At 29.0% G+C, this 45,822-nt stretch carries 57 protein-coding genes and 1 pseudogene; 57 read left to right on the top strand and 1 reads right to left on the bottom strand.

The window, feature by feature from the left end:
* The first annotated feature begins 265 nt into the window (after nucleotides 1-265).
* A complete protein-coding gene (locus HMPREF3181_RS04770) occupies nucleotides 266-1,597 on the top strand; it encodes a C1 family peptidase (RefSeq protein ID WP_068473773.1) in 1,332 nt (443 codons plus the stop codon).
* A 116-nt stretch (nucleotides 1,598-1,713) separates the two neighbouring features.
* On the top strand, nucleotides 1,714-3,426 hold the full coding sequence (locus HMPREF3181_RS04765; protein WP_068473770.1) for a M3 family oligoendopeptidase: 1,713 nt from the start codon (nucleotides 1,714-1,716) through the stop codon (nucleotides 3,424-3,426).
* Between the two features lie 42 nt (nucleotides 3,427-3,468).
* On the opposite strand, the gene purB is transcribed toward HMPREF3181_RS04765, so the two are convergent.
* Nucleotides 3,469-4,899, bottom strand: a complete 1,431-nt coding sequence (purB, locus tag HMPREF3181_RS04760; RefSeq protein WP_068473767.1) for an adenylosuccinate lyase — start codon at nucleotides 4,897-4,899, stop codon at nucleotides 3,469-3,471.
* 175 nt (nucleotides 4,900-5,074) lie between these two features.
* On the opposite strand from purB, the gene HMPREF3181_RS04755 reads away from it, so the two are divergent.
* From HMPREF3181_RS04755 to HMPREF3181_RS04500, 55 genes and pseudogenes are all read left to right on the top strand, one after another.
* A complete protein-coding gene (locus HMPREF3181_RS04755; protein WP_068473764.1) occupies nucleotides 5,075-6,067 on the top strand; it encodes a polysaccharide deacetylase family protein in 993 nt (330 codons plus the stop codon).
* A 7-nt stretch (nucleotides 6,068-6,074) separates the two neighbouring features.
* A complete protein-coding gene (locus HMPREF3181_RS04750; RefSeq protein ID WP_068473761.1) occupies nucleotides 6,075-7,286 on the top strand; it encodes a DNA recombination protein RmuC in 1,212 nt (403 codons plus the stop codon).
* Nucleotides 7,287-7,682: 396 nt separating this feature from the next.
* On the top strand, nucleotides 7,683-8,018 hold the full coding sequence (gene rpsJ / locus HMPREF3181_RS04745; protein ID WP_004833624.1) for a 30S ribosomal protein S10: 336 nt from the start codon (nucleotides 7,683-7,685) through the stop codon (nucleotides 8,016-8,018).
* A 52-nt stretch (nucleotides 8,019-8,070) separates the two neighbouring features.
* Entirely contained in the window at nucleotides 8,071-8,697 is a 627-nt protein-coding gene (gene rplC / locus HMPREF3181_RS04740) for a 50S ribosomal protein L3 (RefSeq protein ID WP_068473758.1), read from the top strand.
* A gap of 17 nt (nucleotides 8,698-8,714) precedes the next feature.
* On the top strand, nucleotides 8,715-9,338 hold the full coding sequence (rplD, locus tag HMPREF3181_RS04735) for a 50S ribosomal protein L4 (protein ID WP_068473755.1): 624 nt from the start codon (nucleotides 8,715-8,717) through the stop codon (nucleotides 9,336-9,338).
* The gene (gene rplW / locus HMPREF3181_RS04730) at nucleotides 9,335-9,625 is read left to right on the top strand and encodes a 50S ribosomal protein L23 (RefSeq protein WP_197415927.1); all 291 of its coding nucleotides are present in this window, start codon (nucleotides 9,335-9,337) and stop codon (nucleotides 9,623-9,625) included. Before rplD ends, rplW begins: the two co-directional genes overlap by 4 nt.
* Nucleotides 9,626-9,642: 17 nt before the next feature.
* Nucleotides 9,643-10,476 carry a 50S ribosomal protein L2 gene (gene rplB, locus HMPREF3181_RS04725; protein WP_068473749.1) on the top strand — a complete coding sequence of 278 codons (834 nt, stop codon included), beginning with the start codon at nucleotides 9,643-9,645 and terminating at the stop codon, nucleotides 10,474-10,476.
* Nucleotides 10,477-10,492: 16 nt separating this feature from the next.
* Nucleotides 10,493-10,777, top strand: coding sequence for a 30S ribosomal protein S19 (gene rpsS, locus HMPREF3181_RS04720; RefSeq protein WP_009372520.1), 285 nt, complete (start codon nucleotides 10,493-10,495; stop codon nucleotides 10,775-10,777).
* A 19-nt stretch (nucleotides 10,778-10,796) separates the two neighbouring features.
* Nucleotides 10,797-11,129: a 50S ribosomal protein L22 gene (gene rplV / locus HMPREF3181_RS04715; protein WP_068473746.1), complete on the top strand. Its 333-nt coding sequence runs from the start codon at nucleotides 10,797-10,799 to the stop codon at nucleotides 11,127-11,129.
* A 17-nt stretch (nucleotides 11,130-11,146) separates the two neighbouring features.
* Nucleotides 11,147-11,881, top strand: a complete 735-nt coding sequence (gene rpsC, locus HMPREF3181_RS04710) for a 30S ribosomal protein S3 (protein ID WP_068473744.1) — start codon at nucleotides 11,147-11,149, stop codon at nucleotides 11,879-11,881.
* Nucleotides 11,882-11,904: 23 nt separating this feature from the next.
* A complete protein-coding gene (rplP, locus tag HMPREF3181_RS04705) occupies nucleotides 11,905-12,339 on the top strand; it encodes a 50S ribosomal protein L16 (protein WP_004833615.1) in 435 nt (144 codons plus the stop codon).
* Entirely contained in the window at nucleotides 12,329-12,535 is a 207-nt protein-coding gene (gene rpmC, locus HMPREF3181_RS04700) for a 50S ribosomal protein L29 (protein WP_009448199.1), read from the top strand. The genes rplP and rpmC overlap by 11 nt, the downstream gene beginning before the upstream one ends.
* A 6-nt stretch (nucleotides 12,536-12,541) precedes the next feature.
* Nucleotides 12,542-12,796 (top strand): 30S ribosomal protein S17, encoded by a 255-nt coding sequence (gene rpsQ, locus HMPREF3181_RS04695; protein WP_004833613.1) that lies wholly within the window; start codon nucleotides 12,542-12,544, stop codon nucleotides 12,794-12,796.
* A gap of 24 nt (nucleotides 12,797-12,820) precedes the next feature.
* The gene (gene rplN / locus HMPREF3181_RS04690; RefSeq protein ID WP_068473741.1) at nucleotides 12,821-13,189 is read left to right on the top strand and encodes a 50S ribosomal protein L14; all 369 of its coding nucleotides are present in this window, start codon (nucleotides 12,821-12,823) and stop codon (nucleotides 13,187-13,189) included.
* Between the two features lie 14 nt (nucleotides 13,190-13,203).
* On the top strand, nucleotides 13,204-13,515 hold the full coding sequence (gene rplX, locus HMPREF3181_RS04685) for a 50S ribosomal protein L24 (protein ID WP_068473735.1): 312 nt from the start codon (nucleotides 13,204-13,206) through the stop codon (nucleotides 13,513-13,515).
* Nucleotides 13,516-13,534: 19 nt separating this feature from the next.
* A complete protein-coding gene (rplE, locus tag HMPREF3181_RS04680; protein ID WP_082713912.1) occupies nucleotides 13,535-14,077 on the top strand; it encodes a 50S ribosomal protein L5 in 543 nt (180 codons plus the stop codon).
* 15 nt (nucleotides 14,078-14,092) lie between these two features.
* Complete coding sequence (gene rpsN, locus HMPREF3181_RS04675) at nucleotides 14,093-14,362, top strand: 30S ribosomal protein S14 (RefSeq protein ID WP_004833609.1); 270 nt, start codon at nucleotides 14,093-14,095, stop codon at nucleotides 14,360-14,362.
* Between the two features lie 25 nt (nucleotides 14,363-14,387).
* The gene (rpsH, locus tag HMPREF3181_RS04670; RefSeq protein WP_068473732.1) at nucleotides 14,388-14,783 is read left to right on the top strand and encodes a 30S ribosomal protein S8; all 396 of its coding nucleotides are present in this window, start codon (nucleotides 14,388-14,390) and stop codon (nucleotides 14,781-14,783) included.
* Nucleotides 14,784-14,817: 34 nt separating this feature from the next.
* A complete protein-coding gene (gene rplF, locus HMPREF3181_RS04665) occupies nucleotides 14,818-15,357 on the top strand; it encodes a 50S ribosomal protein L6 (RefSeq protein ID WP_068473728.1) in 540 nt (179 codons plus the stop codon).
* Between the two features lie 16 nt (nucleotides 15,358-15,373).
* Nucleotides 15,374-15,739, top strand: coding sequence for a 50S ribosomal protein L18 (gene rplR / locus HMPREF3181_RS04660; RefSeq protein WP_068473725.1), 366 nt, complete (start codon nucleotides 15,374-15,376; stop codon nucleotides 15,737-15,739).
* Nucleotides 15,740-15,756: 17 nt separating this feature from the next.
* Nucleotides 15,757-16,263: a 30S ribosomal protein S5 gene (gene rpsE, locus HMPREF3181_RS04655; protein WP_068473721.1), complete on the top strand. Its 507-nt coding sequence runs from the start codon at nucleotides 15,757-15,759 to the stop codon at nucleotides 16,261-16,263.
* Nucleotides 16,264-16,277: 14 nt separating this feature from the next.
* Complete coding sequence (rpmD, locus tag HMPREF3181_RS04650) at nucleotides 16,278-16,457, top strand: 50S ribosomal protein L30 (protein WP_068473718.1); 180 nt, start codon at nucleotides 16,278-16,280, stop codon at nucleotides 16,455-16,457.
* 13 nt (nucleotides 16,458-16,470) lie between these two features.
* Nucleotides 16,471-16,920, top strand: coding sequence for a 50S ribosomal protein L15 (rplO, locus tag HMPREF3181_RS04645; RefSeq protein ID WP_068473713.1), 450 nt, complete (start codon nucleotides 16,471-16,473; stop codon nucleotides 16,918-16,920).
* Between the two features lies 1 nt (nucleotide 16,921).
* The gene (secY, locus tag HMPREF3181_RS04640; protein ID WP_068473710.1) at nucleotides 16,922-18,199 is read left to right on the top strand and encodes a preprotein translocase subunit SecY; all 1,278 of its coding nucleotides are present in this window, start codon (nucleotides 16,922-16,924) and stop codon (nucleotides 18,197-18,199) included.
* Between the two features lie 17 nt (nucleotides 18,200-18,216).
* A complete protein-coding gene (locus HMPREF3181_RS04635; protein ID WP_068473708.1) occupies nucleotides 18,217-18,858 on the top strand; it encodes an adenylate kinase in 642 nt (213 codons plus the stop codon).
* 27 nt (nucleotides 18,859-18,885) lie between these two features.
* Nucleotides 18,886-19,167 carry a KOW domain-containing RNA-binding protein gene (locus HMPREF3181_RS04630; RefSeq protein ID WP_068473705.1) on the top strand — a complete coding sequence of 94 codons (282 nt, stop codon included), beginning with the start codon at nucleotides 18,886-18,888 and terminating at the stop codon, nucleotides 19,165-19,167.
* A 12-nt stretch (nucleotides 19,168-19,179) separates the two neighbouring features.
* Nucleotides 19,180-19,398, top strand: a complete 219-nt coding sequence (infA, locus tag HMPREF3181_RS04625; protein WP_004833593.1) for a translation initiation factor IF-1 — start codon at nucleotides 19,180-19,182, stop codon at nucleotides 19,396-19,398.
* Nucleotides 19,399-19,414: 16 nt separating this feature from the next.
* Nucleotides 19,415-19,528 carry a 50S ribosomal protein L36 gene (gene rpmJ / locus HMPREF3181_RS04620; RefSeq protein WP_011026314.1) on the top strand — a complete coding sequence of 38 codons (114 nt, stop codon included), beginning with the start codon at nucleotides 19,415-19,417 and terminating at the stop codon, nucleotides 19,526-19,528.
* Between the two features lie 23 nt (nucleotides 19,529-19,551).
* Nucleotides 19,552-19,920, top strand: coding sequence for a 30S ribosomal protein S13 (rpsM, locus tag HMPREF3181_RS04615; RefSeq protein ID WP_068473703.1), 369 nt, complete (start codon nucleotides 19,552-19,554; stop codon nucleotides 19,918-19,920).
* A gap of 13 nt (nucleotides 19,921-19,933) precedes the next feature.
* Nucleotides 19,934-20,329 carry a 30S ribosomal protein S11 gene (rpsK, locus tag HMPREF3181_RS04610; RefSeq protein ID WP_068473700.1) on the top strand — a complete coding sequence of 132 codons (396 nt, stop codon included), beginning with the start codon at nucleotides 19,934-19,936 and terminating at the stop codon, nucleotides 20,327-20,329.
* A gap of 62 nt (nucleotides 20,330-20,391) precedes the next feature.
* Complete coding sequence (locus HMPREF3181_RS04605; RefSeq protein ID WP_068473697.1) at nucleotides 20,392-21,333, top strand: DNA-directed RNA polymerase subunit alpha; 942 nt, start codon at nucleotides 20,392-20,394, stop codon at nucleotides 21,331-21,333.
* Nucleotides 21,334-21,350: 17 nt separating this feature from the next.
* Nucleotides 21,351-21,695: a 50S ribosomal protein L17 gene (gene rplQ / locus HMPREF3181_RS04600; protein ID WP_009372580.1), complete on the top strand. Its 345-nt coding sequence runs from the start codon at nucleotides 21,351-21,353 to the stop codon at nucleotides 21,693-21,695.
* A gap of 267 nt (nucleotides 21,696-21,962) precedes the next feature.
* Nucleotides 21,963-22,055 (top strand): LPXTG cell wall anchor domain-containing protein, encoded by a 93-nt coding sequence (locus HMPREF3181_RS07705; protein ID WP_156435992.1) that lies wholly within the window; start codon nucleotides 21,963-21,965, stop codon nucleotides 22,053-22,055.
* Nucleotides 22,056-22,218: 163 nt separating this feature from the next.
* Nucleotides 22,219-23,151: a phosphate ABC transporter substrate-binding protein gene (locus tag HMPREF3181_RS04595; protein WP_068473694.1), complete on the top strand. Its 933-nt coding sequence runs from the start codon at nucleotides 22,219-22,221 to the stop codon at nucleotides 23,149-23,151.
* Nucleotides 23,152-23,251: 100 nt separating this feature from the next.
* The gene (pstC, locus tag HMPREF3181_RS04590) at nucleotides 23,252-24,115 is read left to right on the top strand and encodes a phosphate ABC transporter permease subunit PstC (RefSeq protein ID WP_068473691.1); all 864 of its coding nucleotides are present in this window, start codon (nucleotides 23,252-23,254) and stop codon (nucleotides 24,113-24,115) included.
* Nucleotides 24,102-24,959 (top strand): PstA family ABC transporter permease, encoded by an 858-nt coding sequence (locus HMPREF3181_RS04585; protein WP_068473687.1) that lies wholly within the window; start codon nucleotides 24,102-24,104, stop codon nucleotides 24,957-24,959. The genes pstC and HMPREF3181_RS04585 overlap by 14 nt, the downstream gene beginning before the upstream one ends.
* Nucleotides 24,931-25,593, top strand: a complete 663-nt coding sequence (locus tag HMPREF3181_RS04580; RefSeq protein ID WP_068473685.1) for a phosphate ABC transporter ATP-binding protein — start codon at nucleotides 24,931-24,933, stop codon at nucleotides 25,591-25,593. The genes HMPREF3181_RS04585 and HMPREF3181_RS04580 overlap by 29 nt, the downstream gene beginning before the upstream one ends.
* A 126-nt stretch (nucleotides 25,594-25,719) precedes the next feature.
* A complete protein-coding gene (locus HMPREF3181_RS08040) occupies nucleotides 25,720-25,842 on the top strand; it encodes a hypothetical protein (RefSeq protein WP_255353738.1) in 123 nt (40 codons plus the stop codon).
* Nucleotides 25,843-26,034, top strand: a pseudogene (locus HMPREF3181_RS07555) (ABC transporter ATP-binding protein); the annotation flags it as partial. It abuts the gene before it with no gap.
* A 149-nt stretch (nucleotides 26,035-26,183) separates the two neighbouring features.
* Nucleotides 26,184-27,083: a hypothetical protein gene (locus tag HMPREF3181_RS04575; protein WP_068473681.1), complete on the top strand. Its 900-nt coding sequence runs from the start codon at nucleotides 26,184-26,186 to the stop codon at nucleotides 27,081-27,083.
* Nucleotides 27,084-27,119: 36 nt separating this feature from the next.
* Nucleotides 27,120-27,431 (top strand): hypothetical protein, encoded by a 312-nt coding sequence (locus HMPREF3181_RS04570; RefSeq protein ID WP_068473678.1) that lies wholly within the window; start codon nucleotides 27,120-27,122, stop codon nucleotides 27,429-27,431.
* A 90-nt stretch (nucleotides 27,432-27,521) separates the two neighbouring features.
* Entirely contained in the window at nucleotides 27,522-30,953 is a 3,432-nt protein-coding gene (gene addB, locus HMPREF3181_RS04565) for a helicase-exonuclease AddAB subunit AddB (protein ID WP_068473675.1), read from the top strand.
* Entirely contained in the window at nucleotides 30,953-34,747 is a 3,795-nt protein-coding gene (gene addA, locus HMPREF3181_RS04560; RefSeq protein ID WP_068473673.1) for a helicase-exonuclease AddAB subunit AddA, read from the top strand. The genes addB and addA overlap by 1 nt, the downstream gene beginning before the upstream one ends.
* 97 nt (nucleotides 34,748-34,844) lie before the next feature.
* On the top strand, nucleotides 34,845-35,183 hold the full coding sequence (locus HMPREF3181_RS04555; RefSeq protein WP_068473670.1) for a hypothetical protein: 339 nt from the start codon (nucleotides 34,845-34,847) through the stop codon (nucleotides 35,181-35,183).
* Complete coding sequence (locus tag HMPREF3181_RS04550) at nucleotides 35,161-35,643, top strand: hypothetical protein (protein ID WP_068473668.1); 483 nt, start codon at nucleotides 35,161-35,163, stop codon at nucleotides 35,641-35,643. Before HMPREF3181_RS04555 ends, HMPREF3181_RS04550 begins: the two co-directional genes overlap by 23 nt.
* A gap of 326 nt (nucleotides 35,644-35,969) precedes the next feature.
* Nucleotides 35,970-36,296, top strand: coding sequence for a hypothetical protein (locus HMPREF3181_RS04545; protein WP_068473665.1), 327 nt, complete (start codon nucleotides 35,970-35,972; stop codon nucleotides 36,294-36,296).
* The gene (locus HMPREF3181_RS04540) at nucleotides 36,286-37,326 is read left to right on the top strand and encodes a V-type ATPase subunit (protein ID WP_068473662.1); all 1,041 of its coding nucleotides are present in this window, start codon (nucleotides 36,286-36,288) and stop codon (nucleotides 37,324-37,326) included. The genes HMPREF3181_RS04545 and HMPREF3181_RS04540 overlap by 11 nt, the downstream gene beginning before the upstream one ends.
* Before the next feature lie 18 nt (nucleotides 37,327-37,344).
* Nucleotides 37,345-39,330: a V-type ATP synthase subunit I gene (locus HMPREF3181_RS04535; protein WP_068473659.1), complete on the top strand. Its 1,986-nt coding sequence runs from the start codon at nucleotides 37,345-37,347 to the stop codon at nucleotides 39,328-39,330.
* 10 nt (nucleotides 39,331-39,340) lie between these two features.
* Complete coding sequence (locus HMPREF3181_RS04530) at nucleotides 39,341-39,763, top strand: ATP synthase subunit C (protein ID WP_068473656.1); 423 nt, start codon at nucleotides 39,341-39,343, stop codon at nucleotides 39,761-39,763.
* A 9-nt stretch (nucleotides 39,764-39,772) separates the two neighbouring features.
* Entirely contained in the window at nucleotides 39,773-40,081 is a 309-nt protein-coding gene (locus tag HMPREF3181_RS04525; protein ID WP_068473652.1) for a V-type ATP synthase subunit F, read from the top strand.
* Nucleotides 40,082-40,091: 10 nt separating this feature from the next.
* Nucleotides 40,092-40,694: a V-type ATP synthase subunit E gene (locus HMPREF3181_RS04520; RefSeq protein ID WP_068473649.1), complete on the top strand. Its 603-nt coding sequence runs from the start codon at nucleotides 40,092-40,094 to the stop codon at nucleotides 40,692-40,694.
* Nucleotides 40,695-40,712: 18 nt separating this feature from the next.
* On the top strand, nucleotides 40,713-42,488 hold the full coding sequence (locus HMPREF3181_RS04515; protein WP_068473647.1) for a V-type ATP synthase subunit A: 1,776 nt from the start codon (nucleotides 40,713-40,715) through the stop codon (nucleotides 42,486-42,488).
* 9 nt (nucleotides 42,489-42,497) lie between these two features.
* Entirely contained in the window at nucleotides 42,498-43,868 is a 1,371-nt protein-coding gene (locus HMPREF3181_RS04510; RefSeq protein ID WP_068474027.1) for a V-type ATP synthase subunit B, read from the top strand.
* Nucleotide 43,869: 1 nt separating this feature from the next.
* Nucleotides 43,870-44,487, top strand: coding sequence for a V-type ATP synthase subunit D (locus HMPREF3181_RS04505; protein WP_068473643.1), 618 nt, complete (start codon nucleotides 43,870-43,872; stop codon nucleotides 44,485-44,487).
* 169 nt (nucleotides 44,488-44,656) lie between these two features.
* Nucleotides 44,657-45,457, top strand: a complete 801-nt coding sequence (locus tag HMPREF3181_RS04500; protein WP_068473640.1) for an NAD(+)/NADH kinase — start codon at nucleotides 44,657-44,659, stop codon at nucleotides 45,455-45,457.
* The last annotated feature ends 365 nt before the right edge of the window (nucleotides 45,458-45,822 follow it).

Genomic DNA, 45,822 nt, shown 5'->3' with positions numbered 1-45,822 from the left:
TGCTATGAATTTCTTTTTCATAGTAAACCTCCTAAAATAAAATATAAGAAAAAATTAGTTAATAAAATTTCTTACGATAGAATTGTAACATATAAAACGACATTAGTAAATATTTTTTTTGATATTTGTATTATAAAAATATAATTTTTTCTAATAATACAAATAATCGATAAAAAATATCAATTAATTCTAGAAATCTATTGAAATAATGATTTTGTTGTGCTATTATAGTTGTGTTAAAAATATAAAATATGGAGGGAATAAAATGGTAACAAATGAAATGATGAAAAATTTTAAAAATCGTTTTGAAAACGATGCTACAAGTAGAGTTATTTCAAATGCGATTGCTAGAACTGGAATTCAAGAAAGTTCTCTTAATAATGACGTTTTAAGATTTCATAATTTTAAATTTTCAGATAGTGTAAAGAAAGCTGAAATAACAAATCAAAAGAAATCAGGCCGTTGTTGGATGTTCTCAGGACTTAATGTTTTGAGATTAAAAGTTATGGAAAAATTAAATTTAAAAACTTTTGAATTTTCACAAGTTTATCTTTTCTTTATGGATAAAATGGAAAAATCAAACAACTTCTTAGAACTTATGATTGAACATATAGATGAACCACTTGGAACAAGACTTATGGATTGTTTGTTAGACCTTGGTGCAGATGATGGAAACTTTTTTGAATGTTTTGATGATTTAATTTCAAAATATGGTATTGTTCCTAAATCAGTTATGCCTGAAACTTTCAGCTCATCAAATTCAGAGGCTTTTGTTGAACAAATCAATGTTAGACTAAAGAGAACTGCTATGAATATGAGAAAAGCTCATTTAAATGGTGCAACTGTTGAGGAGTTAAGAAAATTAAAAGAAGAAACTCTTTATGAAGTTTATAACATTTGTACAAAAGTTTTAGGAAAATTACCGGAAACTTTTGACTTTGAATATATGGATAAAGATGATAAATTCCAAAAGATTACAAATCTTACTGCGATGAAATTTTATGAAGAATATGTTGGTGATTACTTTGCAACTAAGGTTGACTTAATCGAAGACCCAAGAGGAAAATATCCATTTGGTAAAAAGATTGAGTTAAAATATTTCAAATCAGTTAGGGAAGGAAATCCTGTTGCATCACTAAATGTTCCACAAGAAGAAATTAAAAAAGCGATTATAGCATCACTTAAAGCCGGAGAGGCTGTTTGGTTTGCTTGTGATGTTATGAAAAATTGTGATAGAAAATTAGGAATAATGGATAAAGACTTATTCAACTATGATGAAACTTTAACAGAACTTGGAGAGTTTTCAAAAGCAGACAGAATTGATTACAGATATACAGATTTAACTCATGCAATGACTTTTGTTGGAGTTGATTTAGACGAAAATGGAAATCCAATAAAATGGCAAGTTGAAAACTCTTGGGGAGATGAAATTGGAGATAAAGGAATATTCTCAATGAGCGACTCTTGGTTTACAAATGAAAATATTTCAGCAATAGTTGACAAAAAATTCGTTGACGAAAAATGGTTAAAAGGCTTAGAAGAAGAATCAATCAAAATTGACCCTTGGGAACCATACGCAATGATGTTAAAAAGATAATTTTAAAAGGAATTACGCTTGTAATTCCTTTTTTAAATTTAAATCTTTATGAGACTATTTTTTATACTTAAAATGTGTTAGAATATTATTGTTGATTAATTATTTAGGAGGGAAGTATGAATAAAGAAAATTTAGATTTAAAATTTGGCGATTATAATTATGTTCGTCCTGATTTTGAAAAGCTTATAGCTGATATTAGAGCTTTGACTCAAAGACTTGTAAATGCTAATACAAGTGATAAAGCTATTGCAACTTATAATGAACTTAATGAAGTTAGTGGAACTACTGATAGTATGATAACTTTAGCAAATATAAAAAATTCTATTGATACTAAAGATGAATTTTTTGATAAGGAAATGCAATTTATTCAAGAAAATTATCCAAGAGTTCAAGAGGCTGAAGTTGAATATGTTAGAGCTTTTGTTAATAGTAAATTTAGAAAAGAATTAGAAGAAGAGTTTGGTGTTTATTTATTCCAAAAATATGAAAATTATTTATTAACTTTTAATCCTTCAATTATGGAAGATTTAGTTGAAGAATCAAAAGTTGTTATGGAATATCAAAAACTTTTATCTGCTTGTTCAAAAGAATGGAATGGAGAACAATTAAATATTGTTCAACTTAGCAAATATTCTCAAGATTCAGATGCTGAAACTAGAAGAAGAGCTACAAATCTTATTTCAGAAATTTATGAAGAACAAACTGAAAAGTTAGACGAAATTTATGATAAGATTGTTAAGATAAGAGATAGAATGGCTAAAAAACTTGGCTATAAAAACTTTATCGAGCTTGGTTACAAAAAAATGGGAAGAGTTGACTATAATGCTAAAGATGTTGAAGGTTATAGAAAACAAATTTTAGAAACTATTGTTCCTATTTGTAATAAGTTAAGAGAAGAACAAAGCAAGAGAATTGGTGTTGATAAGTTGACTTTCTATGATGAACCAATTTTCTTTAAAACAGGAAATCCTGCTCCGCACGGTGAAGAAAAATGGTTAGTTGAAAGAGCAGAAAAAATGTATAGTGAACTTTCTCCTGAAACAAAAGAATTTTTTGACTTTATGAAAACAAAAGATTTATTTGACTTGGATTCAAAGGGAACAAAGGCTGCTGGTGGATATTGTACTTACTTAAGAAATTGGAGAAGTCCTTTTATCTTTGCTAATTTCAATGGTACAACTCATGATGTTGAAGTTTTGACTCACGAGGCAGGACATGCTTTCCAAGTTTTTTCATCAAGGGATTATATTCCTGAATATACTTGGCCAGGAATGGAATCAGCTGAAATTCATTCAATGAGTATGGAATTTTTTACTTGGCCTTGGATGGATTTATTCTTTGAAGAAGAGGCTGACAAGTTTAGATATAATCATATTGCTCATTGTCTAATGTTCTTACCTTATGGTGCGTTAGTTGATGAATTCCAACATATCGTTTATGAAAACCCTGAACTTTCTCCAAAGGAAAGACGTGAAAAATATAGAGAATTGGAAAAGAAATATCTACCACATAGAGATTATGCAGGAATAAAAGTTCTTGAAGAAGGTGGATTCTGGTTTAGACAAAGACATATTTACCAAATGCCATTTTACTATATAGATTATACTTTGGCTCAAGTTTGTGCTTTCCAATTCTGGAATAAGGATAGAAAAGACCACAAATCTGCTTTTGCTGATTATTTAAGACTTTGCAAAACAGGTGGAACAAAACCATTCTTACAATTACTTGAAGTTGCAAACTTAGAAAACCCATTTATTGACGGAACTATCAAAAAAGCTGTTGAACCAATAGAAGAATACTTAAATTCTGTTGATGCAAGTAAGTTTTAGAGATATTATTGAAAATTAAAAACGCTCCGAGTGGAGCGTTTTTTAAATTTCTATTTCTTTTATTTCTTCAATTAAATTTTTGTTGTTTTCTAATACGGGATTGACTTCATTTTCTATAAATTCATCAACTTGTGATGGGCATCTTCCGATGTATTTTGAAGGGTCTAAGACTTCTTCAAGTTCATCTTCGTTTATGTCAAAAAATTCATCATCTTTTATTAATTCTAATAAATTATTTTCAAGTCCTTTTTCTTTTACATTTTTACCTGCTATTTGTGAAAGTTCTCTAATTCTTTCGTGAAGTTCTTGTCTGTCTCCACCTTTTTTAACTTGGTTCATCATTATGTTTTCACTTGCCATAAAAGGTAATTCAGCCATTAAATGTTTTTCGATTACTTTTTCATAAACTACCATTCCGTCAACTACATTTGCATAGAGTTCTAATATTCCGTCTATCGCTAAGAATCCTTGAGAGATTGAAAGTCTTTTGTTTGCACTGTCGTCTAAAGTCCTTTCAAACCATTGTGTAGCGAAAGTCATAGAAGGGTTTATTACATTTGAAATTACAAAGTTTGATAATGCACCGATTCTTTCTGATTTCATTGGATTTCTTTTATAAGGCATAGCTGATGAGCCGATTTGATTTTTTCCAAAAGGTTCTTCTATTTCTTTTAAATGTTGTAAAAGTCTTAAATCGTTTGAAAATTTGTGAGCAGATTGTGCTATATTTGATAGTAAAAATAAAATTTTACTGTCGATTTTTCTTGTGTATGTTTGACTTGAAACTGCAAAAACTCCTTTGAAATTCATTTCTTGTGCTATGAAATTATCAAGTTTTTTAACTTTTTCTTCGTCATTATCGAAAAGTTCCATAAAAGATGCTTGACTTCCTGTTGTTCCTTTTGCTCCACGAAGTTTTAGATTTTCTAAGATGAAATTCAATTCTTCAAGGTCTATAAGTAAATCTTGCATATATAATGTTAATCTTTTTCCAACTGTTGTAGGTTGTGCAGGTTGAAAGTGAGTATATGCTAGAGTAGGAATTTTTTTATATTTTAAGGCATTAGTTTTTAATAAATTTAAAACATTTATAATTTTTTTCTTAACAACCAAAAGAGCCTCTTTCATAACAATAAGTTCTGTATTATCTCCAACGAAACAACTTGTTGCTCCAAGGTGGATAATTCCTTTTGCATTAGGGCATTGAACTCCATAAGCATAAACATGACTCATAACATCGTGCTTTACAATTTTTTCTCTTTCTAAAGCAACTTCAAAATTTATATCATCTTTAAAAGATTCAAGTTCTTTGATTTGCTCATCTGTAATATTTAATCCTAAGCTCTTTTCTCCTTTTGCAAGAGTTATCCATAATTTTCTCCAAGTTTTAAATTTGAATTCATCTGAAAAGATATAACTCATTTCTTTGCTTGCGTATCTGTTTGTAAGTGGATTTGAATAAATGTTTCTCATAAAAACTCCTTTAATTTATTTTTTTAAACTAAATTTTTAGTTCGTCATATATTTTATTATATCATAATTTCATTCTGAAAAAAACTGTTAAACAATGTTAATTGAGTTTACAACTTAATTGTAAATGTGATATACTTATAGATAATAACAATATGGCGGTTAGGAGGTAATTTTAATGATAGATAATGAAGAAAGAACAAGAAGAATGAGAGAGAGAAAGAAGAGAAAGAGAAGAAAAGAAAATTTTGTAATTATATGTGCAGTTTTCTTGGCTCTTTTTTCTTTTTTAGGTGGTAAATATGTTTTAGGAGTTTTAAATCAAAATAAAACACAAAATCAGATTAAAAAAGACGATACTAAAAAATCAGATGATAATGCTACTGAAAAGAAAACTGAAGTTGAAAAAGAACAAGAAAAATCTAATCCAAGTGGAATTGACTTTGCAGAATCTGGAAATCATATAAAATCTGCAGACGCTTATGCTTATGATACTGCTGAAATTAGAGATTATATTATGAGTAAAAAAGAATATACCGGAAAGAAAGTTGTATTCTTGACTTTTGATGATGGTGTAACTCCGGGAATTACTGATAAAGCGTTAGATATATTAAAAGAAAAACAAGTTCCTGCTACATTTTTTATAGTAGGTAAGACTTTGAACGACCAAGCTAAACCATATTTGGAAAGAGAATTAAATGAGGGACATGGAATAGCTATCCATAGTTTTACTCACGACTATAATAAATTATATCCAAAAAGAGTTCCAAATCCTGCTGTAATAAAAGAAGAGGCTGAAAAGACTATGGCAAGATTAAAAGAACTTTTAGGAGATAAGTTCAATACAGGTGTTTGGAGATATCCTGGTGGACATATGTCTTGGAAAGGGCTTGAATCCGGTGGTAATGGAGATGAAACTTTAAAGAGTTTAGGACTTGAATGGATTGACTGGAACAGTTTGTCCGGTGATGCTGAGCCTTTAAAAGTTAGACCTACTAACGAGGCTGAAATGTTAAAATATGTTAAGACATCTTTGAGTTATTGGAAACAACAAAATATTGTAGTTGTTTTAATGCATGATTCTCAAGGAAAAGACTTAACATTAAGAACATTACCTAGTATAATTGACTACTTCAAATCAAATGGTTATGAATTCGGCATTTTGAAATAGGTGAGATATGATTTATTTTTTAATAGGTATTTTAATTATATTAGTTGTTGTTGCAATTGTTTTGATTTTACAAATTTCAAAAAAATCTAATGATGAAGTTATAAAAGATGAAGATATTTTAAAATTAAAACTTAGCTTTTCTGATGAATTCAATAGACTGAATGATAAGCTAAATGTAAATAACGAAAAGATTACTAGTCAACTACTTGAATTTAAAAATTCTACTAATGATAATATTATAAAAGCAGGAAAAGAAAATATTGATTCGATTTTTAATTTTAACGACAAATTAAAATCTGAACTTAAAAGGGATTTTTTGAATCTTACAACTGTTGTTGAGGGAAGACTTGACAAGATAAATGAAAGTGTTGAATTAAAACTTGAAAAAAGTTTTGAAGATACAAAAAAGACTTTTAGTAATGTTATGCAAAGTTTGGGTAGGCTTGATGAGGCTCAAAAGAAAATGGAATTTTTATCCAATAATGTTCAAAATCTAAATAATGTTTTGACGGATAAAAAAACTCGTGGAATTTTTGGAGAGGTACAACTCTATCAAGTTTTATCATCTGCTTTTGGTGATAACAATGAAATTTACCAAAAACAATATAAACTTTCAAATGGAACTTTAGCAGATGCCGTATTGTTTGCGCCTGAGCCTGTTGGAACTATTTGTATAGACAGCAAATTCCCTTTAGAAAATTATAGAAGAATTTTTGAAGATGTAGCTGAAAATAAAGTTGAAAACGAAAAGAGTTTTGAACAAAATTTAAAGAAACATATTGATGATATTTCTTCAAAATATATAATAAAAAACGAAACGACAGATCAAGCGATTTTGTTTTTACCTGCAGAGGCTATATTTGCTTATCTTAATGCTTATATGCCTAAAATTGTTGAGTATGCTTATTCAAAGCGTGTTTGGATTACTTCTCCAACTACGATGATGGCGATACTTACGACAATACAAGCAGTATCTCAAAATTTAAAACAATCTCAATATGCATTGGAAATTCAAAAAGAATTGAATTCTCTTTCTGTTGAGTTTGATAGATATGCCAAGAGATGGGAAACTTTAGAAAAAGATATAAATAAAGTGAGCAAAGATGTTAAAGATATTTTTACAACTTCTACAAAAATTACAAGGCGATTTGATAATATAAAAAATGTTGAAGTTTTTGAAAAAGAAAATATGGAAGAAATTTTAAAAATAGAAGAATAAATTTTAGATAAAAGTGGTACAATTTGTATCACTTTTTCAAATTTTTTTCATAAAAAAATTTTATAAAAACAAAAAATATATTAAAAATGTAATTCAAATCACATAATAAAATATTTTTGAAAAAACGCTTAAAAATTCGAAAAAAAACTTAAAAAAATTCAAAAAAAGTATTGCAAAATCTATTTTGTTATTGTATAATATATGAGTGCTTGTGTGCACAAAAAGGCGTTGACGAAATAGGTTGCTCACATTAAACGGCTGTTTTACAGCTTGTGAGGTAATTATTTCTGAGTATGTCGAACTAGATTTCGGCGACGGGTCGCCGTATTTTTTAGAAGTGAAAATGGAACACACGGATGAGTTGATACGGAAGACCTAGTTGCATGATGCCAAAACATGCGAAATAAGGAGGTAAAAAAATTGGCAAACAAACAAAAAATCAGAATTAGATTAAGAGCTTACGATCATGAATTAATCGATAGCTCAGCACAACAAATAGTGGAATCTGCAAAGAGAACTGGTGCAGAAGTATCAGGACCTATTCCACTACCAACAGAAAAGGAAATCATTACAATCTTAAGAGCTGTTCACAAATACAAAGATAGTAGAGAACAATTCGAACAAAGAACACATAAAAGACTTATTGATATCCTAAACCCAAATCAAAAGACTTTGGAAAGTTTAAAGAAATTAAATCTTCCAAGTGGGGTAGATATCGAAATTAAGTTATAAATCTTAGAATGATTGTAAATCAATCCGCTGTAAGTAATAGGAGGTGTACTCAATGAAGAGTATTTTAGGTAAAAAAATTGGAATGACTCAAATTTTTACTGAAGATGGAGCAGTTGTTCCTGTAACAGTTGTTGAAGCGGGCCCAATGTTCGTTATACAAGTTAAAACTGTTGAAACTGATGGTTATAATGCAATCCAATGTGGATATGTGGACAAAAAAGAAAAGAAGGTTACAAAACCTCTTAAAGGACATTTTGACAAAGTAAGTGTTGGATATAAGAGATTTGTAAGAGAATTTAGATTAAACGAAGGCGAAACTTTTGAAACTGGACAAGAAATTAAAGTTGACTTATTTGCTGAAGGAGATAAGGTTGATGTTATCGGAACTTCTAAAGGTAAAGGTACTCAAGGTGCTATCAAGAGATGGAACTACGGAAGAGGACCAGAAGGTCACGGTTCAAAATCTCACAGAGTAGCCGGTGCTAGAAGTGCTGGTACTTATCCAGGTAGAGTACTTAAAGGTAGAAAAGCAAGTGGAAAAATGGGAAATGAAAAAAGTACTGTTCAAAATCTTGTTGTTGTAAAAGTTGACGTTGAAAAGAACCTAATTCTTGTAAAAGGTGCTATTCCAGGACCTAAAGGTGGTTTAGTAACAATTAGAGAAGCGGTTAAGAGATAGTTTAAGGAGGATAAATAATGCCTAAGGTTAATGTTTATAACCAACTTGGAGAAGTTGTTGGTGATATAGAATTAAACGAAGCTATTTTTGGTGTTGAAGTTAATGAACATGTTGTTTATGAAGTAGTAAAGAACCATTTAGCTAATAGAAGACAAGGCACTCAATCTGCTAAAACTCGTGCAGAAGTACGTGGAGGCGGAAGAAAGCCTTGGAGACAAAAAGGTACTGGTCGTGCTAGACAAGGTAGTATAAGAGCTCCTCAATGGAAAGGTGGCGGGGTTGTATTCGCACCAAAGCCAAGAAGCTACAGATACTCAGTTCCTAAGAAAGTAAGAAGACTTGCTATGAAGTCAGTTCTTTCTTCAAAAGTTCTTGAAGGAGAATTAAGAATTTTAGATGCTTTAACAGTAGATGCATTCAGCACTAAGAAAGCAAAAGAAATTTTAAGAAACTTAAATTTAGAAACAAAGACTATGATAGTTTTACCAGAAGGAAATGATATGATTATTAAATCATTCGCTAACCTTCCAAAGATTGAAACTGTTGTTGTAGATTATATGAACGTTTATGATTTAATGAGATTTGATAATCTTGTAATCGTAAAAGATGCCTTATCAAAAATTGAGGAGGTGTATGCATAATGACAGCATATGATATTATTATTAAACCGGTTGTAACTGAACGTTCAATGGAAAATATGGAATCAAAAAGATACACTTTCAAAGTTGATACTAAGGCTAACAAATCTGAAATCAAAAAAGCCGTAGAAACAATTTTCGGTGTAAAAGTTAAACAAGTAAACACAATGAATATTACTGGTAAGAAAAAAAGAATGGGAGCTAATGTTGGCAAAAGATCTGATTGGAAAAAAGCCATTGTTACTCTTACAGAAGATTCTAAAGAAATTGAATTTTTCGAAAGTATTTAATATAGGAGGTAATATTAATGGCTATTAGAAAGTATAAACCAACTTCTGCTGGTGTACGTGGAATGAGCGTTTTAACTTTTGATGAGATAACTAAGACTCAACCTGAAAAGTCTTTAGTAGTTTCTTTATCAAAATCAGGCGGAAGAAATTCATTAGGTAGAGTTACCGTTAGACATAGAGGTGGCGGTGCTAAGAGAAAATATAGAATAATAGATTTTAAAAGAAATAAAGATGGAGTACCTGGAAAGGTTGCATCTATCGAATACGATCCAAACAGAACAGCTAACATAGCATTAATTCATTATCTAGACGGAGAAAAAAGATATATCTTAGCTCCAGAAGGATTAAAAGTTGGAGCTATGATAGAATCTGGAGAAAATGCAGATATCGTAATCGGTAATGCTTTAAAATTAAAAGACATTCCAGTAGGTACAAATGTTCATAATATTGAATTAAAACCTGGAAAAGGTGGACAATTAGTAAGAAGTGCAGGTTCTGAAGCTCAATTAATGGGTAAAGAAGGAAGATTTGCACAATTAAGATTACCTTCAGGTGAATTTAGATTAATTCATTTAGAATGTAGAGCAACTGTTGGACAAGTTGGTAATTTAAGCCACGAACTTGTAACAGTAGGTAAAGCAGGAAGATCAAGACATATGGGCAAAAGACCTCACGTTAGAGGATCTGCAATGAACCCAGTAGATCACCCTCACGGTGGTGGGGAAGGTAGAACTCCTGTTGGACGTCCAGCACCTTCAACTCCTTGGGGTAAACCAGCTTTAGGACTTAAGACTAGAAAGAAAAATAAAAAGTCTAATAAGTTCATAGTAAGAAGAAGAACTAAAAACTAATTAAGGAGGAGAACAAATGGGTAGATCTCTTAAAAAAGGACCATTTTGTGATGATCATCTTTTAAAGAAAATAGATGCATTAAACAGTGCAGATGAAAAGAAAGTTGTAAAAACTTGGTCAAGAAGAAGTACAATTTTTCCACAATTCGTTGGACACACAATAGCTGTTCATGATGGAAGAAAGCACTTACCAATTTATATTACTGATGATATGGTAGGACATAAACTTGGAGAGTTCGTTTTAACTAGAACTTACAAGGGACATGTTGGAAAGAACGAAAAAAATAGTAAAGTAAGATAATAGATAAGGAGGGAATAACATGCAAGCTAAAGCAATTGCAAAATATCAAAGAATTTCACCTCTTAAAGTAAACTTTATTTGTAGAGAAATAAGAGGAAAGCATGTAGATGAAGCTTTATCTATTCTAAGATTCACTCCAAAAGCGGGTGCTAGATTATTAGAAAAGGTATTAAAATCAGCTGTCGCTAATGCGGAAAACAATCATAATTTAGATAGAAAAGACCTTTATGTATTAGAAGCTTATGCAAATGATGCTCCAGTTATGAAAAGATGGAGACCAAAGGCTAAAGGTTCAGCTTACCCAATTTTGAAAAGATCAAGTCATATTGGTGTAACAGTAGCAGAAAAATAGTGTAAGGAGGATAAAAAATGGGTCAAAAAGTTAATCCTCATGGGTTAAGAGTTGGAATAATCAAAGATTGGGACTCAAGATGGTTTGCCGACAAAAAAGAATTCGGTAATTTATTAGTAGAAGACCACAATATTCGTAAACTTGTTAAAAAAGAGGTAGCTCTTTCAGGAGTACCTAAAGTTGAAATAGAAAGATCAGCAAATAGAGTAAAGGTTACAATTTTCACTGCTAAACCAGGAATGGTAATCGGAAAATCAGGAGCTGGCGTTGAAGAATTAAGAGTTAAGATTGAAAAATTAACTGGTAAAAAAGTAATTGTTAATGTTGAAGAAGTTAAAAGACCTGACTTAAGTGCTCAATTAGTTGCTGAAAACATTGCAGGACAATTAGAAAGACGTGTATCTTTTAGACGTGCTATGAAACAAGCTATGCAAAGATCATTAAAATCTGGAGCAAAAGGTATTAAAACTGCTGTTTCAGGAAGACTTGGTGGAGCTGATATGGCTAGAACTGAAGGATATTCTGAAGGAACAATTCCTCTACAAACTTTAAGAGCTGACATTGAATATGGATTCGCTGAAGCTGATACAACTTATGGAAAATTAGGTGTAAAAGTTTGGTTATACAAAGGAGAAGTTCTTCCAGGAATGAAAGCTGCTGTTATTGAAGAAAGACCAGCTAAAAAAGACAGAAGAAACAAGAAAGACAATAAGAAAAGATTTAATAAAACTGGCGCTAAGAAAGAAGCTTAGTTGCCGGAAGGAGGAAAGAGTCTATGTTAATGCCTAAGAGAGTAAAATATCGTAGAGTTCATAGAGGCAGAATGACTGGTAAAGCTCTAAGAGGAAATACAATTTCTTACGGAGATTATGCAATTCAAGCATTAGAACCTTGCTGGATGACTGCAAACCAAATCGAATCTGCAAGACGTGCGATGACAAGATATATAAAAAGAGGCGGTAAAATTTGGATTAAAGTGTTCCCTGATAAGCCTGTTACTAAAAAACCTGCTGAAGTAAGAATGGGTTCTGGTAAAGGGGCTCCTGAATATTGGGTAGCAGTTGTTAAACCAGGTAGAGTGTTATTCGAAATGAGTGGAGTTCCTGTTGATGTAGCTAGAGAAGCTATGAGACTTGCTGCTCATAAATTACCTGTAAAGACTAAATTTATAACTCGTGAGATGAAGGAAGGTGAAGCTAATGAAAATTAAAGAAATTCGCCAAATGAATGATAGTGATTTACAAGCAAAATTAAAAGATTTAAAAGTAGAATTATTTAATCTACGTTTTCAATTAGCCACTGGACAGTTAGAAAATCCTATGAGAATTGGTGGCATTAGAAAAGATATAGCTCGTGTTAAAACTATTATCAGAGAACGTGAGCTTAATGCTGGAAAGGAGGCTTAATACTATATGGAAAGAAATAGTAGAAAAGTCATAATAGGAAATGTAGTTTCTAATAAGATGGATAAGACAATAGTTGTAGAAGTTGCAACTTTCGTTTCTCACCCACTTTATAAAAAACAAATGAAAAAAACTACAAAATTTAAAGCACATGATGAAAATAATGAATGTTTAATTGGTGATAGAGTTAAAATTATGGAAACAAGACCTCTTTCAAGAGAAAAGAGATGGAGACTTGTTGAGATACTTGAAAGAGTAAAATAATTTTCATCTGGAAAGGAGTATCGTATGATTCAAACAGAAAGTCGTTTAAAAGTTGCTGACAACTCTGGCGCTAAAGAACTTCTTGTTATTAGAGTACTAGGTGGTACTAATAAGAAATATGCAAAAGTTGGCGATATAGTAGTATGTGCTGTTAAAAGTGCTGCACCAGGTGGAGTTGTTAAGAAAAGCGACGTTGTAAAGGCGGTAATCGTTAGAACAACAAATAGTATAAAAAGAAATGATGGAAGCTACATTAGATTCGATGATAATGCAGCAGTAATTATAAAAGATGATAAAAACCCAGTTGGTACAAGAATTTTCGGTTCAGTTACAAGAGAGCTAAGAGCTGGTAACTTTATGAAGATTATATCTCTTGCACCTGAAGTATTATAATAGGAGGTGTTAGAATGAAAATTAAATCTGGAGATACTGTTATTGTAATTGCAGGAAAAGATAAAGGTAAGACTGGTAAAGTAGTTAAAACTTTAGCTAAAGAAAATAGAGTAATAGTTGAAGGAGTAAACGTTCAAACTAAACACAAAAAAGCTAAAAGCCCTAAAGATGAAGCTGGTTTAATCAAAGTTGAAGGAAGTATTGATGCTTCTAACGTAATGTACTTTGATACAAAGGTAAATAAGCCTTCTAAAATTGGTTACACTCTTGAAGGAGATAAAAAAGTTAGAATCAGTAAAAAAAGTGGTTCAAAAATAGATAAATAGTTGAAAGGAGGCAATCTCGGTGACTTCCAGAATGCAAGTTAAATATAAAGAAGAAATAGTTTCTGCTTTAATGGAACGTTTTAAATATAGAAATATTATGGAGGTTCCTAAACTAGATAAGATTGTTATCAACATCGGTTTAGGTTCAGCTAAAGATAATCCAAAAGCTTTAGAAAGCGCTTTAAGAGATTTGGAAATTATTTCAGGTCAAAAACCTGTAATAACTACTGCTAAAAAATCAATTGCTAACTTCAAATTAAGAGAAGGTATGAAAATTGGTACTAAGGTAACTCTTAGAGGAGAAAAAATGTATGATTTCCTAGATAGATTAGTTAATATAGCTCTTCCACGTGTAAGAGACTTTAGAGGTGTTAGTGCTTCAAGTTTCGATGGTAGAGGAAATTACGCATTAGGTATAAAAGAACAATTAATATTCCCAGAAATCGTATATGATATGATTGATCAAATAAGAGGAATGGATATTATAATAGTTACTACTGCTAAGACTGACGAAGAGTCTAAAGCACTTTTAGAGCTATTAGGAATGCCTTTTAAAAAGTAGTAGGAGGGAAATTTAATGGCTAAAAAATCAATGGTACAACGTGAATTAAAACGTCAAAAGTTAGTTGAAAAATATGCTGCAAAACGTGCAGAATTAAAAGCCAAAGGGGACTATGTTGGTTTAAGCAAATTACCAAGAAATGCATCACCAACTCGTTTACACAACCGTTGTAAAATCACTGGACGTCCTCATGGATATATTGGAAAATATGGAATCAGCCGTATTGTATTCCGTGAATTAGCTTACAAGGGAGAAATTCCTGGCGTTAAAAAGGCTAGTTGGTAATATTTAGATAAAGGAGGAAGCTTATATGATGACTGATCCTATAGCAGATATGCTTACAAGAATTAGAAACGGAAATAATGCAAGACATTCATCTGTTGAAATACCTGCATCTAAAATGAAAAAGAATCTTGTACAAATTTTATTAGATGAAGGTTTTATTGAAGGATATAACGTAACTGAAGATGACAAACAAGGTATCATCACAGTTGACTTAAAATATGGAAAAAATAACGAAAAAGTTATCTCAGGACTTAAGAGAATTTCAAAACCTGGTTTAAGAGTTTACGCTAGAAGCCACGAAATTCCAAAAGTTTTAGGAGGACTTGGAATCGCAATTATCTCAACATCAAAAGGAGTTGTAACTGATAAAGTTGCTAGAAAAGAAGGTATTGGTGGAGAGGTTCTTTGTTACGTTTGGTAACAGACTTAAGGATTAAAACTAAGGAGGTAAACCAATGTCAAGAATTGGATTAAAACCAATTGTTGTTCCTGCTGGAGTTGAGGTAATCTTGGGAGAAGAAAACTTTGTTGAAGTAAAAGGACCTAAGGGAGTATTAACTCAACAATTAAGCAGAGAAATGAACATTAAAATGGAAGGCGATACAATAAATGTAGAACGTCCTTCTGAAATAAAAAGACATAAATCACTTCATGGATTAACAAGAACTTTACTTGCTAACATGATTGAAGGTGTTTCAAAGGGATTTACTAAAACTTTGATTATAGAAGGAACTGGATATAGAGCAGCTAAAGCTGGAAATAAATTAACTTTAAACTTAGGATATTCTCATCCAATTGAAGTTTTAGATCCAGAAGGAATTACTGTTGAAGTTCCTGAACCAAATAAGATAGTAATCAATGGTATTGATAAACAAAAACTTGGAAACTTTGCAGCGAATATTCGTTCTCATAGAAGACCTGAACCATATAAAGGAAAAGGTGTTAGATATGAAGGAGAATACATCAGACGTAAAGTTGGTAAGACTGGTAAATAGGAAGGAGTGAAATTTAATGTTAAAGCAAATTAACAAAAATGAAAATAGAAAAGCAAGACATGCTAGAGTAAGAAAAAAAGTTTCTGGAACTCCTGAAAAACCAAGATTAAATTTATATAGAAGTAATACTAATATATATGCTCAAATTATAGACGATACTAAAGGTGTAACTTTGGTTTCAGCTTCAACTTTAGATAAAGAATTTGCTTCATTAGAATCAAAATCAAACAAAGAAGCTGCTAAAGCTGTTGGTCTTGCAATTGGTAAAAAAGCAATTGAAAAAGGCATTACAGAAGTAGTTTTTGATAGAAGTGGTTACTTATACCATGGAAAAGTTAAAGAATTAGCTGATGGAGCCAGAGAAGCTGGACTTAAATTTTAGTATCAGGAGGGTAATTAATGGAACTTTTAATTAAAGAAGTAGAAAAATTAGAATTAGAAGAAAGAGTAGTTGCCATCAACCGTGTTACTAAAGTAGTAAAAGGTGGTAGAAACTTTAGATTTAGCGCTCTTGTTGTTGTTGGTGATGGAAACGGACACGTTGGTGTTGGTATTGGTAAAGCACTTGAAGTTCCTGAAGCTATTAGAAAAGGCGTTCAAGATGCTAAGAAACACGTAATTAGAGTACCTCTTGTAAATACTACAATTCCTCATGAAGTTGTTGGAGTTTTCGGAGCAGGTAGAGTTTTATTAAAACCTGCCGGAGCTGGTACTGGAGTTATCGCTGGTGGTCCTGTTCGTGCGGTTTGCGAACTTGCTGGAATTAAAGATGTAAGAAGTAAATCTTTAGGAACTACTAACGCTAGGAATATAGTTAACGCAACTATGGAAGGATTAAAGAATCTTAAGAGAGCAGAAGATATTGCTAGATTAAGAGGAAAATCCGTAGAAGAAATATTAGGTTAAGGGGGGCTTTTAAAATGGCAAAGCTCAAAATAACACTTAAAAAGAGTAAAATTGGTAGAATAGAAAAACATATTAAAAATGTTGAAGCTTTAGGTTTAAAAAAAGTTGGTCAAACAGTTGTTAAAGAAGACACTCCATCAATTAGAGGTATGATCAATCAAATTAGTTTTATGCTTGAAGTTGAAGAAATTTAAGGAGGTATAAAGCGTGAAGTTACATGATTTAAGACCTGCTGAAGGTGGAGGCTCAAAAGCAAGAAAGAGACTTGGTAGAGGTTACGGTTCTGGACTTGGTAAGTACGGTGGTAAAGGACGTGACGGTCAAAACTCAAGATCTGGCGGTGGAGTAAGACCTGGATTCGAAGGTGGACAAATGCCACTATTTAGAAGACTTCCAAAGAGAGGTTTTACTAACATTTTCGCTAAAGCATACGCAGAAGTAAATGTAGAACAATTAAATATTTTTGAAGACGGTACAGAAGTTACTGAAGAATTAATATTTGAAGTTAATTTAGCTAAAAGAGCTAAAGCAAAAGATGGAGTTAAAATTTTAGGAAATGGAGAATTAACTAAAAAATTAACAGTTTCTTGTAGCAAGTTTACTAAAAGCGCTATCGAAAAGATAGAAAGCATTGGAGGAAAGGTAGAGGTGATCTAACATGTTCAAAACTCTATCAAATGCATGGAGAATAAAAGAAATCAGAAGCAAAATGATTTTCACATTATTGATGATTGTCGTTTATAGACTTGGTAACATCATTCCTATTCCATTTATGGATAAGAATGTTGTTAACCAACTTGTGAACGGTAACTCAGGTGGTTTAGTAAATTTACTAGACTTACTTGCTGGGGGTAGTTTAAAGCAAATGAGTGTTTTTGCTCTTAGTATCTATCCTTATATCACAGCATCAATAGTTGTCCAACTTCTTACAATTGCATTCCCAAGACTTGGAGAAATTGCAAGAGATGGAGAAATGGGCAGAAAAAAAGTTGCAAAATATACAAAAATAGGTGCAGTAATTCTTGGAATATTCGAAGCAATGGCAATAGCAAATGGATTATTTGCTAAAGCGATAGTTGCAAAAGGATATATTCAATCAGGATTAATTATTACATCTTTACTAGCAGGCTCAATGTTCTTAGTTTGGTTGGGAGAAATAATTACCGAAAAAGGAATTGGTAATGGTATTTCAATCATCATCTTCCTTGGTATAGTTTCAAACCTACCAACACAAATCGGAACATTTGCTTACGGAATTATGACTGGAACAGTTGGAATTTTGACAATAATAGGTGTTGTACTAGCAGCTATTGCAATAGTTGTAATCGTTGTGCTTATCAACGAAGGTGAAAGAAAAATAACAGTACAATATGCTAAAAAAGTTGTAGGAAGAAAAATGTATGGTGGACAAGCTACTCACATTCCTGTTAAGGTTAATATGAGTGGTGTAATGCCTGTAATCTTTGCATCATCTTTATTAGCTATGCCACAAACTCTTTCATTATTATTTGCTGGTGGAACTCCAAGTTGGATTAGCTCTTATTTAACAGTTGAAGGTTCAGTTGGTGTATATGTATATTCAATATTAAACTTTATATTGATTATATTATTTGCATTCTTTTATTCATCAATTCAATTCAACACTGTTGAATATGCAAAAAATTTACAACAATATGGTGGGTTTATTCCAGGAATTAGACCAGGAAAGCCTACTGGAGAATATTTACAAAAAATATCAAATAGAATTACTTTCTCAGGTTCTATTATATTAGCTTTAGTTGCTTCAGCACCAATAGTCCTTTCACGTTTAAGTGGAATGAGAATAAACTTTGGTGGAACATCAGTTATAATCATAGTTGGTGTTGTAATTGAAACAATGAAACAAATAGAATCTATGATGTTAATGAGACACTATAAAGGTTTTTTAAATAAATAGTTTATAGGAGATAAAATATGAGACTAATTTTGTTAGGACCCCCAGGAGCTGGGAAGGGAACTCAAGCGTCAAGTATCGTTTCTGAATATGGAATAACACATATTTCAACAGGAGATATTTTTAGACATAATATAAAAAATGAAACAGAACTTGGAAAAAAAGTTAAATCTTACTTAGATAACGGTCAATTAGTACCAGATGAACTTACTATTGACTTAGTTTGGGACAGACTTTCAAAAGATGACTGTAAAAATGGATTTTTACTAGACGGTTTTCCAAGAACAATTAATCAAGCAGAAGCTTTACAAAAAGGCTTAGAAAAAAGAGGACTTAAATTAGATAGAGTTGTGAACATTGAAGTTGACAAAAATATCTTAGTAAAAAGACTTTCTGGAAGAAGAGTTTGTAAAGACTGTGGAACTCCTTATCATGTAGATGTAAACCCAACTAAAGAAGAAGGTGTTTGCGATAAATGCTCAGGTGAAGTTATTCAAAGAGCTGATGATAATGAAAAAACTGTATTGGATCGTATAGAAGTTTATGAAAATCAAACTTTTCCTCTAATTGAATTTTATACGAATTTAGGCTTGATTTTAACTGTTGATGGTACTTTACCTATTGAGGATGTCTTTTCACAAATTAAGGAGTCTCTTTCTTAAAATGTCTAACATTTGGGAGAGTGTACTATGGATCTAAATTTTGATTTTAAAGTAGGTCAGGTTGTAAAATCACTTAAGGGCCGTGACAAGGGCGAAGTAATGATCGTAGTTGAGGTAATAAGTTCATCATTAGTAAAGGTTGCTAATGGTAGTAACAGACCTCTTTCTAAACCTAAACTTAAAAAGTCAAAGCATTTGCAAATTTATAATGACGTGCTTAAAGATTTTAGTTTGAATCCATTATCATTTAATGATTCTAATGTGAGAAAACTATTAAAATCATATATACAAGATAATGTAGAAAAATAGGAGGTTCTTTAAATGTCCAAAAAGGATGTTATAGAAGTTGAAGGAACTGTTATTGATGCTATGCCGAATACTATATTCAAGGTTAAACTTGCAAATGGTCATGAAATAACAGCTCATATATCAGGAAAATTAAGAATGAATTATATAAGAATTCTTCCGGGAGATAAGGTATTAGTTGAACTTTCACCTTATGACCTAACAAAAGGAAGAATAACTTGGCGAAACAAGTAGCATAGGAGGGACTTAAATGAAAGTAAGACCATCAGTAAAGAAAATGTGCGAAAAATGTAAAATCATCAAGAGAAAAGGTAGAGTAATGGTGATTTGTGAAAATCCAAAGCACAAACAAAAACAAGGTTAAGAAAGATGGAGGTGTAGGTAACAGTGGCAAGAATTGTAGGTGTCGACTTACCAAGAGAAAAAAGAGTAGAAATTGGTTTAACTTATATCTATGGTATAGGTAAAAAAACTTCAAATGATATTCTTAGAAACGCTGGAATCAATCCAGATACAAGAGTTAAAGATTTAACTGAAGCTGAAGTTGCTTTAATAAGAGCTGAAATAGATAAATATCTTGTTGAAGGTGATTTACGTAGAGAAATCGCTATGAATATTAAGAGATTAAGAGAAATAAACTGTTACAGAGGAATCAGACATAGAAGAGGATTACCTGTAAGAGGACAAAATACTAAAAATAATGCCAGAACAAGAAAAGGTCCAAAGAAAGTTTCTGGTACTAAAAAAGGTAAATAAGGAGGGGATTTAATTGGCAGTTAAGAAACAAAAAGCTCGTATAAAAAGAAGAGAGCGTAAAAACATTGAAAAAGGACAAGCTCATATCGTTTCTTCATTTAACAACACTATGGTAACTCTTAGTGATTTGAACGGTAATGTAATTTCTTGGGCAAGTGCTGGACAATTAGGTTTTAGAGGTTCAAGAAAATCTACTCCATTTGCTGCACAACAAGCTGCTGAAGAAGCTGCAAAAAAAGCTATGGAACATGGACTAAAAGTTGTAGAAGTTTACGTTAAAGGACCTGGGTCAGGTAGAGAAGCTGCTATCAGATCATTACAAGCTACTGGACTTGAAGTTAGTTTAATTAAAGATGTTACTCCAATCCCACATAATGGTTGCAGACCACCAAAGAGAAGAAGAGTGTAATTGCAGACTTTTAAAGGTATTTAAAAGTTTCGATATGAATTAGACTAAGGAGGATAAAGTCTATGACAGAAGATTTAAATACAAGTATTGAAGTTTTAGATATAGATCTTGAAAAAAACTATGGTAAATTTGCTATAATGCCTCTTGATAGAGGATATGGTACTACGCTAGGTAATTCTATGAGAAGAGTTCTTTTAGGTTCTCTTCCTGGCTCTGCCATAGCAACTGTTAAAATTGACGGTGTTGGACATGAGTTTACAACAATTAAAGGCTCAATCGCTGACGTTCCTGAAATTTTAATAAATATTAAGGGAATTGCATTAAAGAAATTTAATGAAGAACCTGTAGTATTAGAATTAAATGTAAAAGGACCAAAAGTAGTAACAGCTGGAGATATTTCTGAAAATCAAAATGTTGAAATAGCTAATAAAGACCACTATATTACAACTCTTAACGAAGAGGGAGAAATCAGAATGGATCTTTTAGTTTTAAATGGTAAAGGATATAGAGTTAGCGATTTGAATAAAGAATATTGCGATATTAATTCAATAGCGGTTGATTCTTCATTTTCTCCTGTAAAGAAAGTAAACTTTACAGTAGGAAATACTAGAGTTGGACAAAGTATAGATTTTGACAAACTTGAAATTGAAGTTTGGACAGATGGAACTATAACTCCACAAGAAGCTCTTTCAACAGGTGCTGGAATCTTTATAGATTATTTAAGTCTATTTAGAGCATTACCAGACATTAATCTTGATAATTCAAGTATAAAAGATGGTAAAAATTTAGATGCTAATAGTGTTTTATCTAAGAGTGTTGAAGAATTAGATTTATCCCTTAGAAGTTTTAACTGTTTGAAAAGAGCAAACCTTGATACAGTTAAAGATATTATTTCACAAGATATAGAACAACTAAAGAAGATTAAAAACTTTGGTAAAAAATCTGTAGAAGAAGTAATAGATAAAATGCACGAATTAGGTTTAAAATTTTTAGATGAAGAATAAAAAGAGGAGGTAGTACTTTGGCTAATTTAAGAAAACTTGGACGTAGAGCTGACCATAGAGATGCAATGCTTAGAAATCAAGTTCAATCTCTTATTGAAAATGGTAAGATTGAAACTACGTTAACAAGAGCAAAAGAAACTAGAAGAGTAGCTGAAAAAATGATAACTCTTGGTAAAAAAGGCGATCTTCACGCAAGAAGACAAGCTTTAGCTTATATTTACAAGACTGAAACAGTTCATAAGCTATTTGAAGAAATTGCTCCACTTTACAAAGAAAGAAATGGTGGATATACAAGAATATTAAAGCTAGGACCTAGACAAGGGGACGCAGCTGAAATGGCAATTTTAGAGTTAGTAAAATAATTTACTTAATATAAAATCAAGGCACTGAGAAATCAGTGCTTTTTTTGTGGTTATTTGTTGAATATATTAGTTTAAACAACTAAGGTTGGATAGTAAAAACTCCTCAGATTTTTTGTAAAAAAGAAGTTTGTTTTGAAAATGTGATTTGAATAACATTACATAAAAAAATCTATAAAAAATATATAAATTATTTTAATTAATTTAATGTAAATTTAATTATAATAAAATTTAAGGAGGAAATTATGAAAAAAAGAAAAGAAATCTAAAATGGTAAAAACTTCTATTGCAGGAACTTCAGTTGTAGGTATTTTTTTAGGACTTATAGGTATTGTGATTTCTAAAAGAAAAAAAGAAGACTAATTTAGTTAATTATTTTTAAAGAGCGAGTAATCGCTCTTTTTTTATAAAAAATTATTTATAATAAATTCTTATGAATAGTTTTTATCTATTAGTAAAATTTATTTTACATTATACTAACTTTGATGTAGAATATAAGTATATATTTATTTTTTAGGAGGATATTATGAAAAAATATTTTAAAAAATTAACTGCGCTTTTAGCTGTTTGCGTTTTACTTACAGCTTGTGCTGGTCAAAAACAAAATACTGAAAAGAAAGAAGAAACTAAAACGGCAGAAAAGAAGTCTGATACTGTAAATGCACAAATCAGTTTTAGTGGTTCTTCAACTTTAGCTCCGGTAATCAATAAGATTTCTACTGATTTTATTGAAAAACATACTACTTGGGATAAGGTTGATTCTTCATTGCCAAAGAAAAATATAACTATTTTCGTATCTGCCGGTGGTTCAGGTGCAGGTGTTAAGGCTGTTCTTGATAAGGTAGCAAATTTTGGTATGCTTGCTCGTGATATAAAAGATAGTGAAAAAGAAAAAGTTAAAGATTTAGAATCATTTACTTTAGGAATTGACGCTCTTTGTCTTTGTGTTCACCCTGAAAATAATGTTATAAAAGCTAAGAATGGAAATTTAACTAAAGAAGAAATTATAAAGATTTTCTCAGGAGAATATAAAACTTGGAAACAAGTTGATCCATCATTGCCTGATGAAGAGATTGTAGTTGTTACTCGTGATTTAAGTGGTGGAGCTCATGAAGTTTTCCAAAAGAAAATAATGAAAGAAACAAAGGTTAAACAAGATGCAATTCAAGCTCCTTCAATGGGTGCATTAGTTTCAAAAATCATTGAAAATAAAAATGCTATCGGTTATGCATCATTTGGTATAACTAATCAAAATAAAGGAAAATTAATTCCATTAAAGGTTGATAATGTTGAGCCTACTGAAGAAAATATTTTGAATAAGAGTTACTATATTTCAAGACCTTTAATCATTATGAAGAGTGGAAAACTTACTGCAACAGAAAAAGTATTTGTTGATTTACTTCAATCAGAAGAAGGAAAGAAAACTATAAAAAATATGGGATTCATTCCAAGTAAATAATGGGTTAGTGGCTAAAGATAGGGAGTTTTTTCCTTTCTTGCTATTTAAGATTACAAATTTTTAGGAATACTTTTTGGTATTCCTATTTTTTGGAGTTGTTATGAAAAATAAAATTTTTAAACATACGATATATTTTTTTACATTATTTACTATTTTGCTTTTATTAACTTTGATAGTATTTTTGTATAATCAGTCCTATCCTTTTTTTATAAAGAATGATTTTTTTAAATTCATTTTTAATAAAACTTGGGACGCAAGTGAGTTTTCTGGAAGTTTTGGAATTTTTAATATTTTACTTGCGAGTATTTTTATATCCATACTTGCTTGTGTGATTTCACTTCCAATTGCTTTTGGAACTTCACTTTTTATATGTTTTTATTGTAAGAAATCTAAGACAATTTTAATGTGGCTTATAAATATTTTGGCAGGTATTCCGTCAATTATTTATGGTTTTTTCGGAATGTTTATAATCGTAAAAAATATAGAAAAAATATTTAAAGTTTCGGCAGGAGAAAGTGTGCTTGCCGGTAGTATTATTTTATCAATTATGATTTTACCTTATTTTGTTTCAAATTTAATTGAAACTATTGAACTTATAAAAAAGAAATATAAAAGAGATTCTGACGCTTTGGGAATTAGCAAGGAATTTTTTATAAGAAAAATTGTTTTAAAAAAGTTAAATTTTTCAATTTTAACCGGTTTTATGATTTCATTTTCAAGGGCTATTGGAGAAACTATGGCAGTTATGATGGTGATTGGAAATGCTCCAATTTTTCCAAAGCTATTGTCAAAGGCTCAAACAATTCCTTCACTTATTGCTCTTGAGATAGGAATGAGTGAGGTTTATAGTGAGCATTATTATGCGCTTTTTGCAAGTGGTTTTGTGCTTTTGATTTTGGTTTTAATCATAAATATTTTGTTGTTTTTGATTAACAGAAAGAGAGATAATTATGATAAGATTTAAGGATAATCTAATTAAAATTTTTGCATATTTTTCAATTTTTGTGGTTATGATTGCAATTTTTTTAATTTTTTCTTTTATATTTTTCAATGGTTTTTCAGAGATAAGTTTAAAATTCTTAATGGAAAATCCTAAGGGATTACCTATAGGTGTTGACGGTGGAATAAAAAATGCGATAATAGGTTCATTTTTGCTTATGTTGTTATCAATGATTTTTTCAACGGTTTTGGGAGTTTGCTTTGCGATTTATAATAAAATTTTTTGTAAATCAAGATTTTTAAAAACTGTTTTAAGTTTTGTTGTTCAATGTGTTTCATCAATTCCGTCTATAATTATCGGACTTTTTGTTTATGGTTTTTTTATTGTAACTTTAAACATTCCAAAGAGCTTATTTACTGCAAGTATTGCTCTTTCTCTTATGGTTTTTCCATTCGTTGAGTTAAATGTGGAAAAGCTACTTGCGGAGTTTGATAGGCAATGTATAAGAGATAGCTATGCTCTTGGAATTGATAAGTTGTATATGTGTAGAAAATTAATTTTACCAACTATTTCAAACAAAATAGTTTCAATTTCAATTTTGGCAGGTAGTTATGCAATCGGAGCTACTGCTCCATTGCTTTTGACCGGTGTTGTTTTTATGGCAAAACCGAATGGGCTGTTAAGTCCGGTTATGGCTTTACCGTTCCACTTGCATATGTTGCTTAGTCAATCCGTTGGAACTCAAAAGGCTTATGCAACAGCTTTGGTTTTGATTGGGATTTTGATTATTTTGAATTTGTTGTCTGAAATTATAATGAGAAATATTGGAGGTAAAATAGTTGAATATATTAGAAATAAGAAATCTTAGCATTTTTTATAAGGAAAAAGAAATTTTGAAAAATGTTAATTTGGATATTAAAGAAAATGAAATAATTTGCATTATGGGAAGTTCAGGCTCGGGTAAATCTACTTTACTTTCCTGTTTAAATGGATTTTTAGTTGAAAATGGCGGAAATTATACGGGTGATGTATTTTTTAAAGGAAAAAATATAAGAGATATAAAGCCGATAGATTTGAAACGGAAGATGTCAACTCTTTTTCAAGATTCAAAGCCTTTTGACTTTTCAATAGAAAAAAATCTTACCTATGCAATGGAGTTCTATGAGGGGAAGATTAAGAACAAAAAAGAAAGAGTTAAAAATCTACTTGAAAGTGTAAATTTGTATGATGAAGTAAAGGATAATTTAAATATTTCTCCTTATAAGTTATCAGGGGGGCAAAGGCAAAGACTTTGTATTGCAAGGATGCTTACAACTTGCCCAGAAGTTTTGATTTTTGATGAACCTTGTTCTTCTTTAGATGAGAAAAATTCTATAATAATTGAATCTCTAATAAAAGAACTTTCAAAAAAATACACTATAATAATTTCAACTCATAATGAAAAACAGGCAGAACGTCTTGCAGATAGAATAATTAGGATTGATAATAAACAATTAAATTAAAAAATTTTTTCAAATTAAAAGTTAAAAAATCGCTTTAATTGGGTCTAATAAAATAGACAATTTTGTGGGAGTTTATTTTTAATTTTTGATGATTTAACAAGTGCTGTTGATACTAAAACAGATGAATTGATTAGAAGAGGATTAGCTACCTATATGCCTGAAACTACAAAAATTATTATCGCACAAAGAATTTTATCAGTTCAAGATGCAAATATGATTTTGGTAATTGAAAAAGGAAATATCGTATAAAAGGCGATGTATGTTCTAATGGAAGGTAGAACTGTATTTATAATTGCTCATAGACTTTCTACAATTTCAAACTCTGATAGAATAATAGTTTTGGATAATGGAGAAATTTTAGAAATGGGAACTCATGATGAATTGATTGAAAAACAAGGAAGATACTATCAATTATATACAGGAAAATTTGAATTGGATTAATAAGTTTAAAAATCAAAGTCTATAATTTGACTTTGATTTTTTTATGATATATAATGGTATTGTACATTATCAATATAGAGTGTAGAAATTTTATAATTTGCATTTTGTAGAACATACAATAAATAATTCAAAGATGGTGATTGATATTTATGAAAAAGAATAATTTAAGTTTAGATTTTAGCCTAGAAAATAGAATATATCGTAAGACTTTTAAAAAAATACTTAAGATAATATTAATATATTTAATTTTTAAGTTGATATTAAGTCTATATTTTATGTTTAATGTGTATATGTTTAAACAAGAATTTTTATATGGTAAAAAATTGGAATTTAGCGTCGATGAAATAGAATATAAAATAGATACTCTTGAAGAAAAAAAAGAAATTATTAACCTGATAACTGATTTTTCTAATAAAAGTTCAAAAGTTAATATACTATCTTATAAATGCTTACCTAGAGTAGAAATTTTTACAGATAGTTATTATGTAAATGCTTATGAATGCTATGATTATTATTTTAGATTTATGTTAAAGGATTTTTCTGTTGGTGGAAGGTATTTAAAAGAAGAGTCTTTAAATAAGTTATTTGAAAAATATGGGAAAAAAGATTTTTTTGCTCTTGAGGGTGAGTTTTCAAATATTTCAGATGTTTATAAACAAATAAGGGAAAATAATAGAAGTTTTGATGTCAATTCATATATAGAAGAGAAAGAGGATATTGACGGAAAAATAATTTACCATTTATATAAAAAATATAAAGGTGCAAAATTATTAGATGGTTACGAAATAGTCGTTAAAGATAATAAATTTAAAGTTACAAAAGTTGAGTATAAAAAATTTGATATAAAAGTTGATGATGCTCTTTCAAAATTTGGAATAGATAGATATTTAAAGTATAGAGAAGATAAAACCGGAGAAAAATTGAAAGTAATTAAAACTGAATTTATTCATCAAGATGGTAAATTTTATAATCGTTATGAAGTAGAAGTTTCTTTTAAAGGAAAAAAATCTATAATTTTTCTATATGAAGAAAAATATGTAGGAAAATAATTTTGTAAAGATAAAAAAATTTAAAGGAGACAAATTATGAAAAATAAACCTTTTAAGTTGGTATTAATATTATTTTTGTTTTTAGTTTCAATACTTCTTTATAATCATTTTAAGGTTGAAGTGGATGAAGAAATTTCAAAAACAGAATCTGTAATATTAGAAAAAGAAAAGACTATTAAAGAATATGTTGATAATGCTAATAAAGATGTAAAAGATCAAAAACTGAAAGTTGTATCTTACAAAAAGGTTAAAGATACAAATGGAGTGTTATATACAAGATATGATATGCAAATTGAAAATGCTAGTGGAACAAAATCAAAAATTTTTTGTATTTATAAAAAAGAGTAAAATTTACAAAGAGTTACTTAAGTGGTAACTCTTTTTTGTTATATCAAAATATGATAAAATAATCATATCAGATTGAAAGAGGTAATTATTGTGGCAGTTGGATTTATAACAGGAAGATTTGGAGCAGATAGGACTGATAAGATTTTAGATCTTTGCTTTGAAGAGGCTAAAAGAGAAGATAAAAAGCCTATATATATTTTAGTTCCGGAAAAATTTACATACGAAATGGAAAAAAGACTTAGTGAAATGTTTGAAGATGAGAAGAATATCGACCCTAATTTTAGGATTAGAGTTGTTAGTTTTTCTACTTTAAGTAAAATAATTTTCACAAGTGTTGGAGGTCTTAAAGAGAGAAAACTTACAACAAGTGCAAGAAGTCTTTTAACTTTTAAGGCAATAAATAAGGTTTCAAAAGATTTAGTTACTTTTAAGTCTAATGATTTGAAAATGGGTTTTGTAAATAATGTTATGGATATGATAATAGAGTTTAAGCAAAATGATTTTTCTGTCTTAGATGTTTTTGCTATGTCAGAAAATATAGAGAATGAGTCATTAAAAGTAAAGATGAGTGATTTACATAAGATTTATAATTCTTATGAGAGTTTAATTGAAAAAAAATATTTGGATACAGAAGATACATTAAATATTTTTGCTAGAAAGCTTGACGATTTTGAAAGCATAAAAGGTGCAACAATTTTTGTTGACGAATATATGGATTTTACTCCTGCCCAATATTTAGTTATTGAAAAACTTATTACTTTTTCAAAAAATATTTATTTTTCTCTTTTAACTGATTTTAGAAATTTGAATTCAAAAATGAATATGTTCCAAAGGAGTAATTCAACATTTTTGAATATTAAGTCTATTTGTGAAAAAAATAATATTCCTTTGATTGATAATATTTTTATTTCTAATGAAAAATATTATGATGCAAAAGATTTGGCATTTTTAGAAAAAAATATTGGAGGTTTTTCTCCAAAAACTTATTCTGATATTTCAGAAAATATTAGAATTTTACAATTTAAAAATATATATGAAGAAGTTTCTTTTATTGCAGAGGAAATTTTGAAGTTAATAAGAACTGGAAATTTTAGATATAATGATATAACTTTATGTATGAGAAATTTAGATGATTATTCATATATAATAAAAAGAGTTTTTGAAGATTACAGGATAGATTATTTCTTGGATAAAAAAATTTCTGTTATGGAAAATCCTATTATGATTTTGATTTTATCCATTTTAGATATGAAAGATAAAAATTATTCATACGATTCAATTTTTAGATATTTAAAGAGTGGTCTTACAGGAATTTCAGATGAAGATATTTTTCTTTTAGAGAATTATGTTATAGCAAATGGAATAAAAGGAAGTCAATGGTTTGATGAAACTTGGGATAAGCCGATCCTCCATAGTTTTGAAGAAGATAGCGATGATGAAAAACTTGCAAAGATAAATGAAATAAAAAATTTGGTTGTAACACCGATAAAAAATTTACACGAAAAGTTAAAAGGAAGAAATACTGTAAAGGAAATCTGTAAATATTTATATGAATTTACTTTAGAGATTGAACTTTTTGAGAGAATAAATGAATTTGTTGAAAATTTCCAAAATGAAGGGAATTTATATAAGGCTAAGGAATATTCACAAGTTTGGGGAAGTTTTATTTCAGTTTTAGATGAGTTGGTTGAATTTATGGGTGATGATAAAATTGCTTATTCAAAATTTATAAATTTAATTAAGACAGAGCTTGAAAATATTGAACTTGGAATTATTCCTCCTTCAAAAGACGAGGTTTTTGTTACAACTGTTGATAGGATGAAAAAGCCTTCAACTAAGGTTGCCTTTATTCTTGGTGTTAATGATGGGAATTTTCCTAAAAATATTGTAGATAACGACTTGATTAGTGAGAGCGAAAAGAAAAGTTTAAAGAGTTTTGGACTTAATTTTTCAAATAATAATTTAATTAAAATAACAGATGAACAATTTTTAAGCTACAAGGCTTTTAGTATTGCAAAAGAAAAATTGTATATAACTTATCCAAATTCTGATTTAGCTGGCAAAGCTATGCTAATTTCGAGATTTGTGAAGAAAATAAAATTTATTTTTGAAAATCTTAAAATAGAAATTATTGAGCCTTTAAAAGATTTTTCAATTCGTGATATTTTTACAACCTTTTCTAAAGAAAGATTGTATCAAATTTTAGTTTCAAATATTGAAAACTTGAATTCAAATAAAATGAGTGAAAATGAAAAATTTAATTTTAAAGAAATTATTGATTTTTTAGTTCAAGATGAAAATTATAGATACAAGATTGAAATGCTAAAAGATAAGTTGAATTACAAAAAGGAAACTAAAAATATTGGTGATTTTACTAAGTATCTTTATGAAAATGGAAATGTAAGTATTTCAAAACTTGAAAACTTTATGCGTTGTCCTTTTTCGTTTTTTATGAATTATGGACTTAGAGCAAAAGAGAGGGAAGTTTATGAATTTTCTTCTGCAGATTATGGAACATATTGCCATAAGATTTTAGACGACTTTTTTAAAGGCGTTTTTGAAAGAAAAATTGATTGGAATTTAATTGATGAAAAATTTATAAGTACTGAAGTTGAAAATATAACTACAAAAATGCTTGAAAAAAAGGGTTTTATTCTTGGAAGTTCATCAAAATATGAATATCTTTCAAATATTGCAAATAAAAATATTGTTGAAATGATTGAAATTATGGCTGAACAGGTAAGACGTGGAAATTTTGTTCCAACAGGTTTTGAAACAACTTTCGGAGATGAAAATTCTATAAAACCAATTACTTATACATTGAGAAACGGAAAGGATATTAAGCTGGTTGGTAAAATTGATAGAATTGATGTTTTAAAAGGAGAAGATTCTGATTTTCTAAGAATTATTGACTATAAGTCATCTAAAAGGGATATTGACTTAAATCAAGTTTATAAAGGGTTACAATTACAACTTTTTATATATATGAATGCAATTTTATCTTCCAATAAAGAAAGATATAAGCCTGCCGGTCTTTTTTATAGTAGTCTGGATATGAGTTTTGTAAATTCTAAAACTTATGCTGATATGCTAGAAGTTGAATATTCTGATAAGCTAAAAGAAAACAAATTGAGTGGTTTTGTTATAAAAGATATGGATATTTTAAAAAATTTAGATAGAACTTTAGATGAAGAAAATTTAAAATCTGAAATTTTACCAATAGTATTAAAAAAAGGAATGGATATTGGAAGTTATACAAAAGGCTTAACGAAAGATGAATTTGAAATTGTTAATGAATTTGTTATAAATAAAGCTAAAGATATTTGTGAGGAAATTTACTCCGGAAATATTGATATAAAACCATATAAACAAGGCGATAACAAGGCTTGTGAATATTGTAAATACAAGTCAGTTTGTAAGTTTGACCCTAAGAAAAATAAATATAATAATATCAAAGACATAAAGAATGAAGTTTTTGATTTAATGAAATCAGAAAATGAGAAGAAAAGAGGTGAGGATTAGTGAGTGATGTAAATTGGACTAAAGAGCAAAGAGAGGTAATAGACAGTAGAAATTCTAATTTACTTGTATCTGCTGCTGCAGGTTCCGGAAAAACTGCTGTCCTCATTGAAAGAATTATAGAGCTTATTTTAGATGAAAAAAATCCGATAGATATTAACAAGCTGTTAGTAGTAACTTTTACAAAAGCTGCTGCATCTGAAATGAGAGAAAGAGTAGGTAAGGCAATAGAAAAAAAACTTGAAGAAACTCCTGAAAGTGAGCATCTTCAAAAGCAATTACTACTTCTTAGTGGTGCTGATATTACCACAATTGACTCTTTTTGTAAAAATGTTTTGACAAGCTATGCTCATTTGGTTAATTTGGATAGTAACATAAAGGTTATAGAATCTGTTGAGTCGGAAATCTTAGCTAAAGAGGTAATAGAGGACTTGTTCGAAGAGCTTTATGAAAATAAAGATGAAAGTTTTTTAAGATTAGTCAATTGGTACGCGAAAAAAAATACAGATAGTATGCTTTCCAATATTTTATTAAATGTAAATAATTTTGTAAATTCTCACCCTTTTCCTAAGGTATGGCTAAATGAAAAAGCAGAATTTTATAATACAAGTAACAAAGACGATAATTTTTATTTGGAAAATTATATTTTGGATATTGCAAATTCTGTTAATACCAATTTGGAATTTTTTGAGCTTAGTATAAAAAATAATTTGAAAAAAATTGAAGATTATTCGGAGTTTGAAAATTATGTAGATTGTTATAATGCCTTATTAGACAAACTTTGTGAAGTTAAAGAAAGTTTAAAATTATTTTTAAATAGTAGAGAAAATTTTGAAGATTTGATAAAAATATCTGATGAGTATTTAGACACTAATTTTATAAAATTTTCAATTCCTAGAAAATGTGATGAAGAAATTAAAGCTATTTATTATATCGTAAAAAAAGAATTGGATAGTTTGAAAAAGAAAATAGAGGAATCTTTAGACAGTTTGAAAGTAAATGTTGAAGATATAAAAAAGGAAAGTGAGTATATTTATCCTTATATTCGTGCTATTTCAGACATTGTAATTAAATTCAAAGAAAAGTTTTGGGAGAAAAAGCAAAAACTTAATTCCATAGATTTTGCAGATATGGAGCATTTAGCTTTAGATATATTAGTAGATTTTGATGAAAATGGAAATTTTAAACCGTCAAAAATCGCTTTGGACTATCAAAAGAGATATGATGAAGTTTTTATTGATGAATATCAAGACAGTAACCTTGTTCAAGAGATTATTTTATCTGCCGTTGCAAAAGAAAATAACAGATTTATGGTTGGGGACGTAAAACAAAGTATTTACAGATTTAGGCAGGCCGACCCGAGCATTTTTATGGAAAAGTATGAAAGCTATAGAAAGGCGGAAGAAGATTTTGAAAGTTTGAATAAAAAAATAATGCTTTATGCAAATTTTAGAAGTAGAAGTGAAATTCTTGAGGGAACAAATTTAATTTTTTCAAAAATAATGCGAAAAGAAACGGGAGAGCTTGACTATACAGTTGATGAAAGATTAAACCCTATGGCAAGTTTTAAAGAAACGGATAAAAATGTTGGTGGGGCAGTTGAAATTTTTATTGTCGATGAAAAAATAGATGATGAAGATGAAGAAATAAATTTAACCGATGAATATTCAGAAGAATTTGAAGAAATAAAAAACTTTAAACTTGAATGTATAAAGATTGCAAATACAATTTATAATATGATTAACACAAAAGAAAATAGTTTTATGGTTTATGATAAGACTTTGGACGATTATAGAAAGATAAAGTATAAAGATATTGTAATTTTGATGCGTTCTCCAAGTGTAAAGGTAAAAATTTTAGAGGAAGTATTTTTAGAATATAATATTCCGTTATATTCTGAAGGTAAGGGAGGATATTTTGATACTTTTGAAGTAGATACGATTATAAATTTACTTAAGATTATTGACAACCCAATGCAAGACATTCCTCTTATTTCAATAATGTATTCTCCAATATATAATTTTACTGTGGCAGAGCTTAGTGGAATTAGACTTGTAGATAGAAAATTAAAATTTTATGAGCTTTTAATAAAGATTTTAGAAGATGAAAATATAAATATTAGAGAAAATTTGAAAGAAAAAATTTCAAAATTTATTTCGGACTTAAAACTATTTTCAAAAAAGAAAAATTTGATTTCAACTGATGAGCTAATATGGTTTTTGTATAAATATACCGGATATTATAACTATGTCGGTATTTTAGAAAGAGGAGAGAGAAGAAAAACCAATTTAATGTTACTTTTTGAAAAGGCTAAAAATTATGAAAAAAATTCCTATAAAGGATTATTTAATTTTATAAACTATGTTCAAAAAGTTAGTTTTAAAAATGAGGACAGCGAGGCAAAAATACTTTCAGAAGAAGAGGATATAGTTAGACTTATGACTATTCATAGTAGCAAGGGACTTGAGTTTCCGATTGTTTTTCTTTCAAATACAGATAAGTCATTGAAAAAGAAAAGTAATAAAAAAGAAGAAACTAATTTACTTTTACACCAAAAACTTGGCTTTGGAGCAGTTGTTTATGATATGGATAAAAAAATTTGTTTTGACAGTATTATGAAAAAGAAAATTAAAAATATTAAAGAAAAAGAACAAATAGCAGAGGAAATGCGACTACTTTACGTTGCAATGACAAGAGCAAAAGAAAAACTTATTATAACTGGAAAAGTTAAGGGCTATGAAGAATTAAAAGAAGAAATAAATTCAAATCTTGATGAAAGAGGAAATTTAAGTAGTTACAAGATAATTCATTCTGAAAATTATCTGGAATGGATATTAAGTTCTATTCAAAATCTTAATGTTTGTGGAAAAACTTTGAATTGCTTAGGAAAAGAACAAAATTTTTTAGGTAATGAAGATTTGAAATTCCAAATTGATATTAGTAATAAGGCTGATGAGTTTAAAGAATATCAAAGAATTAAAGAAGAGATAAAGTCTAAAAATATTTGTTTAGAAGAGGATATTGCACAAGAAAAGGCCGAGAAACTTAGTATCAAAGAATTTTTGAACGAAAGATTCGACAAAGAGTATGCCTATAAAAATATTTTGGATAAGCCTTCAAGTATTACCGTTTCTGAAGTGAAAAAGATGATACAAGAAGACGAAGAAGATAAGCATAAAAAATATTATAGTGAAAATTTAGTTTTAAAAACTCCGTCATTTATTCATCAAGGAGAAGAAAAAGTTGAATTTAATTCTGCTGAAAAAGGAACAATTTTCCACTTGGCTATGCAACTTTTAGATTTTTTAAAATTTGATATGGAAGATGTTTCCAAAATCAAAGAAGAAATAAAAAGACAGATAAATTCATTTGTAGAAAAAAATATTATGACAGTGGAAGAATCAAATACAATAAATATAAATTGGATTGTAAAGTTCGTTCAGTCGGATATTTTTAAAGAGATTTACATTTCAAACAAATTTGGAAAATTATATAAAGAAAAAGCCATTGACTACAACTTGAAGCTCAAAAATCTTTACAAAGATGAAAATATTTCGGAAGATGAAAAAATTATGGTGGTAGGAATAATTGACCTTTTCTTTGAAAATGAAAATGGAGAAATAATTTTATTGGATTACAAAACGGATTATGTAACAAAAGAAAATCTGGAAGAAGTAAAAAATAGATATAAGATACAGTTAGATTTATACAAATCGGCGATTGAAGAAATCTCCGGAAAAAAAGTAGCCAAAAAAGGACTATATCTATTTGGAATAAATGAATATGTGGAAGTTTAAAAGCAAAGTCAGTTGACTTTGCTTTTTTACTTTGATATAATTTAAATATATGTTATTTAATTTATAATTAATATATGCAATATTTTTTATTAATAGGATGAATAAAATTAAATTAAGAAAATTATTTGTTGGTTGTGCATTAACACTTGCAATTGTTTTATCTAATAGTAGGATAGATAACAATTTAGCTTTAAGAAAAGAAATCGTTTCCGCAAACGCAAGTGGAAGTTGGAAAAAAAGCGATGATGGTAATTTATATTATATAGATAGTTCAGGAGCTATGCAAACCGGTTGGTTACATTTAGAAAAAAAAACATATTATTTGTTTAGCTCTGGTGAAATGACTATAGGTGTTACTGTTATTGGTAAAATTGAATATTTTTTTGATGGATATGGAGAATTTAAGACAGAATATGATATTTATGAAAAAGAATAGAATTTTAAAAATAATATTAATAATTTTAGGTATAACTTTAATTTCTATATTAATTAGATATAACTATGAAGTGAATACATTGAAAAAGGATATTTTATCAAGTGAAAAAGTGAAAATTTATTTTGAAGGAAATGGTCATACCATTAACTTAAAAACGGTTGAAGAAAGAAATGAGCTTATAGATTTGATTACCGATTATAAAATTAAATTTTTTTCTAAAATTGAAGATGTAGAAAAAACTCCTCCAGCTATAAGTTTATCTTTTGATGGTAAAGAAATAGATTTTTTTATATACGAAAAAAATTCTATAGTGGATTTTCATAAAAATAAAAGTAAATATTTTTTGATTAACTTTTTGAGTGATAATATTTATGAAAAAAGTTTAATTAAAATTTATGAAAAGTTTTGTGAAAATTACAAAAAAAATTCTTATTATATTAAATTAAAAAGTAGAAATTAAATCCCATATTGTAACAAATATTTTTAAAAAACTTTAAATTTTGTGATTTAAATGCTTGATTTTATAAAAAATTGGGAGTATAATATATTTGATTTTAGAAGATATGAAAATAGTTATTGAAAAGTGAGTTTAACTATATTGTAATTTTAACAATTTAATAAAAAGTTATTGAAAGTATAATTTATTATCGCAAATTTGAAAGTGCATTTTTACGAATGCACTTTTGTTGTGGGACAAAAAGTTTGTTGGATAAAAAAATTATACTTTCTTTTAATGGAGAAAATTTACTTTTCTACTTTAAATTTTTTTGGAGAGGAGGGTTTTAAATGGAAAATTTTATTCAAAAAATATTTGATATTGATGAAAATGCTGAAAATTATCAAAGGGATTTGGAAATAAAAAAGCAAAAGCTACTTAATGATAGAAAAGAAAAACTTAAATGTATTGATGATGAATATTTTAAGGTTTTAGAGGAAGAAAAAGAAAACTTAAGTTTGCGTTTGGAATCGATAGAAAAAGAAGATTTAAAAAAACTTGAAAGTTATAATAGAAAGTCTATTGAAACTAAAAATATTTTTATGGATAAAAAGGAAACTTTGGTTAAAAATTTTGCTAATTCTATTTTAGAAAGTGGTGAGCTTTATGGGGAATAATTTTCATTCAATTAATGCTAAGATTGGCGTTTTGAGAAAGGGAATTTTAAAAGAATCTGATTATGAAAAAATTTTGTCTTTTGAACAAAGGCACGAAATAGTTGATTATTTAAAAAACAATCCTCTATATAAATATGAAATTCCTTTGTATGAAGAAAGATCTATGAGAAATAGATACGATACGGAATTTATGCTCAATAAGATTGAAGCGGATTTACTTGGCAGATTAAAATTTTTCCTTTTTGGTGAGGATAAGAAGATTATTGAAGTTATGCTTATGAAATATGAATTTAAGGATATTAAGATAATTCTTAGAAGTATCGTTGAAAATGAGAAAATAGATTTGGAAAGAGATACGATAATGTATAAGAAAAGTAAACATATTGACTATGACAAACTTGTAAATTGTGAAACTTTTCATCAGGCTTTAGAGATTTTAAAGGGTACGATTTACAAAAAGACTATTGCATCTTTAACTGATGAAGATGTTTTTAGACTGCATTTTCATGTTGAGATGAAACTTGATAGTTTGTACTTTTTATCTATGAAAAAATCTATTGATAAGTTATCGAAGTCCAGTCAAAATATTTTAAATGATTATTTTTCGGCTTTGATAGATACGATTAATCTTCAATGGATAATTAGGGCTAAGAAGTATTATAATCTTTCGAATGAGGAAATTTACAGTTATAGTTTAAGGTTTGGAAATTATATTAAGGGAGATTTTTTAAAGGATTTAATTTACAGTGATAGTATTGATGCTATTGTTGAGAAGATAAAGAAAACAAAATTAAGATATACTCTTGAAGATGAAAATGGAAATGCTATTGTTTCAAATAGGAATATTAAAGAGTATGTTTATAATAGGCATTTGAAAAAACTTAAAGATTATGATAATTCTATTTCTACTTTGCTTAAATTTATCATTCAATTAAATGTTCAAAATGAAAATTTAATTAGAATTGCAGAGGCTAATAAATATCAACTTGGTAAAAATGAAGTTAAAAAATATTTGATTAATATTCATTAATGGTTAGGGGGTGCAAAATTGGCTGTTGAAAAAATGAAGATGATGAATCTTGTTGCACTAAAACAAGATACTCATAGCATACTTAGAGAAATTGTTTTAAACGGTTCAATTCATATTACAAATTCCGGAAATTCTGAAAATTTCACAATGAAGTATATGGACTCACAAATTGGTATTTTCAATGACATGGGAGTTGCGGTTGATAAAATTAGACCATATCATAGAGAGAAAGTTTTTAAAAAGAGGAAGTATAAAGAGCTTTTAGACCAAATATTCAGCTTTTTTGATATTAAGGAAGAAGAAGTTACACTAGATGATTTACAAAGTCTTAATTATAGTGAAAAATTGAAATTTTTAGATGATATTTTCGAAAAATCTTCTGCTATTAAGTTAAGAGAAGATGAGAATAGAAAAAAGAGAGCGAGAATTAAAATTTTGTTAAATGCTGTTGAATATTTTTCTGATAGTGATATGAAACTTTCTGAGTTTTATAGTTTAAAACATATTAATTTTGATATGGGACAAATTTCTAAAAACTCTTGGATAAAGTTAAAGGCTAATTATGAAAATATAAATGGTTTGGTTGCTCACTTAGGAAGTAACAGTTATGGAGAAACTGTTATAATCTTTACTCCGTCAGTTTATGCAAAGGATATGAAATATTTTATTCGTTCTTTGTCTTTTGATATGATTGAACTTCCAAACTTAGATATTTCTTTTAAGGAATTTATTGTAAATAAAAAGTCTGAATTAGAGCTTTTAGAAAAAGAACAAGATGAAATTTTAAAAGAAAAGTCAGCTTTTAGAAAAAAATATTTACAAGATATTTTAGCTATGTATTATAGATATAAAATTATTGAAAAGATTGAAGAGCTTGAAGGGCATATTGCAGAGAGCAAAAATTTTATTTTGTTAAGTGCTTTCGTTCCTGAGTCAAAGGTTGAAAGTGTAAAAAATTCGGTTGAAAAAGCATCGGAAAGTTCTGCAATTTATTTTGAAGATGATACTAAAATACCTTCAAAATTTAAGATACCGACAAAGTTAAAGAATAATTTTATTTTAAAACCTTTCGAGGCTTTGGTAAAAATGTATTCAATTCCGGATTATAAGGAAACAGACCCTACACCGTTTTTTGCAATAACTTATTTGCTTTTATTTGGAATGATGTTTGGTGATGTTGGTCAAGGATTGATTTTTGTTTTAGCTGGAATGATGTTATCTAAGAAGATTGGTTCGATTGCTAAAATCATTCAAAGAATTGGATTTTCTTCTATATTTTTCGGTTTTATGTATGGTAGTGTTTTTGGAATTGAAGATTTAATTCCGGCATTTGTGATAAGACCTATGGAAGATATTGATACGATACTTGTTGCTACTATTGGACTTGGTATTTTGATGATTTTAATTGCATATTTCATCAATTTTAGAAATTTAAAAATGAGGAAAGAATTTGGAAAATTATTTTTTGATAAAAATGGTTTATCAGGATTTTTATTCTATATTTCATTTATAGCTCTTGTTTTAAATACTGTTTTATTCGAAAAGTATGTAAGTATTAATGTATCATCTATGATTACAATTTTTAGTGTTGCAGTTTTGATTATAACTTCAACTTTGATGTTTATGAAACCAAAACTTGCTCCAATGGTTAATAAATCTGAAAAAAAAGAGGAATTTTCTCCAGTTGAAAGTGGTTTTGAAATGTTTGAAACTGTAATGGGATTTTTCTCAAACACTCTTTCATTCATAAGAGTTGGAGCGTTTGCTATTAACCATGTTGGGCTTTTTATGGCTTTTCATGCTTTGGGTCAAATGTTAGGCTCAAGCATCGGAAATATATTTATGATTATTTTAGGAAATATATTCATCGTGTGTCTTGAAGGACTTATAGTTTTTATTCAAGCAATAAGATTGGAATATTATGAATTATTTAGTAAGTATTTTAACGGCGAAGGTATTAGTTATGAGCCGTTAAGAGTTGAATTACAAGGAAAAGAAATTTAGGAGGCAAATTATGAAAACAACTTTATTATTAATAACTTTAGGAATAGGAACAACAATTTTAACAGGAATTTCTTATTTAAGAAAAGGAAAGAAAACAACAAAGTCAGGATTAAAAAAGGCAATAGCGATTAATGTTTGTTCAATTTTAGCTTTATTTTTAATGGGACTTGTTCCAGATGTAGCATTTGCAGCTGAAACTGCTCAAAAGTCAACAAATTCAGCAAGTGGTTTAGGATATTTAGCGGCTGCTTTATCAACAGGTCTTGCAGCTATCGGTACAGGTATTGGTGTAGGGCAAGCCGGTTCAGCAGCAATTGGTGCAGTTTCAGAAGATTCTTCAATTTTAGGAAAAACACTTATTATTCTTGGACTTGCAGAAGGTATTGCAATCTACGGTCTTATCATTTCAATAATGATTTTACAAAGAGTTTAGGAGATTTTTATGATAAGTTATCTTATATCAGATAATACAGATACACTTGTAGGAATGAGATTGGCAGGGATAACTGGAGTTGTTTTAAAGAGTAGAAAAGAGGCATTAGAAGAGTTTAACGACTGCTTGAACAATAAGGAAATTGGAATTTTGATTTTGACAGAAAAGATTTTTGACTTGATTAGTGAAGAGGTTATGGAAGTTAAATTAAAGAAAAAATTTCCTCTTATTGTTGAAATACCGGATAGAACCGGTTTGAAAAGAGATGCAAATTTCATTACTAAGTATATAAATGAATCGATAGGAATTAATATATAAGGAGCGTCTTATGATAACAATTGAAGATAAGATAGAATCTTTTAAAAGAATACTAAATGAAGAAATTTACGAAAGATATGATGAAGAATTAGAAAAAATTTCTTTAGAAACAGAAAAGCTGATTACAGAATATAAAGCTAAAAAGTATGAAGAAATTGAAAGATTAAAAAGAGATTATAGAGTAAAATTAGAAAATAAGACAGATAAAATTCATTCAAAAACTCTAAAAGAAGGTCAAGACATTATTTTAAATACAAATAAAGAAATTTATGATGAATTTTTTAAATTATTAAAAGAAGAGTTGATGTCTTCTTATGTTGATAAAAAAGGCGAAGTGTATTTAAAAAATGCTCTGGAAAATGTAAAAAAAGATGTAAAAGAAAGTGATGTTGTTTATGTCTTTGAAAAAACTTTTGAAAGAGATAAAAATATTGTTAAAGATATTTTAGGAGATATTGAAGTTAAAAAAAGTTTAAATATAAAAATCGGTGGATTTGAAGTTGAAAATGAAGAAAAAACTTATAGATTAAATTATTCGCTTGATTTTCTTTTAAATACGAAATATCAAAAGATTCTATCTGAATTTAAAAAAGAAATAGGTATAAACAATTAATGTAATGGGGTGAAAGATATGTGTAATACACCTAGAATAATTGATATAAATGGTCCTGTTGTTAAAGCTTGTGGTATGGGAATCTATAAAGTTCGTGATATGGTTTTGGTTGGTAGTAAAAAATTGATCGGAGAAATTATATCTATCGATGAAGATATAGCGACTATACAAGTTTATGAAGAAACTCAAGGACTAAAGGTTGGAGAAATTATAGAAAGTACAAATGTTCCTCTATCTGTAACATTGGGGCCGGGAATTATAGGGAATATATTTGATGGTATTCAAAGACCTCTCGAAAAAATATATTCAATGACCGGAGAATTTATTGCAGAGGGGATTGGACTTGTTTCTATTGATGAAGAAAAACTTTGGGAAGTTGAAATGCTTGTAAAAGTTGGAGATAAGATATCTTCAGGACAAGTTTTTGCAACAACTCAAGAAACAAGTTTTATAAAACATAAGATTTTAGTACCACCAACAGTAAGTGGAGAAGTAATAGAAGTTTTAGAGTCAGGGAAATATAATTTAAATACGGACTTAGTAACTATAAAAGATGAAGATGGAGAAATTCATAAATTAAAAATGTATCACAAATGGCCGGTAAGAATTCCACGTCCTGTAAATGTTAGAATGCCAATATCAAAACCTTTGATAACAGGTCAAAGAGTATTGGATATTTTCTTTCCTATAGCAAAGGGAGGAACTTCAGCATTGCCTGGTGGCTTTGGTACTGGTAAAACAATGACTCAACATCAACTTGCTAAGTGGTCTGATGCTGATATTATAGTTTATATTGGTTGTGGAGAACGTGGAAATGAGATGACTGATGTTCTTGAAGAGTTTCCAAAGTTAATTGACCCAAGAACCGGTAAACCTCTTATGGAAAGGACAATTCTTATAGCAAATACTTCCAATATGCCGGTTGCTGCTCGTGAAGCATCGGTTTATACCGGAATTACTATTGCAGAATATTATAGAGATATGGGCTACCATGTTGCTATAATGGCTGATTCAACTTCAAGATGGGCAGAGGCTTTAAGAGAAATTTCAGGCCGTCTTGAAGAAATGCCTGCTGAAGAAGGTTACCCTGCATATCTTCCTTCAAGAATTGCACAATTTTATGAAAGAGCAGGTTATGTAAGAACTCTTTCAAAAGAGGAAGGTTCAATTACTGTAATTGGTGCTGTTTCTCCTCCAGGTGGAGATTTTTCAGAACCTGTAACTGAAAATACTAAGAGATTTGTTTCTGCTTTTATAGGGCTTGATAAGAATTTGGCATATATAAGACATTATCCTGCTGTTAATTATCTTACAAGTTATAGTGGATATATTAAGTTGATTAAGGATTATTATGATGAAAGTGTATCTCCAAAACTTTTGGAATTAAGGGCAAAGATGATGGAGCTTTTATCAGAAGATGATAAGTTAAATCAAATTGTTCAATTAGTTGGAGAGGACGTTTTGCCTAATGACCAAAGAGTTGTTATAGAAATTGCAAAAGTTTTAAAAAAGGGATTTTTGCAACAAAATGCAATGCATGAAACAGATTCCTATGTTCCGTTGAAAAAACAATTTGAAATGTTAAAGGTAATAGATAATTTGTATAGTAATTCAATTTTGGCAGTAAAGGAACAAGTTGCACTTGCTAAAATAAAAAATGATGATTTGTTTGAAGAAGTTATAAAGATGAAATACAATATTCCAAATGAAAATTATGAAAAAGCATTTGAAATTTTAAATTCAAAAATAAATAATTATTATACTGCTTTGATAGAAGAAAATCAGGGAGAGTAGGTGAGAATTATGCAAAGACAATATTTAAAACTTGAAAAAATAGATGGTCCTTTGATTGTACTTAAAGGGGTTGATAATGTTAGTTATGATGAGATGATGGAAATTGTAATTGATGGGAAAGAAAAGAGGAGAGCTAAAGTTGTTCGTATTCAAGGAGATAAAGTTATAGCTCAAGTTTTTGAAGGAACAACAGGTATTTCAACTCAAAATTCAGCAGTTACTTTTACAGGAACACCACTTGAAATTTCTTTAAGCAAAGAAATCTTAGGAAGAACTTTTAATGGAGTTGGAGAACCTATTGACAACGGAGATGCTATTATTTCAGATAAAAAATATAATGTAAACGGAAGACCGATGAATCCCGTTGCAAGAGAGTATCCAAGAGATTATCTTGAAACCGGTATTTCTGCTATTGATAGCTTAACAACTTTGATTAGAGGGCAAAAATTACCTATTTTTTCTTCTAATGGATTAACACACAATGAATTGGCAGCACAAATAGTTAGACAAGCTAAGCTTAAAAATTCAGATGAAAAATTTGCAATAGTTTTTGCGGGAATGGGAATAAAACATGATGATTATGATTTTTTCAGAACTGCATTTGAAGAATCAGGAGCATCATCAAGAGTTGTTTCATATATAAATTTAGCTGATGCACCGATAGTTGAAAGAATTTCAACTCCAAGAACTGCTTTAACTGCTGCTGAATATCTTGCATTTGAAGAAGGAATGCATATTTTGGTAGTTATGACTGATATTACAAGTTATGCAGAGGCTTTAAGAGAAATTTCTTCTGCAAGAGAAGAAGTTCCAAGTAGAAAGGGCTATCCTGGATATTTGTATTCAGACCTTTCAACTTTATATGAAAGAGCCGGAATGGTAAAAGGAAAAAAAGGTTCAATTACATTGATTCCGATTTTAACAATGCCAAATGATGATATAACTCACCCTATTCCTGACCTTACAGGATTCATTACCGAAGGGCAAATTGTTCTTTCAAGAGATTTGTTTCAAAAGAATATTTATCCACCTATAAATATTTTACCTTCATTATCAAGACTTATGAAAGACGGTATAGGTGCGGGTTTTACAAGGGAAGACCACGACCAAGTTCAATCTCAACTATTTGCTCTTTATTCAAGAGTTATTGAAGTTCGTTCATTATCACAAATAATTGGAGAGGACGATTTAACTCAAATAGATAAAATATATATGGAATTCGGTAGGCAGTTTGAACAGAGATTTTTAAGTCAAGATTTTGATGAGTCCAGAACTATTGAAGAATCTTTGGATATTGCTTGGGATTTATTTAAATTATTCCCTAAAATTGAGCTTGATAGGTTGGAAAGTAAATATATGGAAAAGTATGGAAGGTGGTAATATGATTCAAAATATTGCACCTACAAAGTCAAATTTGTTAAGGACAAAAGAAAATCTAAAACTTTCTAAAGTTGGATACAATCTTATAGATAAAAAAAGGACTGTATTAATAAAAGAAATGATGCAACAAATTGAAAAGGCAAAAGAAATTCAAGAAGATGTTAGAGTTTTGTTTGAAAAAGCATATTTAGTTTTACAAGAGGCTAACATTACTATGGGAGTTATGAATGTTCAAGATATTTCTTTATCTATAGATAGATCTGAAAATTTTGAAATTTCTTATAAATCAGTTATGGGACTTGATGTGCCAAGTGTAAAATATGAGCATGGAACATTAAGACCTCACTATGGAATGTATATGACAAGTCCGGCTATTGATGAGGCAATAAAAATGTTTCAAAAAATAAAAAGACTTACTTATAGACTTGCTGAAACTGAAAATACTGTTTATAAATTATCTATTGAAATAAAGAAAAATCAAAAAAGAGCAAATGCTCTTGATAAAATTCAAATTCCAAATCTCGAAGAAACTGAAAAATATATTGCAGAAGTTCTTGAAGAAAAAGAAAGAGAAGACTTTTACAGACTTAAAAAAATTAAAAAGAAAAAATGTGTTTAAAATGGAGCGTAAGCTCCTTTTTTCTTGCGAATATATCTCTATTGTGTTAAAATAAATATGAATTTACAATTCTTGTGTAAAAGAATATTTATTTCATCATATTTACCACTTTAAATTTATCAAAATGGAAATATGTTAAAATATTTTTGTAAGGATATAAGGTGAAATTATGAAAAGATTAGTTAATATATTTTTTAATGATAATATAAAATCATTAGAGGTTTTTATTAGGACAAAAGAACTTTTTGAAAAAAAAGGATTTGAAGTTTCCCAAACTTTTAGAGATGATGCAGAGTTAAGTATCTGTATAGGTGGGGACGGTTCGTTTATAAGGGGTGTACATAATTCCAACTTTCCAAAAGTACCTTTTGTTGGGATAAATACAGGTACTCTTGGTTTTTTTCAAGAGATTAGTTTTGATAAAATCGAAAAATTTATAGATGATTATATAGAAAAGAGATATATAGTTGAAAAAATTAGACTTTTAGAATGTAATTTAAAAACAAATGATATGATATTTTCTAATAAATGTTTGAACGATTTTGTTATAAAGTCAAATAATTCAGAAATTATACATTTAGAAGTATATATTGATGGAAATCACTTAGAAACTTTCGCCGGAGATGGGCTTATAATTTCCACGCCTTCAGGTAGCACAGCCTATAATATGTCTGCAGGAGGAAGTATAATGTATCCAACTTTAAAGGGATTTCAATTAACTCCTTTAGCGCCGATTTTTTCAAAAGTATATAGGACAATTTCAAACTCAATAGTAATACCGAATACGTCAACATTGAAAATTGTTCCATTAGAAAATCAACATAAGAAAATAAGTTTTGTTGCTGATGGTATTGAAAAAGGATATACAGATGTATCATATTTTGAATTTAAAAAATCACAATCAAAGCTTTACAAATTGGTATTTAATGAAAATTGGTACTGGATAAATATGAAAGACAAGTTCTTATAAGAAAATCTTATAATATCCATAGAAAATTAATATAAGTAAATTATTGATTTATTCTGTAAATATGTTATAATTTATTTATAAAAAGCGAAAGTTAAATGTTGTTTAATGTTTACATATATTTAACAGTGAGTTTATTCAGTTGCTTTTTCATATAATGTTCCGATATAAAACAGAGGAGATGAGCCGTTTATAGCTCGTCTTTTTTGTTATATTAGAAAAAATAATAGATTTAATAAAAGAATTTTAATAAAAAGCATAAAAAAAATTAATAAAGGATAAAAAATATGCCAAAAGAGCATTGACGGATAAGGTAAAGGCTGATATAATATTAAAGCACTTGAGGGGAGGCCTTTGAGAGTTATAGA

This window comes from Parvimonas sp. KA00067 (assembly GCF_001553085.1).
Taxonomy (GTDB): domain Bacteria; phylum Bacillota; class Clostridia; order Tissierellales; family Peptoniphilaceae; genus Parvimonas; species Parvimonas parva.
Note: the sequence above shows the minus strand (reverse complement) of the source record. Positions and strands in the feature narration are given on the sequence as shown.

Bases quoted from the DNA above. Each gene is read 5' to 3' on its own strand.
- HMPREF3181_RS04540 (WP_068473662.1), top strand. From the start codon at position 36,286: ATGGGGAATAATTTTCATTCAATTAATGCTAAGATTGGCGTTTTGAGA.
- HMPREF3181_RS04545 (WP_068473665.1), top strand. From the start codon at position 35,970: ATGGAAAATTTTATTCAAAAAATATTTGATATTGATGAAAATGCTGAA.
- rplX (WP_068473735.1), top strand. From the start codon at position 13,204: ATGAAAATTAAATCTGGAGATACTGTTATTGTAATTGCAGGAAAAGAT.
- HMPREF3181_RS04550 (WP_068473668.1), top strand. From the start codon at position 35,161: ATGATATTTATGAAAAAGAATAGAATTTTAAAAATAATATTAATAATT.
- rplD (WP_068473755.1), top strand. From the start codon at position 8,715: ATGCCTAAGGTTAATGTTTATAACCAACTTGGAGAAGTTGTTGGTGAT.
- HMPREF3181_RS04520 (WP_068473649.1), top strand. From the start codon at position 40,092: ATGATAACAATTGAAGATAAGATAGAATCTTTTAAAAGAATACTAAAT.
- rpsC (WP_068473744.1), top strand. From the start codon at position 11,147: ATGGGTCAAAAAGTTAATCCTCATGGGTTAAGAGTTGGAATAATCAAA.
- pstC (WP_068473691.1), top strand. From the start codon at position 23,252: ATGAAAAATAAAATTTTTAAACATACGATATATTTTTTTACATTATTT.
- rpmC (WP_009448199.1), top strand. From the start codon at position 12,329: ATGAAAATTAAAGAAATTCGCCAAATGAATGATAGTGATTTACAAGCA.
- HMPREF3181_RS04510 (WP_068474027.1), top strand. From the start codon at position 42,498: ATGCAAAGACAATATTTAAAACTTGAAAAAATAGATGGTCCTTTGATT.
- HMPREF3181_RS04635 (WP_068473708.1), top strand. From the start codon at position 18,217: ATGAGACTAATTTTGTTAGGACCCCCAGGAGCTGGGAAGGGAACTCAA.
- HMPREF3181_RS04755 (WP_068473764.1), top strand. From the start codon at position 5,075: ATGATAGATAATGAAGAAAGAACAAGAAGAATGAGAGAGAGAAAGAAG.
- rplF (WP_068473728.1), top strand. From the start codon at position 14,818: ATGTCAAGAATTGGATTAAAACCAATTGTTGTTCCTGCTGGAGTTGAG.
- HMPREF3181_RS04630 (WP_068473705.1), top strand. From the start codon at position 18,886: ATGGATCTAAATTTTGATTTTAAAGTAGGTCAGGTTGTAAAATCACTT.
- HMPREF3181_RS04770 (WP_068473773.1), top strand. From the start codon at position 266: ATGGTAACAAATGAAATGATGAAAAATTTTAAAAATCGTTTTGAAAAC.
- infA (WP_004833593.1), top strand. From the start codon at position 19,180: ATGTCCAAAAAGGATGTTATAGAAGTTGAAGGAACTGTTATTGATGCT.
- rplP (WP_004833615.1), top strand. From the start codon at position 11,905: ATGTTAATGCCTAAGAGAGTAAAATATCGTAGAGTTCATAGAGGCAGA.
- rpsH (WP_068473732.1), top strand. From the start codon at position 14,388: ATGATGACTGATCCTATAGCAGATATGCTTACAAGAATTAGAAACGGA.
- rpsS (WP_009372520.1), top strand. From the start codon at position 10,493: ATGGGTAGATCTCTTAAAAAAGGACCATTTTGTGATGATCATCTTTTA.
- rplV (WP_068473746.1), top strand. From the start codon at position 10,797: ATGCAAGCTAAAGCAATTGCAAAATATCAAAGAATTTCACCTCTTAAA.
- HMPREF3181_RS04505 (WP_068473643.1), top strand. From the start codon at position 43,870: ATGATTCAAAATATTGCACCTACAAAGTCAAATTTGTTAAGGACAAAA.
- HMPREF3181_RS07705 (WP_156435992.1), top strand. From the start codon at position 21,963: ATGGTAAAAACTTCTATTGCAGGAACTTCAGTTGTAGGTATTTTTTTA.
- HMPREF3181_RS04595 (WP_068473694.1), top strand. From the start codon at position 22,219: ATGAAAAAATATTTTAAAAAATTAACTGCGCTTTTAGCTGTTTGCGTT.
- HMPREF3181_RS04750 (WP_068473761.1), top strand. From the start codon at position 6,075: ATGATTTATTTTTTAATAGGTATTTTAATTATATTAGTTGTTGTTGCA.
- HMPREF3181_RS04585 (WP_068473687.1), top strand. From the start codon at position 24,102: ATGATAAGATTTAAGGATAATCTAATTAAAATTTTTGCATATTTTTCA.
- HMPREF3181_RS04555 (WP_068473670.1), top strand. From the start codon at position 34,845: ATGAATAAAATTAAATTAAGAAAATTATTTGTTGGTTGTGCATTAACA.
- rplB (WP_068473749.1), top strand. From the start codon at position 9,643: ATGGCTATTAGAAAGTATAAACCAACTTCTGCTGGTGTACGTGGAATG.
- HMPREF3181_RS04575 (WP_068473681.1), top strand. From the start codon at position 26,184: ATGAAAAAGAATAATTTAAGTTTAGATTTTAGCCTAGAAAATAGAATA.
- HMPREF3181_RS04765 (WP_068473770.1), top strand. From the start codon at position 1,714: ATGAATAAAGAAAATTTAGATTTAAAATTTGGCGATTATAATTATGTT.
- HMPREF3181_RS04515 (WP_068473647.1), top strand. From the start codon at position 40,713: ATGTGTAATACACCTAGAATAATTGATATAAATGGTCCTGTTGTTAAA.
- rplN (WP_068473741.1), top strand. From the start codon at position 12,821: ATGATTCAAACAGAAAGTCGTTTAAAAGTTGCTGACAACTCTGGCGCT.
- rplR (WP_068473725.1), top strand. From the start codon at position 15,374: ATGTTAAAGCAAATTAACAAAAATGAAAATAGAAAAGCAAGACATGCT.
- HMPREF3181_RS04605 (WP_068473697.1), top strand. From the start codon at position 20,392: ATGACAGAAGATTTAAATACAAGTATTGAAGTTTTAGATATAGATCTT.
- rpsN (WP_004833609.1), top strand. From the start codon at position 14,093: ATGGCTAAAAAATCAATGGTACAACGTGAATTAAAACGTCAAAAGTTA.
- HMPREF3181_RS04500 (WP_068473640.1), top strand. From the start codon at position 44,657: ATGAAAAGATTAGTTAATATATTTTTTAATGATAATATAAAATCATTA.
- rpsJ (WP_004833624.1), top strand. From the start codon at position 7,683: ATGCGAAATAAGGAGGTAAAAAAATTGGCAAACAAACAAAAAATCAGA.
- rpmJ (WP_011026314.1), top strand. From the start codon at position 19,415: ATGAAAGTAAGACCATCAGTAAAGAAAATGTGCGAAAAATGTAAAATC.
- HMPREF3181_RS04530 (WP_068473656.1), top strand. From the start codon at position 39,341: ATGAAAACAACTTTATTATTAATAACTTTAGGAATAGGAACAACAATT.
- rpmD (WP_068473718.1), top strand. From the start codon at position 16,278: ATGGCAAAGCTCAAAATAACACTTAAAAAGAGTAAAATTGGTAGAATA.
- HMPREF3181_RS04525 (WP_068473652.1), top strand. From the start codon at position 39,773: ATGATAAGTTATCTTATATCAGATAATACAGATACACTTGTAGGAATG.
- rpsQ (WP_004833613.1), top strand. From the start codon at position 12,542: ATGGAAAGAAATAGTAGAAAAGTCATAATAGGAAATGTAGTTTCTAAT.
- rplC (WP_068473758.1), top strand. From the start codon at position 8,071: ATGAAGAGTATTTTAGGTAAAAAAATTGGAATGACTCAAATTTTTACT.
- secY (WP_068473710.1), top strand. From the start codon at position 16,922: ATGTTCAAAACTCTATCAAATGCATGGAGAATAAAAGAAATCAGAAGC.
- purB (WP_068473767.1), bottom strand. From the start codon at position 4,899: ATGAGAAACATTTATTCAAATCCACTTACAAACAGATACGCAAGCAAA.
- rpsE (WP_068473721.1), top strand. From the start codon at position 15,757: ATGGAACTTTTAATTAAAGAAGTAGAAAAATTAGAATTAGAAGAAAGA.
- HMPREF3181_RS04570 (WP_068473678.1), top strand. From the start codon at position 27,120: ATGAAAAATAAACCTTTTAAGTTGGTATTAATATTATTTTTGTTTTTA.